Origin of the sequence: Amycolatopsis tolypomycina (genome assembly GCF_900105945.1) — a bacterium.
In the GTDB taxonomy this organism is placed as follows: domain Bacteria; phylum Actinomycetota; class Actinomycetes; order Mycobacteriales; family Pseudonocardiaceae; genus Amycolatopsis; species Amycolatopsis tolypomycina.
Window position 1 is genome coordinate 2330018 of sequence record NZ_FNSO01000004.1, and the last position, 57671, is coordinate 2387688.

The 57671-nt window shown below is 73.2% G+C and carries 42 protein-coding genes and 1 pseudogene (2 of these 43 running past the window's edge); 23 read left to right on the forward strand and 20 right to left on the reverse strand.

What is annotated here, in order from left to right; translation table 11 throughout:
• The 5 genes in view from BLW76_RS20875 to BLW76_RS20895 are tightly spaced (at most 24 nt apart) and all read left to right on the forward strand, a layout consistent with a single transcriptional unit that may run on beyond the window.
• Nucleotides 1–767, forward strand: partial view of an ABC transporter substrate-binding protein gene (locus BLW76_RS20875; protein WP_091309942.1) — the 3' portion only. The gene continues 427 nt to the left of window position 1, outside the view; 767 of the gene's 1194 nt are visible here — the last part of the coding sequence; its start codon lies off the left edge, out of view; it ends in the stop codon at nt 765–767.
• Nucleotides 767–2422, forward strand: a complete 1656-nt coding sequence (locus BLW76_RS20880) for a branched-chain amino acid ABC transporter ATP-binding protein/permease (RefSeq protein WP_091309944.1) — start codon at nt 767–769, stop codon at nt 2420–2422. Before BLW76_RS20875 ends, BLW76_RS20880 begins: the two co-directional genes overlap by 1 nt.
• Complete coding sequence (locus tag BLW76_RS20885; protein ID WP_208613346.1) at nt 2422–3105, forward strand: ABC transporter ATP-binding protein; 684 nt, start codon at nt 2422–2424, stop codon at nt 3103–3105. The genes BLW76_RS20880 and BLW76_RS20885 overlap by 1 nt, the downstream gene beginning before the upstream one ends.
• Nucleotides 3106–3116: 11 nt before the next feature.
• Nucleotides 3117–4523 (forward strand): amidase, encoded by a 1407-nt coding sequence (locus BLW76_RS20890; protein WP_091309947.1) that lies wholly within the window; start codon nt 3117–3119, stop codon nt 4521–4523.
• A gap of 24 nt (nt 4524–4547) precedes the next feature.
• On the forward strand, nt 4548–5456 hold the full coding sequence (locus BLW76_RS20895) for a glycoside hydrolase family 5 protein (protein WP_091319636.1): 909 nt from the start codon (nt 4548–4550) through the stop codon (nt 5454–5456).
• On the opposite strand, the gene BLW76_RS20900 is transcribed toward BLW76_RS20895, so the two are convergent.
• The gene (locus BLW76_RS20900; protein WP_091309948.1) at nt 5366–6994 is read right to left on the reverse strand and encodes a long-chain-fatty-acid--CoA ligase; all 1629 of its coding nucleotides are present in this window, start codon (nt 6992–6994) and stop codon (nt 5366–5368) included. The two genes, BLW76_RS20895 and BLW76_RS20900, sit on opposite strands and share 91 nt — an antisense overlap.
• Nucleotides 6995–7099: 105 nt before the next feature.
• Between BLW76_RS20900 and BLW76_RS20905 the strand changes: the two genes are divergently transcribed.
• On the forward strand, nt 7100–7870 hold the full coding sequence (locus tag BLW76_RS20905; RefSeq protein ID WP_091309951.1) for a maleylpyruvate isomerase family mycothiol-dependent enzyme: 771 nt from the start codon (nt 7100–7102) through the stop codon (nt 7868–7870).
• Between the two features lies 1 nt (nt 7871).
• Here BLW76_RS20905 and BLW76_RS20910 read toward each other — a convergent pair whose 3' ends face one another.
• Both BLW76_RS20910 and BLW76_RS20915 read right to left on the reverse strand, forming a co-directional pair.
• The gene (locus tag BLW76_RS20910; RefSeq protein WP_091309953.1) at nt 7872–8549 is read right to left on the reverse strand and encodes an alpha/beta fold hydrolase; all 678 of its coding nucleotides are present in this window, start codon (nt 8547–8549) and stop codon (nt 7872–7874) included.
• A 32-nt stretch (nt 8550–8581) separates the two neighbouring features.
• Nucleotides 8582–9766 carry an MFS transporter gene (locus tag BLW76_RS20915; RefSeq protein WP_091309955.1) on the reverse strand — a complete coding sequence of 395 codons (1185 nt, stop codon included), beginning with the start codon at nt 9764–9766 and terminating at the stop codon, nt 8582–8584.
• Between the two features lie 83 nt (nt 9767–9849).
• On the opposite strand from BLW76_RS20915, the gene BLW76_RS20920 reads away from it, so the two are divergent.
• A complete protein-coding gene (locus tag BLW76_RS20920) occupies nt 9850–10743 on the forward strand; it encodes a LysR family transcriptional regulator (protein ID WP_091319638.1) in 894 nt (297 codons plus the stop codon).
• Nucleotides 10744–10839: 96 nt separating this feature from the next.
• Here the strand turns inward: BLW76_RS20920 and BLW76_RS20925 are convergent, their stop codons facing one another.
• Nucleotides 10840–11511: a TetR/AcrR family transcriptional regulator gene (locus tag BLW76_RS20925; RefSeq protein WP_091309956.1), complete on the reverse strand. Its 672-nt coding sequence runs from the start codon at nt 11509–11511 to the stop codon at nt 10840–10842.
• 130 nt (nt 11512–11641) lie between these two features.
• Here BLW76_RS20925 and BLW76_RS20930 point away from each other — a divergent pair, with 130 nt between their 5' ends.
• The 3 genes and pseudogenes from BLW76_RS20930 (at nt 11642) to BLW76_RS50680 (ending at nt 14522) form a co-directional block, all read left to right on the forward strand.
• Nucleotides 11642–12550 (forward strand): SDR family NAD(P)-dependent oxidoreductase, encoded by a 909-nt coding sequence (locus BLW76_RS20930; protein ID WP_091309959.1) that lies wholly within the window; start codon nt 11642–11644, stop codon nt 12548–12550.
• Nucleotides 12551–12942: 392 nt separating this feature from the next.
• Nucleotides 12943–13656: pseudogene (locus BLW76_RS50675) on the forward strand (DEAD/DEAH box helicase); the annotation flags it as partial.
• Between the two features lie 299 nt (nt 13657–13955).
• Nucleotides 13956–14522, forward strand: a complete 567-nt coding sequence (locus tag BLW76_RS50680) for a DUF3553 domain-containing protein (protein WP_341866547.1) — start codon at nt 13956–13958, stop codon at nt 14520–14522.
• A gap of 143 nt (nt 14523–14665) precedes the next feature.
• On the opposite strand, the gene BLW76_RS20940 is transcribed toward BLW76_RS50680, so the two are convergent.
• A complete protein-coding gene (locus BLW76_RS20940; RefSeq protein WP_091309960.1) occupies nt 14666–15670 on the reverse strand; it encodes an ABC transporter substrate-binding protein in 1005 nt (334 codons plus the stop codon).
• A gap of 727 nt (nt 15671–16397) precedes the next feature.
• Here BLW76_RS20940 and BLW76_RS20945 point away from each other — a divergent pair.
• Entirely contained in the window at nt 16398–19229 is a 2832-nt protein-coding gene (locus tag BLW76_RS20945; RefSeq protein ID WP_091309961.1) for a helix-turn-helix transcriptional regulator, read from the forward strand.
• 10 nt (nt 19230–19239) lie between these two features.
• Here the strand turns inward: BLW76_RS20945 and BLW76_RS20950 are convergent, their stop codons facing one another.
• The gene (locus BLW76_RS20950; RefSeq protein WP_091309964.1) at nt 19240–20379 is read right to left on the reverse strand and encodes an MFS transporter; all 1140 of its coding nucleotides are present in this window, start codon (nt 20377–20379) and stop codon (nt 19240–19242) included.
• 194 nt (nt 20380–20573) lie between these two features.
• Nucleotides 20574–21782, reverse strand: coding sequence for a glycosyltransferase (locus tag BLW76_RS20955; protein ID WP_091309965.1), 1209 nt, complete (start codon nt 21780–21782; stop codon nt 20574–20576).
• A 142-nt stretch (nt 21783–21924) separates the two neighbouring features.
• Here BLW76_RS20955 and BLW76_RS20960 point away from each other — a divergent pair, with 142 nt between their 5' ends.
• Both BLW76_RS20960 and BLW76_RS20965 read left to right on the forward strand, forming a co-directional pair.
• Nucleotides 21925–22620 (forward strand): glycosyltransferase family protein, encoded by a 696-nt coding sequence (locus BLW76_RS20960; protein WP_091309967.1) that lies wholly within the window; start codon nt 21925–21927, stop codon nt 22618–22620.
• Between the two features lie 31 nt (nt 22621–22651).
• Nucleotides 22652–24097, forward strand: coding sequence for a serine hydrolase domain-containing protein (locus tag BLW76_RS20965; protein WP_091309968.1), 1446 nt, complete (start codon nt 22652–22654; stop codon nt 24095–24097).
• Between the two features lie 141 nt (nt 24098–24238).
• On the opposite strand, the gene BLW76_RS20970 is transcribed toward BLW76_RS20965, so the two are convergent.
• The 11 genes from BLW76_RS20970 to BLW76_RS21020 form a co-directional block, all read right to left on the reverse strand.
• The gene (locus BLW76_RS20970) at nt 24239–25024 is read right to left on the reverse strand and encodes a hypothetical protein (RefSeq protein ID WP_091319640.1); all 786 of its coding nucleotides are present in this window, start codon (nt 25022–25024) and stop codon (nt 24239–24241) included.
• A gap of 375 nt (nt 25025–25399) precedes the next feature.
• Nucleotides 25400–26605 (reverse strand): cytochrome P450 family protein, encoded by a 1206-nt coding sequence (locus tag BLW76_RS20975; RefSeq protein ID WP_091309970.1) that lies wholly within the window; start codon nt 26603–26605, stop codon nt 25400–25402.
• 8 nt (nt 26606–26613) lie between these two features.
• Nucleotides 26614–27486: a TauD/TfdA dioxygenase family protein gene (locus BLW76_RS20980; RefSeq protein WP_091309972.1), complete on the reverse strand. Its 873-nt coding sequence runs from the start codon at nt 27484–27486 to the stop codon at nt 26614–26616.
• A gap of 23 nt (nt 27487–27509) precedes the next feature.
• A complete protein-coding gene (locus BLW76_RS20985; RefSeq protein ID WP_091309973.1) occupies nt 27510–35936 on the reverse strand; it encodes an AMP-binding protein in 8427 nt (2808 codons plus the stop codon).
• Entirely contained in the window at nt 35933–39736 is a 3804-nt protein-coding gene (locus BLW76_RS20990; protein WP_244170245.1) for a non-ribosomal peptide synthetase, read from the reverse strand. The genes BLW76_RS20985 and BLW76_RS20990 overlap by 4 nt, the downstream gene beginning before the upstream one ends.
• Before the next feature lie 127 nt (nt 39737–39863).
• On the reverse strand, nt 39864–40760 hold the full coding sequence (locus tag BLW76_RS20995) for a sulfotransferase domain-containing protein (RefSeq protein WP_091309975.1): 897 nt from the start codon (nt 40758–40760) through the stop codon (nt 39864–39866).
• A 67-nt stretch (nt 40761–40827) separates the two neighbouring features.
• Entirely contained in the window at nt 40828–42036 is a 1209-nt protein-coding gene (locus BLW76_RS21000; RefSeq protein WP_091309977.1) for a cytochrome P450, read from the reverse strand.
• The gene (locus BLW76_RS21005) at nt 42033–42566 is read right to left on the reverse strand and encodes a GTP-binding protein (RefSeq protein ID WP_091309978.1); all 534 of its coding nucleotides are present in this window, start codon (nt 42564–42566) and stop codon (nt 42033–42035) included. Before BLW76_RS21005 ends, BLW76_RS21000 begins: the two co-directional genes overlap by 4 nt.
• Before the next feature lie 52 nt (nt 42567–42618).
• Nucleotides 42619–42978 (reverse strand): DUF742 domain-containing protein, encoded by a 360-nt coding sequence (locus BLW76_RS21010; RefSeq protein WP_091309980.1) that lies wholly within the window; start codon nt 42976–42978, stop codon nt 42619–42621.
• Nucleotide 42979: 1 nt separating this feature from the next.
• Nucleotides 42980–43393: a roadblock/LC7 domain-containing protein gene (locus BLW76_RS21015; protein WP_091309983.1), complete on the reverse strand. Its 414-nt coding sequence runs from the start codon at nt 43391–43393 to the stop codon at nt 42980–42982.
• Nucleotides 43390–44715 (reverse strand): sensor histidine kinase, encoded by a 1326-nt coding sequence (locus BLW76_RS21020; protein ID WP_091309985.1) that lies wholly within the window; start codon nt 44713–44715, stop codon nt 43390–43392. The genes BLW76_RS21015 and BLW76_RS21020 overlap by 4 nt, the downstream gene beginning before the upstream one ends.
• A gap of 359 nt (nt 44716–45074) precedes the next feature.
• Here BLW76_RS21020 and BLW76_RS21025 point away from each other — a divergent pair, with 359 nt between their 5' ends.
• Together BLW76_RS21025 and BLW76_RS21030 are read left to right on the forward strand one after the other, a co-directional pair.
• Complete coding sequence (locus BLW76_RS21025; RefSeq protein WP_091309987.1) at nt 45075–46103, forward strand: glycoside hydrolase family 43 protein; 1029 nt, start codon at nt 45075–45077, stop codon at nt 46101–46103.
• Nucleotides 46100–46945, forward strand: a complete 846-nt coding sequence (locus BLW76_RS21030; protein WP_091309990.1) for an expansin EXLX1 family cellulose-binding protein — start codon at nt 46100–46102, stop codon at nt 46943–46945. The genes BLW76_RS21025 and BLW76_RS21030 overlap by 4 nt, the downstream gene beginning before the upstream one ends.
• A gap of 1 nt (nt 46946) precedes the next feature.
• Here the strand turns inward: BLW76_RS21030 and BLW76_RS21035 are convergent, their stop codons facing one another.
• A complete protein-coding gene (locus BLW76_RS21035; RefSeq protein WP_091309992.1) occupies nt 46947–47426 on the reverse strand; it encodes a MarR family winged helix-turn-helix transcriptional regulator in 480 nt (159 codons plus the stop codon).
• 109 nt (nt 47427–47535) lie between these two features.
• On the opposite strand from BLW76_RS21035, the gene BLW76_RS21040 reads away from it, so the two are divergent.
• Complete coding sequence (locus BLW76_RS21040; protein ID WP_091309994.1) at nt 47536–48711, forward strand: FAD-dependent monooxygenase; 1176 nt, start codon at nt 47536–47538, stop codon at nt 48709–48711.
• A 276-nt stretch (nt 48712–48987) separates the two neighbouring features.
• Here the strand turns inward: BLW76_RS21040 and BLW76_RS21045 are convergent, their stop codons facing one another.
• Nucleotides 48988–49179, reverse strand: coding sequence for a hypothetical protein (locus tag BLW76_RS21045; RefSeq protein WP_091309996.1), 192 nt, complete (start codon nt 49177–49179; stop codon nt 48988–48990).
• A 200-nt stretch (nt 49180–49379) separates the two neighbouring features.
• On the opposite strand from BLW76_RS21045, the gene BLW76_RS21050 reads away from it, so the two are divergent.
• The 7 genes from BLW76_RS21050 to BLW76_RS21080 form a co-directional block, all read left to right on the forward strand.
• On the forward strand, nt 49380–50552 hold the full coding sequence (locus tag BLW76_RS21050) for an ROK family transcriptional regulator (protein ID WP_167385002.1): 1173 nt from the start codon (nt 49380–49382) through the stop codon (nt 50550–50552).
• Between the two features lie 248 nt (nt 50553–50800).
• A complete protein-coding gene (locus BLW76_RS21055; RefSeq protein WP_091310001.1) occupies nt 50801–51988 on the forward strand; it encodes an ROK family transcriptional regulator in 1188 nt (395 codons plus the stop codon).
• Complete coding sequence (locus BLW76_RS21060; RefSeq protein WP_091310003.1) at nt 51985–53484, forward strand: sugar ABC transporter ATP-binding protein; 1500 nt, start codon at nt 51985–51987, stop codon at nt 53482–53484. The genes BLW76_RS21055 and BLW76_RS21060 overlap by 4 nt, the downstream gene beginning before the upstream one ends.
• Nucleotides 53481–54485: an ABC transporter permease gene (locus tag BLW76_RS21065; RefSeq protein WP_091310005.1), complete on the forward strand. Its 1005-nt coding sequence runs from the start codon at nt 53481–53483 to the stop codon at nt 54483–54485. The genes BLW76_RS21060 and BLW76_RS21065 overlap by 4 nt, the downstream gene beginning before the upstream one ends.
• Before the next feature lie 19 nt (nt 54486–54504).
• Nucleotides 54505–55560, forward strand: a complete 1056-nt coding sequence (locus tag BLW76_RS21070; RefSeq protein ID WP_091310007.1) for a substrate-binding domain-containing protein — start codon at nt 54505–54507, stop codon at nt 55558–55560.
• A 33-nt stretch (nt 55561–55593) separates the two neighbouring features.
• Nucleotides 55594–56739, forward strand: coding sequence for a Gfo/Idh/MocA family protein (locus BLW76_RS21075; protein ID WP_091310010.1), 1146 nt, complete (start codon nt 55594–55596; stop codon nt 56737–56739).
• Nucleotides 56736–57671, forward strand: partial view of a sugar phosphate isomerase/epimerase family protein gene (locus BLW76_RS21080; RefSeq protein ID WP_091310012.1) — the 5' portion only. It continues 69 nt past the right edge of the window; 936 of the gene's 1005 nt are visible here — the first part of the coding sequence; it begins with the start codon at nt 56736–56738; its stop codon lies off the right edge, out of view. Before BLW76_RS21075 ends, BLW76_RS21080 begins: the two co-directional genes overlap by 4 nt.

A 57671-nucleotide genomic window follows, 5' to 3' on the forward strand; every position in this document is an offset into this window, starting at 1 on the left:
AGCAGTGCCGCGCCTACCAGTGGGGCTTCGGCGAGTCGACCCGGCAGCTGCTCGCCCCGATGGTGCCGAAGCTGCTGCAGAAGCACGGCAAGCGGGTCGCGATCGTCGGCTCGGACTACAACTACCCGCACATCTACGCCGGGCTGGCCAAGGAGTTCACGACGGCGAACGGCGGCACGGTCGTCGCCGAGGAGTACAGCCCGCTGGGCCAGACGGACTGGCAGCCGGTCATCGCCCGGCTCAAGGCGGCGCGGCCGGACGTCCTGCTGTCGATGGTCGTCGGCGCGGACGCCATCGCGTTCAGCCAGCAGGCCCAGCAGTTCGGCCTGCTCACCGACAAGCTCGGCTTCGAAGGCGCACCCCTGGATTCGGACTACTTCCCGGCGCTCGGCGCGCTCACCACGGGCCGGAGCCACGCCGTCCGGTGGGCCGACGGCATGGCCGATCCGGCGAGCCGGCAGTTCGTCGACGACTACCGGGCGAAGTACCAGTGGACCGCGCCGATCCCGGAAGTCGCGGGCAGCGCCTACTTCGGCGTCCAGTTCGTGCTCGCCGCCGCGGCGAAGGCGGGCACCGACCCGGTGGCCCTCAACCGCGAGATCGGCTCGTTCCGCTACGACTCGCCGCTGGGCACCGGGACGCACTTCGCGCCGGCCAACCACATCCTGCAGGCGGACATGACCGAGGCGGCCATCACGCCGCAGGGCTACGCGGTCGCCGCGAAGTTCGGCCCGGTCGCCGACACCGTCCCGCGGACCGGCTGCTGATGCGCAAAGTCCTTGCCATCACGGCATTGGCCGTGCTCCTGGCCGCCGCGCCGTTCGGGCTCGGCGCGTTCACCCTGGCCATCCTGACGCTGGGGCTGGCCTACGGGCTGTTCGCCTTCGGGCTCGACCTCGCCTGGGGCCGGGCCGGGCTGCTCAGCGTCGGCCACGCCGCGTTCTTCGGCCTCGGTGCCTACGCCGTCGCGATCGGCCAGGACCACGGCTGGCCGCCGGTGCCGACGCTGGGCCCGGCGATCGTGGTCTCGGTCGTCATCGCCCTGCTGGTCGCGGGCATCGGGCTGGCCTCCGCCGTCCCGGACGCGCCGCTGATCCTGCTGACCCTCGGCATCGGCCTGCTGCTGCAGAAGGCGGCGACCAGCTTCACGTCCGTCACCGGCGGGTCGAACGGGCTGTCGGTGTCCGACACGGGGGTTGTGACGGGCTACTACCGGACCCTGGTCGTGGCGGCCGTCCTGGTGGCCCTGTGCGTGTGGCTGCTGCGCGGCCGGTTCGGGGCGCGGCTGGTCGCCGCGGCGCGGAACCCGGAACGGGCGGAGCAGACCAGCATCGACACCAAGCGGGTGCGCACGATCGCGTTCGCGCTGAGCGCGGCGGTGTCCACTGTGGCCGGTGCGCTCTACGCGCCGGTCGCCGGGCTCGTCTCGCCGCCGGTGTTCGGGCTGGCGCTGTCGACGAGCGTGCTGGTGTGGCTCGCGGTCGGCGGCCGCGAGTCGGTGCTCGGCCCGTTCCTGGCCGCGGTGGTCCTCACCGCGGGCCAGCAGCTGCTGGGCAGTTCCTGGCAGAGCTGGTACGTCCTGGGCCTGGCGGCGGTGTTCGTCTTCGTCGTCCAGGTGCTGCCGGGCGGCATCGCCGGCACCGCGCGCGCCTGGCTGCGGCGGGGCAGGCCGGCGGTCACCCTGCCCCGGGCGAAACCCCGGCCCCGGCCGGTGCCCCCGAGCGACGGCCCCGCCCTCGTCCTGCGGGGAGTTTCGAAGTCGTTCGGCCCGGTCTCCGTCCTCGACGGCGTGGACCTCGCCGTGCCGCCGGGCCGCTGCGTGTGCCTGATCGGGCCGAACGGCGCGGGGAAGAGCACGCTGCTGGCGATCGTCGCGGGCCAGCTCGCCGCCGACGCCGGGAGTGTGCGCCTGTTCGGGCGGGACGTCGCGGCGCTGCCGGTGCACGACCGGGTCCGGCTCGGCGTCGGGCGGATGTTCCAGATCCCCAGCGTCATCGGGGAGCTCTCGCCCGCCGACAACATCCGGCTGGCCCGCCTCGGCGCCCCGGCCGCCGTCGAGCTGCCCGCCGAGTACCGCGACCTCGCCGCCGACGAGGACGCCGTCGCGAGCACCCTCGCCCTGGCGGACCGGCGCCGCCTGGAGCTGGCGATGGTGCTCGCCGGCGCGCCCCGGCTGGTGCTGCTCGACGAGCCGGCGGCCGGGCTCGGCCCGGACGACGCCCGGCAGCTGGTCCGCGCGCTGCGGGACGTCATCGCGCACACCGGCTGCGCGATGCTCGTGGTCGAGCACGACATGGAGATCGTCCGCGGGCTCGCCGACGACGTCGCCGCGCTGCACCAGGGTCGCGTCATCGCCCACGGCTCGATGGACGAGATCGTCGCCGACGCCGCCGTGCGCCAGGCCTACCTGGGAGCGAGCTGATGCTGACGGTCACCGCACTTTCCGGCGGCTACGGCCAGGCGAACGTCGTCCGCGAGGCGGATTTCGCCGTCGGCACCGGGGAAATCGTCGCGCTCCTGGGCCGCAACGGCATGGGCAAGACGACGTTGCTGCGCACGGTCTTCGGCCTCGCGGACCGCCAGGGCGGCGAGGTCGCCTTCGCCGGGCGTCCGGTGCCGCCGGGCCGCCCGGACGTCCTCGCCCGGCTGGGCGCGTCGCTCATGCCCGAGGACCGCGGCGTGTTCCCGACCCTGACCGTCGAGGAGAACCTCGCCTTGGCGACGCGGCGGTCGTTCGCCCCGGCCGTTGACGTCCATGCGCTGTTCCCGCTGCTCACCGAACGACGGCGGCAACCCGCGGGCACCCTGTCCGGCGGTCAGAAGCAGCAGCTCGGCATCGCCAGGGCGCTGCTGGCCGGGCGGCGCCTGGTCGTCGTCGACGAGCTCACCCAGGGGCTGCAGCCGTCCGTCGTCACCGACGTCGTCGCCGCGCTGCAGCGGGTCGCCGCGAGCGGGGTGGCGGTGCTCGTGGTCGACCAGCAGCCCGACCGGACCCTCGACTGGTGCCACCGGGTCCTGCTCATGGAGTCGGGACGGCTGGTCCTCGACACCCCGATCGCCGCCGAAACCCGGCGGCGCTGCCACGAACTGCTGATGCTGCGTTGAAAGGACTTCCCGTGGACCCCTTCGGCTCCGCCACCGACCTCGCCGCCGCCGTCCGCCGCCGGGAGCTGAGCCCGGTCGAGATCGCCGACGCCTACCTCGCCCGGATCGACCGGTACGACCCCGGGATCAACGCCTTCGTGTGGCGCAACGACGAGGACGTGCGCGCCGCCGCCAAGGCCGCGGAACAGGCCGTGACCGACGGCGGCCCGCTCGGGCCGTTCCACGGCGTCCCGATCCCGATCAAGGAGCTGACCCAGGTCGACGGCCAGCCCGCCACGTACGGCTCGCTGGGTGTCTCGGATGCGCCGCGGTCCGGGAACGAGCCGGTGGTGACCCGGCTGCTGGACGCGGGATTCCTGTTGATGGGCCGGACGAACTCGCCCGAGATGGGGCTGCTGACGACCACCGAGAACGAGCGGTTCGGCGCCACGCGCAACCCGTGGCAGCCCGCGTACTCCCCGGGCGGGTCGAGCGGGGGAGCGGCGGCCGCGGTGGCCGCGGGCCTGGCCCCGGTCGCGCACGCCTCCGACGGCGGCGGGTCGATCCGGGTGCCGTCGTCGTGCTGCGGCCTGGTCGGGCTGAAGCCGAGCCGCGGCCGGATCCCGCAGCCGGTCGCGGCCTGGGAGCACGCGACGGTGGAGGGCGCGATCACCCGGTACGTCCGCGACGCGGCCGCGCTGCTCGACGTGATGTCCGTCCCCGACCGCCTGGCCTGGTACCAGGCGCCCGCACCCCGGCGGCCGTTCCTCGACGAGGTCGGCGCCGAAGCGGGCCGGCTCCGGATCGGCCTGCTCACCGCGTCGCCCACCGGGATGCCGGTCGACCCGGAGTGCGCCGAGGCCGCGGAGAAGGCCGCCCGGCTGCTGGAGTCCCTCGGCCACGACGTCTACCCGGTCGAACCGGAGTTCCTCAGCGAGGAGGCTTGGACGGCCTACGCGCAGACGGTGTTGGACGCGTCCGTGGCCGCCATGCCCTACGACGAGCCCGCGCTGGTGGGATCGCAGCTGCGGTACCGGATGGACCGGGCGAAGAGCCGCGACTCCGGGACGTACGTGCGGGCGTCGTTGTTGCTGCAGGAGGAAACCCGCGGCGTGGTCGCGCAGTGGGGCCGCGACTTCGACGTCCTGCTGACCCCCACGATCGCGTGCCGCCCCCCGTTCGTGGGCTCGGTCCTGCAGGAAGCCGTCGACAACCCGGGCGGCCTGCGGCTGACGGAGATGCAGATGATCTCGTTCACGTCGTTCTGCAACGTGACGGGCCTGCCGGCGATCTCCCTGCCGGTCCACACCTCGTCCGACGGCCTCCCGGTGGGTGCCCAGCTCGTGGCGGGGCCGTGGGAGGAGGCGGTGCTGATCCGGCTGGCCTCGGCACTGGAACCCCTGGTGGGCTGGACGCGGCGGCACGCGGTGCTGGAGTGACCCGGCTTCGCTACAGTGGCGCCGGTGAACCTGGGGCGGGGCATCAACTTCGGCAACGCGCTCGACGCGCTGGACGGCGGCCCCCGGCTGCCGCTCGAACACCGGTACTTCGACGCGGTCGCCGCGGCCGGTTTCGACACCGTCCGGCTGCCGGCCCGGTGGTCGGCGCATGCCGCCGCCGCGCCGCCGTACACGATCGATCCGGCTTTCCTCCGGCGTGTCGACGCGGGCGCCGCCGCGGCGCTCGACCGGGGCCTGCAGGTCGTGCTGAACGTCCACCACTACAGCGAGCTCTGCGCCGCGCCGGAGGAGCACCGGCCCCGCTTTCTCGCGCTCTGGCGGCAGATCGCGGTCCACTACGCCGGACACGACAACCGGCTCTGCTTCGAACTGCTCAACGAGCCCCGCGACGCGCTGACGGCGGACCGCTGGAACACCCTCCTCGCGGAGGCGCTCGCCGTCGTCCGGGATGCCTGTCCCGAGCGCACCGTGATCGTCGGGGCGGCCGAGATGAACAGCCCGGACGCGCTGCCCGCCCTCGCCGTGCCCGACGACGACCACCTGGTCGCCACCGTCCACTACTACGCCCCCTTCGAGTTCACCCACCAGAACGCCGGCTGGGTCCCGGGTGCCGAACGGTGGCTCGGGCGCGGCTGGGGCACTCCCGCCGACGAGGACGCCGTCCGGGACGACCTGGCCAGAGTTGCGGAGTGGGGACGGGACCGGGGGCTGCCGGTCTTCCTCGGCGAGTTCGGGGCCTTCTCGGCGGCCGACATGGCTGCCCGGGCGCGGTGGACGGCCTTCGTCCGGACCGAAGCCGAGCGGCTGGGCCTGAGCTGGGCCTACTGGGAGTTCGGCACCGACTTCGGGGCGTTCGACCCGGAGCTCGCCGCCTGGCGTGAGCCGTTGCGCAGGGCGTTGCTCGGCAGGTAGGCGATGTCCTTCCCCGCGCGCTCCCAGACGTCGCCGGGGCAGTGCGGGCCCTCGGCGGACAACCGGCGCTTGAGGACCTTGAACGTCGACGTCCGCGGGAGCTCCTGGACGCTGCGCACGTACCGGGGCACCTGCTTGGGCCCGAGATCGGGCTGGGCGGCGAGGAACCGGCCGAACCCGTCGGCGTCCAGCGTGCCGTCGGTGACGACGGCGGCCATCACCTGGTCCCCGGTCACCGGGTCGGGCACCGCGTAGACCGCGGCGTCGGTGATCGCCGGGTGCCGCAGCAGGATGCGCTCGATCGGTGCGGTGCCGAGGTTTTCGCCGTCGACGCGGAGCCAGTCGCCGAGCCGGCCGGCGAAGTAGCAGAACCCGGCGGCGTCGGCGTAGGCGAGGTCGCCGGTGTGGAACCGGCCGTCGCGCAGCCGGTCCGCGTCGGCAGCGGGGTCCCGGTAGTACCCGGCGAACCAGCCGGCGCCCGCGGTGTTGACCAGCTCGCCGACGGCTTCCTCGGCGTTGGTCAGGCGGCCGCCCGAGTCGAACTCGGCCGGCGGGCACGGCCGACCGGTGTGCGGGTGCAGGATGGCCACGTCCTCGGCCGGCCTGCCGAGCGAGCCGGGCGGGGTGTCGTCGGTGCGGGCGAACCCCACGCCGCCCTCGGTGGAGCCGAACGCGTCGATCACCTTGCAGCCGAAGCGTTTCTCGAACGCGGCGAGGTCCGCGCCCGCTCCTTCGTTCCCGTAGACGAGGCGCAGCGGGTTGTCCGCGTCGTCCGGGCGTGCCGGGGTGGCGACCACATAGGACAGTGGCTTGCCGACGTAGCTGGCGTAGGTCGCCTCGAACTTCCGCACGTCGGGCAGGAAGCCGGACGCGGAGAACCGGCGGCGCAGGGCGATGCCGGCGCCGGCCGCGAGCCCGACCGCCCAGCCTGCCATGACGGCGTTGGAGTGGAACAGCGGCATCGAGACGTAGACGGTGTCCGCTGTGGACAGCCGGAACCGCTCGGCGAGCATCGCGCCGGGGAACGCGATCTTGCCGTGGGTGCAGCGCACGGCCTTCGGGTCGCCGCTGGTGCCGGAGGTGAAGATGAGCATGAGCAGGTCTTCGGCCGTCGCCGGGACGGGCTCGATCGGGTCGTCCGCCGCCGGGTGCGCGGCCAGGTCCCGCACCTCGATCCCGCCGAGGTCCAGTCCGGCCAGCAGCGGCCGGTACTTCTCCTCGGCGAAGACGAACTGGCAGTCGGCGAGCCGGATGTCCCGCGCGAGCGCGGCCCCGCGCCGGGTGGGGTTGAGCCCGACCAGCACCGCCCCGGCGAACGCGCAGGCGCCCAGGAGGATCGAGAACGCCGGGACGTTGTCGGCCAGGACGCCGACGTGGGGCGGCTCGCCCGGCCGCAACGCCGTCCGGAGGGCGGTCGCCTGGCACGCCGACGCCCGGACGTGCTCGGCCCACGTGTACGTCTCGTCCTCGAACAGCAGGCCGGGGCGGTCGTCCCCGGCGCGGGCCAGCAGGAGCTCGGTCACGGTCGGGACGGCCATCCGCACGCCTCCGGTCAGAAGTGGAACACGTTCTAGTTCTAGCACGCTGCCCGCGGCCGGGTCCATCCGTGGAACACCGGCGCCCCGCCGGGAGTTGTGCGTCACATGACCTCACTCTTGGACCGCACGATCGCCGCCCTGCGCGCCGAGCACGACACCCTCGCCGCCCTGGTCCGCACCCTGACCGACGAGCAGCTGGCCACGACCAGCGGCGCCGCGGACTGGACCGTCGCCCAGGCACTGTCCCACCTCGGCAGCGGCGCGGAAATCGGCCGCGCGCCCCTCGCGCGGGCCGCCGGGGAGACCGTGGCGGCCGAAGACAACCAGACGATCTGGGCCCGCTGGGACGCCTCGGCGCCGCGGGCGCAGGCCGACGGCTTCCTGGAGCACAACGCCCGCTGGCTGGCCACGGTCGAGGCGTTCACGCCCGAGCAGCGCTCGTCGCTGACCGTCGACCTCGGCTTCCTGCCGGAGCCGGTCCCGCTGGTGACCGCGCTGGGCATGCGGCTCAGCGAGGTGGCCAACCACTCGTGGGACGTGCGCGTGGCCTTCGATCCGGCGGGCGTGGACGCCGGCTCGGCCGCGGTGCTGGTCGACCTCATGACCGGGCCGCTGGGCTTCATGCTCGGCTTCCTCGCGAAGCCCGCCGAGCTCGCGAAGCCGGTGTCCCTCGCGGTGCCGGGGGCGGGGCTGGTGATCGACGACGCGGTCACCGTCGTCGACCACCTGGAGGCGCCGACGGCGACGTTCGACGGCCCGGCGGAAGCCTTCGTCCGGTTGATCAGCGGCCGCCTCAAGCCGCCGTACGACGGTGGCGTCACGGTCGAGGGCGGGGTCACGCTGGAGGAGCTGCGCCGCGTGTTCCCCGGCTTCTGATTCACCGGTAGCTTTCCAGGAGTTCCGCCAGTTCGGCCGGGTGGCCGAGGGCGACGCAGTGCCCGGCGGCGATCTCGTCCGGGACGACGCCGAGCCGCTCGGCCGCCAGCCTGCGGAAGAAGTCCGGCGGGAAGCAGCGGTCCTCGCTGCACAGCACGAACCGGGTGGGCACGGCCGGCCACGCGGCCAGCGGCCACGGCTCCCGCATCGCGGCGGGGGACGGGTGGGCCCGTTCCTTGCCCAGCGCTTCGTCCGCGAGGGCACGCGGGACGTCGTGGTAGAAGCTGACGTGCGGGTCCGCGTGCCCGGTGCGGCCGCCGTCGCGCGCGGCCTGGGCCCGCACGGCTTCGTCGCACCCGGTGTTCCGGTTCCAGTCGCCGGGCGCTTCACCGGGGGCGGGGATCATGGCGGCCACCATGACGAGCAGCCCGGCCCCGAGCCGGTCGGCGACCAGCGGCGCGGTGAAGCCGCCGAAGGAGTGCCCGACGACGACCACGTCGGTCCGGTCGCCGACGGCTTCGACGACGGCGTCGGCGTAGTCGGTGAGCGTGGCCGAGTCGTCGTCGCCGGGCAGGTCGGGCGCGACCACCTCGTGGCCGCGGCGCTGCAGCTCGGCGGCGACCAGGTGCCAGGACCAGCCGACGTCTCCGCCGCCGTGGATCAGGACGTATGTGCTCATGGATCTGCCTTTCCGTAGTGGTGGTGCGGGGGTCAGTGGCGTCGGCGCAGGGCCGGCGCGAGCGCTCGCTGAGCGGCGAAGAAGACGATCCCGGCGATGGCGCACACCGCGCCGAGGACCGTCGCTCCGGCCGCTTCGAGCAGTGCGGTGCCGGCCAGCGGGCCGAGGACAGCGCCGATGCTCCAGGTCGTCGAGGCGAGGCCGAGGTACCCGCCGCGCAGCTCGGCCGGCGCGAGGTCGGCGAAGGTGTCGCCGAAGCGGACGGCGATCCCGATCTGGCCGAGGGTCCAGACCAGCACCGACACGGCGAAGCCCGCGGTGCCCTGGCTCACCGCGCCGAGCGCCGCGCCGAGCCCGACCAGCAGCATCGAGACGGCCGACACCGCGGCGCCGTTGCGGCCGGCGAGCAGCCGGACCGCCCACGGCTGCAGCGCCACGACCGCGATGCCGTTCAGGGCCAGCACCACGCCGTACGTCCCGGGGCCGAGGCCGGCGGCCGTCATCAGCAGCGGCAACGTCGTGAACGTCTGCAGGAACACCGTGAAGTAGCCGACGTGCAGGGCCAGCATCGCGAGCATCAGCCGGTCGCGCCGCACGGCGGGCAGCAGCGCCTGCCGCGGGCGCACCGACCCGGTCGGCCGGGTTTCCGGGACCCGGAGCCAGACGATCAGCGCGGCGGCCAGTGACGCCGAAACGTTGATCCAGAACAGGATCCCGTAGCCGTGCTTGGCCAGGACGCCGGCCAGCACCGTGGCGACCGAGAAGCCGAGGTTGGCCGCCCAGTAGAGCACGCCGAACGCGCGGATCCGCTGCTCCGGCGGCAGATCGGCCACCGCGGCCGACCCGGCCGGGCGGAACAGCTCGAGCGTCAGCCCGGCCGCGACGGCGGCCACCCAGATCCCCGGCAGGGAATCCGCCGAGCCGAGCGCGGTGAGCGCCACGGCCCCGCCCACGAACCCGGCGAGCATGGTGTTGCGCCGGCCGATCCGGTCGCCGAGCCAGCCGCCGAGCAGCTGCGACCCGATGTCGCCGAGGCCGACGGCCGCGACGACCGAGCCCGCGGTCGCCGGGGACAGGTGCTGCGCCTGCGTCAGGTACAGCACCAGGAACGACCGCACCACGCCGCCGGCGCGGCCGACGAAGTGCGTGGCCGCCAGGGCCCGGACGAGGTGGGGCAGGCGCGGCCGGGCCGCCGGTGCGAGTGTGGTCGTCGTCATGGGAACCACGCTAGGTTCGCCGGAGCATCACGAAAAGCGATGATTTCCGATCGAATCGATCGCCAGCGGCTATGTTCAACGCCATGGCCGACTTCGAGCTGCGTCACCTGCGGACCATGGCCGCCATCGCCGAGGAGGGCACGTTCGGGCACGCGGCCACCCGGCTCGGCTACACCCAGTCGTCGGTGAGCCAGCAGATCGCCGCGCTGGAGAAGGCCGTCGGCGGCCCGGTCTTCGACCGCCCCGGCGGGCCGCGGCCGGTCCGCATCACCCCGCTCGGCGAGGTGGTCCTGGCCCACGGCCGCGAGCTGCTGGCGAAGGCGGAGACGCTGACCGACGCCGTCGGCCGGTTCCGCGCGGGCCACGGCCGGATCGACATCGGCACCTTCCAGAGCGTGTCGAACCTGATCCTGCCGCCGGTCATCGGCCGGCTGCTGGCCGAGCACCCCGGTTGCGACATCCGGCTCTCGGACGTGGCACCGGACGACCCGCGGCTCGGCGAGCGCGACCTGCTGTTCCACGACGGCCCGGTGGCCGGCGACGTCGAGCACGTCAAGCTGCTCGACGAGCCGTACCTCCTGGTGACGCGCGCGGACGCGGTGCCGGCGGGGCCGGTCCGGGTGAAGCGGCTCGACGGCGTGCCGATGGTGGCCTGGCCGCCGACGTACCACCAGCGGTGGCTGGAGCGGACGTTCGCCCGCGCGGGCGCGCGGCCGGAGTTCGTCTTCCGCACGACGGGCCACGAAACGCTCTTGTCGATGGTGCGCGCGGGTATCGGCTGGGCGGTGCTGCCGTGGCTGGCGCTGCACGGCCACGACGCCTGGTCCGACGAGCAGCTGAGCATCCACCCGCTGACGCCGTCGCCGACCCGGGAGCTGTCGCTGTACTGGCCGGCCGGGCGCACCGAATCGCCGCTCGCGATCCGGACCCGGGAGATCGCCGTGGAGGTCGCGCGCGACCTCGCCGCGCGGATGTGACGATCAGCCGGGGATCAGCGCCCGTGCCGCGGCGGCGGCGTCGGTGAGCTTGGTGCTGCTGCCGTGGGCGGAGCTGCCCGGGCGGGCGAGCACGGTTCACGGCATTTGTGCCGCCATGGCCCCGGTGATCAGGAGCGTCAGTCCCTGCGTCAACGCCGGGGCCAGGTCCAGGTGCAGCGCGGCCAGCGCCGGGTCGGCCGCGTACGCCGCAAGGGCGCTGGGGGACGGGCGGCAGTGGGTCTGCAGGCTGCCGGCCAGGATCATGCCCAGCAGGCACACCGACGCCGCCGAGTCGCCGACCTCGGGGACGGCGCTGCGCAGCAGCCCGGCCATCGTGTCCAGGCTGCCCAGCGCGGACCGCTTGAAGCGCACCACGACGTCGGTGGACACGTTGTGCTCCAGGACACCCGCCTGCGCGCCGATGAGGTCGCACAACACCGTGTGCCGCGCCAGCGACCGGGAAACGACCGCCGCGAAGGCCTCGGCCCGCTCCCGCGCCGGGCGGTCCGGGTCGACGCCCTCGGCCACTTCGCCGGTCGCCTCGGCCAGCCAGTCGTGCAGGGCGCTGTCCAGCAGCTCGAGCAGCACGGCCTCGCGGGATTCGAAGTAGCGCAGGACGTTCGACTTGGCCAGGCCGACCCGGCGGCTGAGCTCGTTGAGGCTGACCTCGGCCACCGGCATCTCGTCGAGCATCTTCCGCGCCGTGTCGAGGATCGTGCGGCGCCGCTCCTCCCGCTGCTCCGCGCTGCGCGCCCGCTGGAACGTCATGAGATCAGCGTAACGCCCGGCGCGCGAAATTGAAGACCGGCAGTCTCTTGACAATAGACCGACGGTTCCTTAGCGTCGGGTGCATAACAGACCGGCGGTCCGAAAGGGCCGTGACCCCAGGAGGACTGCCATGAGCGAGAACTGGACCGAACGGGACGTCCCGAGCCAGCGCGGCCGCGTCGCGGTGATCACCGGAGCCAACACCGGCCTCGGGTTCGACACGGCGAAGGTGCTGGCCGAGCGCGGCGCGACGGTGGTGCTCGCCGTCCGCGACGTCGAAAAGGGCAAGCAGGCGGCCGCGCGGCTCGGCGCGGCCGCCGACGTCACCGTGCAGCAGCTGGACCTGGCGTCGCTGGAGTCCGTCCGGGCCGCCGCGGCCGACCTGCGCGCCTCGCTGCCGAAGATCGACCTGCTGATCAACAACGCCGGCGTCATGTACCCGCCGAAGCAGACCACCCGCGAGGGCTTCGAGCTGCAGTTCGGCACCAACCACCTCGGGCACTTCGCGCTGACCGGCCTGCTGCTGGACCAGCTGCTGCCGGTCGAAGGCTCCCGCGTGGTGACGGTCGCCAGCATCGCCCACCGCATCCGTGCCGGAATCCACTTCGACGACCTGCAGTGGGAGAACTCCTACGACCGCGTCGCGGCCTACGGGCAGGCCAAGCTCGCCAACCTGATGTTCGCCTACGAATTGCAGCGCCGCCTCGCCTCGCACGGCACGACGGCGTCGATCGCCGCCCACCCGGGCGTGGCCCGCACCGAGCTGATGCGCAATTCCCCGGCGGTGGCCCGCGTGCTCTTCCCGGTGGTGGCCCCGCTCTTCACCCAGAGCTCGGAGCGCGGCGCCCTCCCGATCCTGCGCGCCGCCACCGATCCCGCCGCGCTGGGCGGCCAGTACTACGGCCCCGCCGGCCCGGGTGGCTACCGCGGACGCCCGCAGGTGGTCGCCTCCAGCGCGCAGTCCTACGACGCCGCCGTGCAGCGCCGGCTCTGGACGGTTTCGGAGGAGCTCACCGGCGTGAAGTTCCCGGTGGGGTGAAAAGAAGAACCGCCTCCGCTCGGCGAAGGGTGGGGGAGACCTGCGAGCGGAAGCGGTGGCTTGAGGTCGGTACGGGGGTCGCCTCTCGGCGAGTGGCGCGACCCGGCTCCGGGTGAACCGGTGGTCCGGGAAGGCGGAAGGGGTGAGGCCCGGGGGACTCCGCCGTACCGACACCCGTTACAACGTCCGGCGTGGCGCGGTGTTCCCGGCGGCGACGCCGGCGGGCGTGACGTGCGTCGCGTCCCGGCGTCCGGGTCGGGTGACCGCCGTTTCCCCGCGACCGGCGTGGGTATCTCCGGCGGATGGCATCCCAGGGCAGACGCGCCGAGCTCCAGCGGATCGCGGCGGAGAAGTTCGGCTGGCCCGAGCTGACCGCGGAGCAGCTCGAGGCGATGGAGCAGGTGGTGGCCGGCCACGACGTGCTCGCCGTGCTGCCGACCGGGGCAGGCAAGTCGGCGATCTACCGGGTGCCCGCGCTGGTGCTGGACGGGCCGACGCTCGTGGTGTCGCCGCTGATCGCCCTGCAGAACGACCAGATCGAGGGCATCGAAGACAGCCGGGCGCCGGACGCCGTCGCCCTGAACTCCACGCTGCGCGCCGCCGAACGCAAGCAGGCGTGGGCGGCGCTGCGGTCGGGGCGGGCCGAATACCTGTTCCTTTCCCCGGAACAGCTGGCGTCCGACGAGGTGCTCGACGCCGTCGCGGAACTCGGCGTCTCGTTGTTCGTGGTGGACGAAGCCCACTGCGTTTCGGCGTGGGGCCACGACTTCCGGCCGGACTACCTGCGGCTGGCGCCGGTCATCGAGCGGCTCGGGCACCCGCGGGTGATCGCGCTGACGGCGACCGCGGCGCTGCCGGTGCGCACCGACATCGTGCGCCGGCTGGGCCTGCGCGACCACCGGGAGGTCCTGGCCGGCTTCGACCGCCCCGAACTGCGGCTCGGCGTGGACCCGCTGACCACCGACGCCGACAAGCGCCAGGCGGTGCTGACGCGTACGCGCGCGCTGACCGCGGATCCCGCCACCCGGCCCGGGCTGGTGTACGTGACCAGCCGCAAGGACGCGGAAACCTACGCCGGGGAACTGGCCGCGGAAGGTGTCCGCGCGGCCGCCTACCACGCCGGGATGAAGGCGGCCGCCCGCGCACGCGCCCACGAGGAGTTCTCCGGCGGCGCCTCGACGTCGTGGTGGCGACTTCGGCGTTCGGCATGGGGATCGACAAGGCGGACCTGCGGTTCGTGCTGCACGCCTCGGCGCCGGACTCGCTCGACACGTACTACCAGCAGATCGGTCGCGCCGGCCGCGACGGCGAGCCCGCCGAGATCACGCTGTACTACCGGCCGCAGGACCTCGGCCTGCAGAAGTTCCTCACCGCGGCCAAGGCGCCCGAGCAGGCGCTGGCGGCGGTGGCCGCGACCCTCGCGGGGCACGGCACACCGCTGAAGCCGGCCGAGCTCGGCAGGAAGCTCGGCGTCTCGGCCGCCCAGCGCACGCGCGCGGTCAACCTGCTGGAGCAGGCCGGCGCCGTCGGCGTCACCTCCGACGGCCGCCTGGAATACCTCGATCCCCGCCTCGCCCCGGAAACGGCCGTCGACCGGAGCATGGAGATCGCCGAAACGCACCAGCGGCTGATCCGCTCGCGCATCGAGATGATGCGCGGCTACGCCGAAACCACCGGGTGCCGCCGCCAGAACCTGCTGGGCTACTTCGGGGAACAGCTCCCGCGGCCGTGCGGCAACTGCGACACCTGCGCCGCCGGCACTGCCGGTACCGCCGCCGAGCAGGCGTCCGGCACGAGCGAGTTCCCGGTCAACGGCGCGGTGCGGCACGCGGACTGGGGCGACGGCGTCGTGATGTCCGTGGACGACGACAAGGTGACGGTCGTGTTCGACGAGCACGGCTACAAGACGTTGTCCGTGCCCGCCGTCCGCGAGAACTCCGTGCTCGAGGTGACGGCGGAGCGGCCCGCTTGACGGTCACCGGGTTCTCCGCGGTGCCGGTTCGCGATGCACCCAATGTGGCGTTCGGTGCGTTGGACGCACCCAACGCCACATTGGGTGCGTTGGACGTCTCCGCCGGAGCTGCCGGCACCGTGATCCGGTCGGCCCAGCCGCGCTCACCGGCCCGCCTGCGGGCTGATCATCGAGTTCACGTCGATCGGCGACGGGATGGCGCCGAGCTGCAGCAGCAGGTCCGGGACCCGTTGCAGGCGCCGCGCGTCCAGGACCGAGCCGTAGCCCGGCAAGGTGAGCAGCTTGGCCGTGTCCTCGTCGATCTTGGCGAACCGCACCAGCAGCGGCTCGACCTTGGCGCGGTCGATCAACGTGTCGTGGGTGGCCTTCTGCATCGCGCGCTGGAACGCCGCCAGGCTCTTCGGGTTCGCCTGCACCCACTTCCTCGTGGCGCCGTAACCGGTCAGCGGGAAGTCCTGGGTCGCGCCGGTGTTGATGTCGACCACCGGGATCGCGCCCGCCGTCTGGGCGGCCTGGGTGATGTACGGCTCCGGCAGGTACGCGGCGTCGGCCTGGCCCTGCTGCAGGGCCGCGGCGATGTTCGGCAGCGGGATCAGGACCCAGTTCACCTTGCCGAAATCGACGTTGTGGTCCTGCATCACCGAGCGGGTGAGCAGATCCGACGCGGTGTTCTTGGCCGTGATGGCGATCTTCTTGCCCGCCAGGTCGGTGATGGTCTTCACCGGCGAATTCGGCACCGTGACGATCGCGTTCGACTTCGCGTTGACCGACGTCGCGTCGGCGACCAGCTGCATGTCGGCGGCGCCGGTGCCGCGCGCCGTGAAGAACGGGGGATAGGTCGAGAACGCGATGTCGACGTCGCCCGAGATCGACTTCGTCAACGAGGCCTGGCCACTGGCGGCGATGACGGATTCGACGGTGAGGCCCTCGGCTTCGAAGTAGCCGCTGTCCTGGGCCAGCCAGAACGGCGCGAGGTCCGTGGTGGGCAGGATCGACACCTTCAGCGTGGATTTCTCCAGCCCGCCCGCCGCGGCGCTCGAGGTACCCGAACCGAGTGCGCCGCAACCGGTTGCGGTGGCGACGGCGGCGACGGCGATGACGGCGAGCGCGGCACGAAACGGGCCACCGCTCCTGACGATTCCAAACAAGGTCTGCTCCTCGAAGGAGATGACAGTTGATGTACCGGCTCCAAGGAAGGTGCGTGATTCACTCCCCGGCGTCAGGCGGGCCACTGTAGGTTCCCCGGCGATCCTTGACAATGCGTGATGTGGGCCGGGTCACGGAATTCACCACAATGGCCGCACGAATACTTGATCGACGATCTTGTTGGGCCCGAAGATCCGTTCGATGCCGCGTCCGGCGGCTCGCCGGGAAGTGCGGAAAACGTGGCCGGAGGACGTCGTGCGGGGCGGAAAACAACGAATTCACGGTCATATCCGACGGCGACGAACTCGGTGCGCGCACGCCGTCGAAATCGCGCTCGGAGCACCCGTATCCGAGGAGTTGCCTGCCTAAGCAGGCGAAATCCGACTACTGTCGAAATCGTCGAACTCCGGGTGTGGCAACGGAGAGTAGTCGCGAGCCGGGAGGGCGTTGCGGCATCGGAAGCGGGGCCGGCGTCCCCCGCGGCGGACGGATTCGCGCGCGGAAAACGCTGTCGCCCCGCATTCGTCCGGGTCACGGCATTAGGCCATCAGTGAGTGGGTGATCGGATATCCGTCAACGCAGGGAGACGCAATCACGTCGGCATCACAAATCGGTGCATTTCACGGGAAGCGCGTTTCAATGCGCGAACACCCGGCTACCGACCGGCGTTCCGCGCTGACCGGGTGCACCTCTTGTTGGGGAACAGCTTTTGCTCCTAAAATCCTCGGTGTGCGACCGCTCACGGACGGTACCGAGTTGCTGGTCGGCCGGGATGGCGAGCTGTCCCGGCTGGTCGCCTGGATCCGTGATGCCGCCGCCGGTCGGGGCCGCGCCGTGCTGGTGGACGGCGAGCCGGGGATCGGCAAGTCCGCGCTGGTCCGCGCCGCCTGCGCCACCGCCGCCGATGCGGGCTGCCAGGTGTTCTGGGGCGCGGGCGACGAACTCGGGCAGCCGCTGCCGCTCCTGCCGCTCCTGGACGCCCTGCAGGTCACGCAGGTCACCCGGGATCCCCGGCGTGACGCCATTTCCGAGCTGCTGGGCGGCAGTGCCGTCGCGGGCAAGGGCGCCGACCTCGCCGCCGCGGCGGCCGAGCAGCTGATCACGCTGGTGGACGAGCTCTGCCAGGACGAACCGGCCGTGCTGGTCGTCGACGAGCTGCAGTGGGCCGACCGCACGACGGTGGCGGTGTGGAGCAGGCTCGCCCGTTCGGTCCGGCAGCTGCCGCTGCTCCTGATCGGCGTGCTGCGGCCGGTGCCGCGCCGCGACGACCTGCGCTCGCTCTTCCGGATCGTCGGCCCGGCCGAGCGGGTGCGGCTGGGGCGGCTGGCGGAACCGGCGGTGCTCGAGCTGGTGGCCGCGCTGGCCGGCGGCAAGCCGGGCGCCGAGCTGGCGCGGCTGGCCGACGACGCCGCCGGAAACCCGTTGTACCTCACCGAACTGGTCGACGCGCTGGCCCGCAGCTCGTGCCTGGAGGTCGACACCGCGGGCGTGGTTGAGCTGACCGGCGCGGCCACGCCGGACTCGCTGCCGGAGGCGATCGCCGACCGGCTGGGCTTCCTGACGGAGGCGGCGCGGGGCGTGCTGCGGGCGGCGGCGCTGCTCGGCGTCGGCTTCTCGGTCGCCGACCTGGTGACCGTGACGAACTCCTCGCTCGCCGAGCTGCTGCCCGCCCTCGACGAGGCCCGGGCCGCCGGGGTGCTGGTGGCGGCCGGGGACGACCTGGCGTTCCGGCACCCGCTGATCCGCACGGCGTTGTACGACGAGATGCCGACGGCGGTCCGGATCGCCTGGCACCAGGCCGCCGCGTGGGCGCTGGCCGAGGCGAGCGCCCCGGTCGAGCGGGTGGCGCGGCAGCTGCTGCCCATGGTGTCCACAACGGACAGCCGGGTGCCGGTGCCGCCGTGGGCCGTGCGGTGGCTGCTCGACGTGGCCACGCCGTTGATCGGCCAGGCCCCGGTGGCCGCCGTCGCGCTCCTGCGGCGGGCGGTGCGGGACGCGCCGCTCGACGACACCGTGACCGGCACGCTGGCGTGCCGGCTGGCCGACGCGTACTACGGCGTGGGCAACGTCGCCCAGGCCGAGCGGATCGCCCTGCGCGCCCTGGACCGCGTACGCGACCCCGACGTGCGCGTCGACCTGTACACGACGGTCGTCCAGTGCCGCGGGCTGACCGGCTGCTCCGCGGACTTCCTGCCCGAGCTGAACAACGCACTGACCCAGCCCGGACTGCAGGCCCGGCACCGGGCCCGGTTGCTGGTGCTCATCGCGCGGACCCACCGCTACCTCGGGGAGATCGACGACGCCGACCGGTTCGCGACCGCGGCGCTGGCGGAGCTCGGCCCGGTCGAAGACCGCTGGGCGACCGGGTGGGCCCTGCACGTGCTGAGCTTCGTCGCGATGGTGCGGGGCGAGTGGGCCGGCGCGCTGCCGCTGTTCGAGCGCGCGATGGCGGTCGTCCGGGGCGATCCGGCGCTGACCGACCTCACCCTGCAGCTGCGCATCAACCAGTCGGTCACGTTCGGCGCGCTCGACCGCCACACCGACGCGCTCGCCGCCGCCGCGCAGGCGCGGGAGCTGGCCGAGCGCACCGGCAGCGTGGCGCGGCTGAGCCAGGCCCAGAGCGCGGTCGGGCAGCTGCTGCTGGCGGCGGGCCGGTGGGACGACGCGCTGGCCGAGGTCGACGTCGTCGCGGACGACCGCAAGGACCCGGCCGTGGTCTGCGGCGACCACGGTGTCGCGGCGATCATCCACTTCCACCGCGGCGAAACGGCGGCGGCCCGCCGTCACCTCGACATCGCGGCGCTGTACTCCGAACGCATCGGCGACCAGTTCGTGGAGTGCCTGGTGCGGGCGTGCAGCCTCGCGTTCGAGCACGCGAGCGCCCCGGAGCGGGCGCTGGCGGTGCTGACGGCGGTGCCGGCGGGCGAAGACGCCGGAGAGGAGCTGCTGGGCGACACCGCCCGCCTGGCCGCGACGATCGGCGACGTGCGCACGGTGGCGGCGATCGAAGCCCGGGCCCGCGCCATCGCGGCGGAGTCGGCGATCCCGCACCGCCGGGCACTGGCCCTGTACTGCCGGGGCCTGCTCGAGCGCGACCCGACGATGTTGCTGCGCGCGGCCGACGGCTACCGCGACGCGGCGAGGCCGTTGTCCCGCGCCAAGGCCCTGGAGGCGGCGGCGATCGCGTTCGCCGAAGCCCGGGCGGAGGACCGCGGTTCGGCGCGCGCGGCGTTCACCCACGCGATAGACCTGTACGCGGAGCTGGACGCCCAGTGGGACGTGGCCCGGCTGCGCGCGCTGTTCCGGGCCTTCGGCATCCGCCGTGGCCCGAAGGTGAAGCACCGCCAGGTGACCCACGGCTGGGACAGCCTGACGCCGACCGAGGGCCGGATCGCGGCGCTGGTGGTGGAAGGGCTGTCGAACCCGCAGATCGCGGGCCGGCTGTACCTGTCCCCGCGCACGGTCGGCACGCACGTCTCGCACATCTTGTCGAAGCTGGGCGTGCATTCCCGCATCGACATCGCCCGGGAGGCGGCGCGGCACCAGTCCGCGTCGGGCTGAGGCTCCCGGGTCAGACACCGACCTCCGGGGCCTCGTCCTGGCGGCGGACGGCAATCGCGGCCGAAGCCGGTGTCCGGCGGGCGACCGCGGTGTGCCCGCTGACGATCTGGCCGAGCAGGATGGCCAGCACCAGCAGCAGCGGTCCCTGCCAGCCGCCGGACGCCGTGTGCAGCCAGCCGCACGCCAGGACGCCGAAGCCGGCGATCAGGTACCCCGCGCCCTGGACCACCGCCGACAGCGACAGCGAACTCTCCCTGCTGCGCAGCGAAATCGTCGTCAGGGCGAACGCGAGCGAGCCCATCCCGGTACCGGTCGCCACCGCCCAGAGCCATGGCGCGGCCGCCGGGGCCACGAGCAGGCCGGTCACGCCGATGACGTTGGGCGTGGCCAGCACCACCACCAGGAGCGTCTGGTTGCGCCAGCGGCGCGTCCAGCCCGGGACCAGCCACATCATCGGCAGCCCCATCGCCATCGACAGCGCCAGGCACACGCCCGCCGTCGTCGGGGAAACGCCCGCGTCGCGCAGGATGCCCGGCAGCCAGCCCATGACCAGGAACGTCACCGTCGAAATCAGTCCGAAGTGGATGGTCAACGCCGAGGCCGGGACCGCGCCGGAGGCGGCCTGCGGCGCCGGGAACTCCCCGGACGTGCGCTGCCACACCTGCTGGGCCAGCAACGCCGCGACCGCCCACACGCCGAGGCCGATCCGCCACGAGGAGGACATCACCGCCGCGGGGGTGAACAGCGCGCCGGCGGTGCTGCCCGCCCCGAGCCCGAACGTGAAGGCCGCGGAACCGTTGGCCAGCAGCGGCAGCATGGTGCCGAGCACCGCGATCGACAGGCACGCCAGCGCCGTCCCGGCCAGCAGCTGCGACGAACCGCCGAGCACGCGCCCGCTCAGCGACAGCACCAGCCCGACCAGCGCGAAGGTGACGGTCCGGTGCGTTCCCAGCTTGGCGCACAGCCACGGCGTCGCCCAGCCACCGAGGCCGATCGCCCACAGGGGCAGGGCGACCAGCACCGCGCCGACGATGTCGCCGGCGACCGAGATGTCGGGCAGCGCGGCACCCAGGCTGGTCACGGCGGGCCGGAGGTTCAGTGCGAGGACGAAGATCACGACCGTGGAGAGGGTGGTGGTAGCACGGGACATCGCTCCTCCTCGGCGTCGAGGCCGGAGCGGCGGGCTCCGTAGAGCAATGTTTCGCGGTCGGCACACCCGCAGACATCCGTCACCTGACGGATGAACGAACTTTGTTGTGGCTCAACGGTTGTGCCGTTCGGATGGCCCTGCGGATGGGCGTGCATCGGCACGGACGGACGCCCGCCCGCCGGGTGAGGAAGAGCTCAATCCGTCACGTCGAGCAACCGGCGCGCCGCCACCGCTGCTCCATCGGTGCGGATCTCGTTCCCCAATGCCCGCGCCCGGGCCCGGGTTTCCGGTGCCACCGCGATTTCGAACGCGGCGCGTAAGGATTCGGCGGTTGCCGTCGGGCCGTCGAGGGCCGCCCCGACCCGGCGGGCCGCCACCTGACCGGCCCAGTACGGGTTGTCCGCCAACGGGATCGGGACCACCAGCTGCGGCACGCCGGCCCGGGCCGCCGTCTGCGTCGTGCCCGCGCCGCCGTGGTGGACCACCGCGGCCAGCCTGCCGAACAGCCGCTGGTGGTTGACGTCGCCGATCGCGAGGCAGTCGTCGTGGCCGTCGACCAGGTCCAGGCCGGCCCAGCCGCGGGAGACGAGTACCCGGTGGCCGCGGGCGCGGGCCGCCTCGACCGACCAGCGGGCGATGTCCGGTGCCGGGCTGATGCTGCCGAACCCCACGTACACCGGCGGCGCGCCCGCCTCCAGGAACGCTTCCAGTTCGGCGGGCAGCGGACGTTCGTCCACCTGGGTCCACGCACCTGTCTGGACCACCGAGAGGCCACCCGGCTCCTCGGGCCACGGCCCGAGGACCGGGTCCGCCGCCAGCCACGGCCGGTCGGAGCAGACGTGGTCGCGCACGTTGTCCACCGGCGGCAGGCCGAGCGCGGCCCGATGGGCGTTGAGCGGCTCGCGGTACTGCGCGTTCACCAGGCCGGCGTCCCGTTCCCACAACGCCGGGTTGGCGGCCCCGTCCGGCTCCGGCCAGCCCGGCCGCGGCGGCGGCGCGTGGTGCGGCGAGGGCAGGTTGACGGCCGCATAGGTGACGTACACGTACGGGATGCCCGCGGTTTCGGCGACCGAGCGCGCGGCGACCTGCGCCAACCCGGCGGCCACCAGCACGTCGCAGCCGTCGGCCGCCGCGGGGAGGACGGCGAACTGCGTGTCGAGCAGCTCGCTCCGGTACCGGGACAGCTCGGCCGGCGTCGGGGGAGCCGTCGCCCGCATCAGCGCCCGCACCGGCGGCCCGGCCGGCACCGGCTCGATGCCGAGGCCGGCCAGCCGGTCGGCGAACTCGGCGTCCGGCGGGGTGCACATCCGCGTCTTCGCGCCGAGCGCGTGCAGTTCCCGCGCGAGCGCCACCAGCGGTTCGACGTCGCCCCGCGTCCCGTACGTGGACAGCAGCACTCGCATCGGGTGTCCTCTTCGCTCTCTCCTCGGCGACGTGACCGCAGTCTACGGTGCCCGGGGGAGCGCTTTCCCCGTCTGTGCGAAACCGGCTACTGTCAAGGCGGACAAGGGCTTTTGACCGTCAACAGAACTCGAGGGCCAGGCGATGCCTGTTTCGTCCGCAGTCACCCCCGATGTTTCGATCATCCTGCCCTGCGCCGGATTCGGAACGCGCTTCGGCGCGCCGTACGCGAAGGAGCTGCACTGCCTGGCGCCCGGGGTCACCGTCCTGGACCGCAGCCTGGAAGCCGTCGTCGACCTGGTGCGCGGCGGGCTGGCCGTGCGCGTGGTCGTCGTGTTCGGGACGCACAAGCTGGACACGGTGAAGTACCTCGAGCGTTACGCCGGGACGTTCCAGCTGGTCTTCGTCTACCAGGACGAACCGGGCCTCGACGGCGCGATCCGCAGTGCCCTGCCGATGACGCGGGGGCCGGTGGCACTCGTGCTTCCTGACATCGTTGTCAGCGGTGCGGGCAGTGCGGGCAGCCTCCGTGCCGCGCTGGCGTCGGCCGAGGTGGCGGGGTGGACGGTGGTCGCGGCCGAGGAGTCCGACCCCGGGACACTGCGGCAGATGGGCGCGCTCACGGTGGTCGGGACCACCGGTGACGTCGTGGTCAAGGCGGCCGCGGAGAAGCCGGCGGACCCGGCGGGGTTCAATGCGCTCTGGGGCATGGTGGCGGTGGCCGAGGAGGAGGCGCACCGGCTGCCCGACGTGGTGGTCCGGGAGGCGGACAGCCCGCTGGCGGGCGCGGTCGCCCTGATGGCGGAGCGGATCGTCAACTACAACACCACCGAAGGCTGACCAGGTCCTTTGTGGACGCAAGAGGAGAAGCATGCTCGACGACGTGATGGCGGCGCTCGGCACCGTCCTGCCCCGGCTGGCCGCGGTGACCGGAACCCCCGGGGTCGCCGTCGCGGTGGCGACGAGTGCCGAGCTGCGCACGGCCGCGACCGGGTTCGCGGACCTGGCCGCGGGCACGCCGATGACCGCCGGGACGCTCGCGCCGGCGGGTTCGCTCACCAAGCCCGTCACGGGGCTGGCCTTCATGCAGCTGGCCGAGGCGGGCATGACCGGCCTGGACACGCCGGTCGACGACGTGCTGCCGGCGGGCCTGCGCGGGCCCGGCGCGGCCCCGGTCACCACCGCGATGCTGGCCGCCCACCAGGGCGGCTACTACAGCGACATCGTCACGGCCACGGCGCCCACGGCCCCGGCCGAGCCGATCCTCGAGTACGTCCGGCGCCGGCACGGGGCCGGCCGCGCGGTGGAGTACGGCGGAGTGCTGCCGCTGGTGACGGAGCCCGGGCCCTACTCGTACTCGAGCTTCGGGATCGGCGTGCTGGGCGGCGTGGTCGAGCACCTGACGGGCGAACCGTACGCCGCCCGCGTCCGGCGGACGGTGTTCGACCCGGCGGGGATGACGGCCACGAGCATCGACGACGGCCACGGCACCCCCACCGGGGCGACGGGGTACATGGCGTTCGGCGACTGGTGCGTCCCCAGCCCACCCCTGCGCACGGCGGCGTACCCGGGCGTCGGGATGTACACGAGCGTCACGGACTTCGCGCGGCTGCTGCAATCCCTGCTGCGCACCGCCCGCGGTGACCATGGCCTGGTCACCCCGGACTCGCTCGCGACGATGGCGACACCGCGGGTCCCGCGCCCGCGCCCCCGGTCGTTTTCCGGCCTGACGCTCGAGCTCGCCGACCCGGCACTGGGCGACGACTGGTGGTGGGGCCACACGGCGGCGTTCCCGTGGGGGTTCTGGTGGGAGGCAAGGGTGTGGCCGCACCGCGACCTGGCGGCGGTGGCGGTGGGCAACCGCTGGGACATGGCCCGCTTCCACAACCCGGCAACCCGCAGCGCACCGGGCCTGGCGGTGGAGTGGGCAGGCCACTGGGCGGCATCCGGCGCCCCGGCAAAGCTGCCGGACATGGACGGCCGCCCCCGCTGGACGGGCCCCCGTCCGACACCGGAGAGCTCGCGCTGGATGGGCGTACTGACGGGCGAGCGCACCCACGGCCTGCTGGGGGTGACGGAACGCCTGCCGCTGTCAACCATTGGCGCCCGTTCACTGGGCGACGACTCGGCAGGCTGGGACCCGGAGGCGTTCGCCCGGGGCGTGGAGCAGGCCCGCGCGGTGGCACCGGACCCGGAGGCCCTCGGGGTGTTGGGCCGAGAACTCGGCCCGGCGGCGGCGTTGTGGATGCTGGAGTGCGGAGCGTCGAGCGCGGATCTGACGATGCCCGTGGGTTTCTATGCCGGCACCGCGCACTGATCTTGCCCCAGCCACGAGGTCACGGCCAGTCTGTTGGCCGGTCGCCAGCGCCCCAATGTGGCGTTCGGTGCGTCCAACGCACCGAACGCCACATTGGGTGCGTTGGACGCAACCAACGCCACATTGGGGCGCTTCAGGGGGCTACCGACGGCAGGTCACGGGAGGACGCGGGCGCCGTTGGGCCGCCGCGTAGGCCGAGCGCAGATCGGCGATCACCCGATCGGGCTCGGTCCGCAGCTGGGTCGGCAGTGTCTGCAGGAAGGTGATCCCGGCTGCGGTGTATCGCGCATTGCGAGCCAGGGTCTCGGAGTAGCCGGCTGCACCGCTGTGCCATTTGCGTGAGTCGATCTCCCAGGCGAACGCGATATCGTCGCACCAGGCGTCCGGCTTGGCGATGAAAGCTCCGTGCTCGTCGAACAGCCGTACGTTCCACTCTGCCGGCGGCAGCTCGGCGAGTTTCCAGACCTCCCAGGCTTCGGCTTCGGCGACCGATTCCGCGCCGCCGAGGATCGCCTGGAGGGCCCGTCTGGCCAATGCGGAGCCGCGTTGGCTGCCGAGGCGGAGTTCTTTGTCGAGTTGTTCGGGTGTGCACCGCTTGCGTTGTACGGCCTCGGCAAGCAGTGCCTGTACGGTGTCGAAGTCCCGGATACGGCGTGCTGCGTCGAGTGCCGCACGGTGCACCGGCGCAACGGGTAGTTTTCCTCGGATGACCGGGACGGGTAGCCGGGTCGTGCGTTCGACGACGACGAAGCCGCTACTGGTGATCTCACGTTCGTCCGGAACGAGTATGTGCACGTCGTCAGGCTCCGGGAACTCCCGGAGCCCGTGTCTTCGCAGTGCCCAGAGTCCGGTGAGTACCGTCGAGCCGCCGCCGCGGATGAGTGCCGCTCGCAAGCGCTGTTCGTCGGTCGGCTCGGTGGGATGCAACAGGATGATTCCCGGCAGCAACCGTCGCCAAGGGCCGCCGGGCAGGCAGCGGCGGTAGACGCTGCTGCGTTGCATGCCGATCTCTTCGAGCTCTGCGGTGCGTACAACATCTGGATTGTCTCGGTGGCCGGCAACGAGTGGGTGCTGTGCCCAAGTTCCCCTCTTCACGCTCTCAAGGATCACCGCCCTCGACCGCGAAGACCAGGCCGGAGCGTCGCGAGTGGAGGGTTCGCGACGCAATCGGCCGAAATTCAGCCTTCCGTGTCGTCGCGGCGGATGCGCCCCAATGTGGCGTTCGGTGCGTCCAACGCACCGAACGCCACATTGGGTGCGTTGGACGCAACCAACGCCACATTGGGGCGCTCGGGGCCGGGCTCAGCGCAACCGGACCTCCAGCGCCACCCGGTGCCGTCCCCGCGGCAGCGGCACCCAGGCAGGCTCGCCCACCGGCTCCACCGCCGGAAAGCGCTCGAACAGGCTCCGCAACGCCACCTCGGCCTCCAGCTTCGCCAGCGCCACCCCCAAACAAAAATGCGGCCCCCAGCCGAACCCCACGTTGCCCTCGCGGCCGCCGTGGGAGGCCTGCCTGCGGATGTTCGCCTTGTGGGGGCAGGCGTACTGGGCCGGGTCGCGGTTGGCCGCGCCGAGGACCGCCTGGATCGGGTCGCCCGCGCGGATGCGAACGCCGCCCACCTCCATGTCCGTTGCCGCGTAGCGGAGGCGGGCCAGCTGGACCGGGCCGTCCGTGCGGACCAGCTCGCGCACCGCCGCCGGCCACAGGTCGGGCTCGCTCCGCAGCAGGGAAAGCTGGGCGGGGTCGCGCATCAACGCCAGCGCCGCGTTGGACAGCAGGTGTGCCATCGTCTCGTGCCCGGCCAGCACCAGGAACACCACCAGCGCCACCGTGTCGACGTCGGTCAGGTCGTCCTGGGCGACGACCTCGCTGAGCAGGTCCTCGCGCGGGTCCGCCCGGCGCTTGTCCACCAGTTCGTGGCAGTAGGCGAACATCTCGCCCAGCGTCGGCGTGATCCGCGCCGGGTCGCCGTCGACCAGCACCTTGCCCCAGCGCCACCAGGCCGCCCAGTCCGGCTCCTGCACCCCGACCAGCTCGCACACCACCGCCATCGCCAGCGGGTAGGCGTACTCGTCCAGCAGGTTCGCCGTCGCGCCGAGGCCGTCGAGCAGCTCGTCGACGATCTGCTGCACCCGGGGCCGCAGCGTGGCGACGCGGGTTGCGCCGAAGGCGTGGCTGATGCTGCGGCGCAGCCGGGTGTGCTCGGCGCCGTCGAGGCTCAGCAGGCTCGCGCGCAGGTACGGCAGGTGCTCCGGCGGCGTGCCCAGCGCGAGGAACGCCTCCTCCTGCGTCTGCGCGCCCCGGCCCGGCAGGCCGGTGGGATCGTTGCGCACGGCCGGGTCCGCCAGCACGGCGCGGACCTCGGCGCTGCCGGTGACCAGCCAGCCCTCCCCGCCGTCCGGCAGCCGGGCCCGGCAGACCGGCCCGGCGGCGAGGACGCGGTCGTAGCCGCGCATCGGGTCGTCGAGGACGGCCGGGTCGCGGACGTCCACCACGGGTTCGGACATGAGGCTCCTCAGCCCTTGAGCGGGCCGCCGTTGATCGCGACGCGGTGGCCGAAGCGGGTGTGCGGGTAGTAGTCGTACGTCGCGTGGTGCTGGACGCAGCGGTTGTCCCAGAACACCAGCGTGTTCGGCGCCCAGCGCACGCGGCAGGCGAGCATCGGCCGGTTCGGCACGATCGAGAACAGCAGGTCGAGCACCGCCTGGCTTTCGTCGGCCGACAGCTGCGGGATGCGCGAGGTGTAGGCCGGGTTGACGTACAGCAGCGGCCGGTCGGTCTCCGGGTGCCGCACCACCACCGGGTGCTCGCTGACCGGCGGCTCGTAGCCGTCCGGAATCTTGTGCCCGCGGAACGCGTGCGCGCCGTCGTGGATCGCGGTCAGCCCGGCCAGCAGCTCCTTCAGCTTCGGCGACAGCATGTCGTAGGCGAGGTGCATGTTCGCGAAGAGCGTGTCGCCGCCGCTGCCCGGCTCGGGCATGCGCGTGATGTGGAGCATCGAGCCCAGCGACGGCTCGGCGTCGGCCGTCCCGTCCGCGTGCCAGCCGTTGCCGAAGACGTTCGCCGACTCCGGCGCGGTCGCGACCTCGAGGATGTACGGGTCGCCGTGCTCGGGCGGCGGGTTCACCGGGCGCAGCTCGCCGAACGCCGCCGCCAGGCGCTTGTGGTCCTCGACCGAGATGTCCTGGTCGCGGAACACCAGCACGTGGTGGTCGAGGAAGGCCGTCTTCAGCTCGGTGAGCTGCTCGTCGGACAGCTCCCGCGTCAGGTCCAGGCCGGTGACCTCGGCGCCGATCACCGGGGTGAGGCCCCGCACCGCCAGGGTCCGGTAGCCGCGCGCCGGCCGCGTCGTGATCCGCTTGACGGCGTCGAGTTCGTACTGCTCCATGGTTTCCTTTCCTGGAACGGGTCTCACGGTCCGATGGCCGCGGCCACCACGGTGACGTGCGGGGCGCGCACGATGCCGTAGTGGGTGGCGGGCAGCTCGCGCCAGTGGCTCGGTGCGGGCAGCAGCGCGCGCCAGCCGTCGCGCGCGGTCACCGGCAGGCCGGCTTCGGGTTCGGCGGCGAGCCAGACGTGGCTGGGCGTCGCGGTCAGCCGGGGCAGCTCGTGCCCCGCCATGCTCGCCAGGTTGGCCCGGCACGCGCGGGCGAGCCGGCGGGCGTGCTCGCCCGCGGTGCCGCCGGACGCGCCGAGCTCCCGCTCGAACACCGTTTCCAGCTGCGGTTCGCTGTAGTCCGCGGCGCTCGCGCCGGGCGGCGGCGGGTCGATGAGGTGCAGCGCCCGCACCGGCTGCCCGGCGGCCTCGGCTTCAGCGGCCATGCCGGCCGCGACCCAGGCGCCGAACGACCACCCGGCCAGCTGCCGGACGTGGCCGGGGAACCGCCGCGCCAGCGCCGCGTGGTAACGCCGGGCCCGGTCCACAATGGACCAACCGGGTGGCTCCGGCAGGCTCAGCGCCGGATCGGCGATCACGCAGACGCCGAGCGCCGGATCCAGCGCCTCGACGAGCGGGCGGTAGGCGTGGACGTCCCCGCCGACCGGGTGCACGAGGCACACGACTTCACGGCCGGCGCCGGCCCGCCACACCTGCACCACCACGTCGCCCGTGTCGGCGGCTTCGGCGAGCTTGGCCAGCAACGTGGTCATCGTCACCTCCGGGCCGAGCCAGGCGAGGTCGAGGTCGACGCCGTAGAGGCGTTTCACCGAGTCCACGACGTCCAGCAGCGTCAGCGAATCGGCGCCGAGGTCGTACAACGGGACGTCGGGGTCGAGCTCGGCGACGCCGAGGAGCGCGCGGACTTCCTCGGTCAGGTCCGCATCGGCCGGTTTGGCCGCCGGGGTGGTCTCGCGTTCGTGGAACGCGCGGGCGGATTCGAGGCCGGTCGTGGCGACCAGGACCTGCGGTAGCCCGGTCCCCAGCGCGCGGGCGAAGGTGCGCCGCCCCTCGTCGTCGCGCAGGCCGACGGCCAGGTGGGCCTGGTGCCGGGCGTCGGTCTCCCGGGCCGTGACGGCCATGCCGCTGTCGCGCCAGGCGTCCCAGCCGATCGAGAGCCGGACGGTCGGGCCGTCGGTGTGGGCGAGGGCGTCGAGGAAGCCGTTGGCGGCCGCGTAGTCCAGCTGGCCGATCCCGCCGAACTGCGCGGACAGCGAGGAGCAGTACACGGCATACGCGGGCCGGTCGCGTTCGATGAGCTGTTCGGTGAGGAGAGCCCCGGCGAGCTTGACTGCCTGCGTGCCGGCGCCGCGGGTGGCGATGAGCCCGCCGTCGGGGACCCCGGCCGCGTGCACGATCCCGGCGAAGGGGCCGCGCACGTCGTCGGCGGTGATCTCCGTGAGGTCGGCGGCGAGCAGGTCGACGCGGTCCGCCCACGGCTTGAGCGCTTCGGGCAGGTGAGGGTGGCGCGCCAGGAGGACGACGCGGCCGGTCGTGCGGGTCAGGAGCTCTTCGGCGACGGCCGTGCCGATCCCGCCGGTGCCGCCGAGGACGAGGTGCGTCCCGTCGGCGGCGACGGGTTCGCCGTCGGTGACGGCGGCGGTCTCCTTGGCCCACCAGAAGCCGTTCCGGAGGGCGACGCGCGCGGGCGGGGTCGGACCGGTGAGCAGGTCGGCGAGGGGGTCCAGGTCCGGGCCGGGGAGATCGGCCCAGTGGCCGGGCACGCCGGTTTCCTGCGGGCCGACGGCGGTGACCCCGGCCAGCAGCCCGGCTTCCGGGCGGGTGACGGCGGTGGTCGCGGGCGCGGCACCGGCGGAGACCCACCAGGTCCTCAGTGGACGGTCACGCGCGGCCCGCAGGAGCGCGGCGGGCGTGTCGAGGCAGGCCCAGGTGGCGTGGCGCACGGAGGCCTCGCCGAGCGGGCCGGCGACGCCGAGGGGGAGGGTGTGCAGCCAGTCGATCCCGGTGTCCGGCAGGGCGTCCAGTACTTGACGCAGGTGCGTGGTGTCGGCGGGGTCGGCGTCGAAGGTGTCCGGGCCGCGGCGGGCGAAGTGGCCGGCCGCGTGGACGCGCACGACCCGCGGGTAGGCGGCGTCGAGGGCGGGGGCGGTCAGCGGGCCTTCGCCGCAGACGACGAGGACGCGGCCGCTTCGGGTGGCGGTGGCCGAACGGCGCAGGCGCACCCAGGTGGGCTGGTGCAGCCACCGCGATTCGGGCAGCCGCGCGACGGCGGCTTCGCGCGGGAAGCCGAAGTCCTGCGCGTCGAACGCGGGCGGCGGGAAGTCCCACGGCGCGGGGGCAGGGGAGTGCCCCCAGTCGACGGGAGCGCCGCTCAGCCAGGCCGCGGCCTGCTCGGCAGCGGGGCCGGAGTGGGCACTTTCACGTGAAAGTGCCGGGTCGGGGACTTCCTGGGGCTCGGCCGTGCGCAGCCACTCGACCGCCGCGGCCGCGTCCTCGCACGCCGCCGCCATCCGCCAGTGACCCTCGGGCCGGCCCGACTGCAGGTGCCGGAGGACGTCCACATAGGACGATGGGTGCGCGGCCAGGTAGTCCGCCACCCGGGCCGCGTCCGAACGCAACGCCGTCGCGCTGCGGGCCGAAAGCACCAGGCACCGCACCGGATCCGGGCGTGACGGCGGCACCGGGCGCACTTGCTCCAGCACGACGTGGGCGTTCGTCCCCCCGATGCCGAAGCTGCTCACCCCGGCCACCCGCGGGCCCGCGGGCCAGGGTTCGGCGGACGTCGGCACCCGGAACGGCCCCAGCTCCAGCGCCGGGTTGGGCACGCGGAAGTCCACCGTCGGCGGCAGCACCCCGTGGTGCACCGCCAACGCCGCGCGGATCAGCCCCACCACGCCGGCTGCCGCGCCCAGGTGGCCGAGCTGGCTCTTCACCGACGAAAGGGCGCACGCCGACACCTCGGGCATCGCCTCGCGCAGGGCCGCGACCTCGATCGGGTCGCCAAGGCGGGTGCCGGTTCCGTGCGTCTCCACGTAGCCGACGTCCGCGCCCGAGCGCCCGGCCCGCCGCAGCGCGGCCCGGATCGCCGAACGCTGTCCCGCCGGGGACGGCGCGCTGTAGCCCTGCTTCACCGCGCCGTCGTTGGTCAGCGCCGAACCCGTGATCACCGCGTACACGGTGTCGCCGTCGCGACGGGCCGCCGAAAGCGGCTTCAGCACCACGACGCCGACGCCGCTCGCGCCCACCGTGCCGTCGGCGTCGTCGCTGAACGGGCGGCAGTGCCCGTCCGGCGAGAAGATGTGCTGCGGCCGGTACCGGTAGCCCTCGGCCAGGGTGACGTCGACGAGCACGCCCCCGGCCAGCATCGCGTCCGCCTCGCCGCCGCGCAGCATCCCGGCGGCCTGGTGGACGGCGACCAGCGAACTCGAACACGCCGTCTGGGTCGTCAGCGCCGGGCCGGTCAGGTCGAGGTGGTAGGCCACCTTCGTCGCCAGGAAGTCCTTTTCGTGGTGCAGGGCCAGCTGGAAGCCGTCCGGCAGCGCCGCCGGGTCGGCTTCGCGCAGCATCTGCTGGAAGTACGTGTTCTCGCCGCAGCCCGCGATGATCCCGACGCCGTCGCCCGAGGTGATCCCGGCGTGCGACAGGGCTTCCACGCACGCCATCAGCAGCTGCCGCTGCTGCGGGTCCATCAGCGCCGCGTCGCGGTGGCTGATGCCGAAGTACGCGGGGTCGAACGCCAGCGGATCGGCCAGGAGACTGCGCGCCCCGACCAGGCCGTCCGCGGCCGGGAACTCCTCGATGCCACGCCGGCCCGAGACGACGAGGTCCCAGAACGCCGCCAGGTCCGCCGCCCCGGGCAGCCGCACCGCCATGCCGACGACGGCCACCGGCTCGTCGGCCGCGGCTCGGGAAGACGCGGCCGTCGCGGCCGGGCCGCGTTCGAGGTGCCGGGTCAGGTCCCGCAGGGTGACGTGCTCGAAGAGGTCGGCCACCGTGAACCGGTAGCCCGCTTCCGCGCAGCGCAGGTGGAACCGCATCAGCGACAGCGAACTGGCCCCGGCGGCGAAGAACGTCTCGTCGGGACCGATCGGCGTGCCGGTCACCTCCTCGAACAGCGCCGCCAGCTCGCTCGACGGCCGCGCGGCCGTCCGGTGCAGGTCGGTCCCCGCCGTCCGGGGAGCGGCGTCCCGGTCGAGCTTCCCGCTGGGCGTGCGCGGCAGGGCGGCGACGACGCGGAACCGGTCGACCCGCGCGTGCGGCGGCAGCAGCGGCACGAGGTGGTCGGCCAGCTCGGCCGCCGACGGCGTCCGGCGGCACTCCAGGAACGCCGTCAGCCGGCCGTCTTCGGCCGCGACGACGGCGTTGACGACGTCCGCGTGGCGCAGCAGCGCGGCCTCGACCTGCCCGAGTTCGAGCCGGTGCCCGCTGAGCTTGACCTGCCGGTCGGCCCGGCCGTCGAAGTGCAGCAGCCCGGCGCGGTCGAAGTGGGCGAGGTCGCCGCTGCGGTAGTACAGCTCCGGCAGGTCGGCGAACTTCTCCGGTGCCGCGTCGCCGAGGTAGCAGCGGTTCGCCGGGAGGCCGCCGATGAGCAGCTCGCCCACCTGCCCCGGCGGCAGGGGCGCGCCCGCGGCGTCGGCGACCCGCAGGAGGGCGTTGGCCACCGGGCGGCCGATCGCGGGCCGGTCGGGCCAGCCCGCCGGGTCGCCGTCGAGGGTCAGCGCGCTGACGACGTGGGTCTCGGTCGGGCCGTAGTGGTTGTGCAGCCGCGCGCCGGGCAGCCCGGCGAACCAGCGGCGGATCGCCGGCGTGCACACCAGCTGCTCGCCGGCGGTGACGACGTCCCGCAGCCGCGCGGGGTACCGGCCGAGCCGGACGCCGTGCTCGGCCAGCAGCTGCAACGCCACGTACGGCAGGAAGATCCGCTCGATGCCGGCGCTGTCGAGCTGGTCCAGCAGCGCCGGGACGTCGTGGCGCCACTCCGGGCGGATCAGGTGCAGCAGGCCGCCGCCGCACAGCGTCGTGAAGATCTCCTGGAACGACACGTCGAACGACAGCATCGAGAACTGCTGCGTCGCCGCGGGCGGGGCGGCCTGCCACTGCAGCAGGTTGGCCAGGGTGCGGTCCGGGACGCGCACGCCCTTCGGCACGCCGGTCGAGCCCGAGGTGAACAGCGTGTAGAGCGGCCGTCCGGCGTGCCGGGCGGGGACGTCCGGCACCGGCCCGCCGGTGAGCGTGACGAACCGCCGTTCGACGTCCGTGTCGAGGGTTTCGCCCGGGGCCAGCAGGACGCAGCGCGGCCGGACGCGGTCGAGCATGGCGTGCAGCAGCTCCGGCGGGTAGGCGGGGTCGAGCGGCACGGCGGTGATGTTCAGCCGGGCCAGCGCCAGGAGCGCGACGACGTGCTCGGCCGACGGCCGGAAGTACAGCGCGATGTCCGTGGCGTCGGCGGGCAGCGTGGCCGCGAGCCGGGCCGCGTGCGCGTCCAGTTCGGCGTAGGTCAGGGTCGTGTCGCCGGTCAGCGCCGGGGCGTCGGGCGTCCGCGCGACCTGCCGCGCGAAGCCGTCCGCCACGGTCTCCCAGGTCAGCTCCGTCGTCGCGCCACGGCCGTGGTCGCGGTGGTCGGGGATCCGGGCGTCGCCGTGCAGGGCGCGGTCGAAGACTTCGCCGAGCGCCGTCGCCTCGGCCTCGGTGAAGTGGCCTTCCCCGTACTCCCACAGGCAGTCGAAGCCGTCCGGCCGTTCCACGACGGACAGCGTCAGCGCGCACTTCGCCTCGGCCGCCTCGATCCATTGTGGACTGACCGTGCACCCGGGCAGGCGCAACGCGCCGAAGTCGGTGTTCTCCAGGACGAACAGGTAGTCGAAGGCCGCGTACCCGGGGTCGAGGTCGGCGAACGCGACGTCCTGGTGGTCCAGGACCGATCCCGCCGCTTCGCCGAGCCGCCGCAACTGGGTGCCCAGGTCTTCGTCCGGGGCCACGGCCAGCGGCAGCCGCACGGTGTTGGCGAACATCCCGACACCGTCTTCGAACTCCCGCACCGGCCGGTTCGCGACCGGTGCGGCGATCCGCGGCCGGGTTCGCCCGGTCACCGCGTACAGGCTCCAGGCGAACACGCCGAGCAGGAGCTGGAACCGCGTCAGACCCAGGTCGCCGGCCCATTCGTCGACGCGCTCGCGGTCGATGCGGGTCGTGTGCAGCCGCCCTTTCAGGGACGCTTCGCCGAGCGGCTCGGCCTCGTCGGACCGATCGGTCAGCCGGTCGCGGTAGGCGGGGGAAGCGAACCAGCGGGACTGCCAGGCGGCGAAGTCGAACGGCGTGTGCGCTCCCGGCCGCGGCGGCGCGCCGGACAGCTCGCGGAAGAGGACGTTCAGCGACCAGCCGTCGACGGCGATGTGGTGCAGGCACAGCAGAAGCGTCCCGTCCGGGCGCCAGGCCGCGCGCAGCAGCCGGCCCGACGCCAGCTCGAAGGGCGCGGTGAAGAAGCCGTCGTCCGGTTCGGTCCACGGGTCGTAGGGCGCGGTCGCCACCTGCCGCAGGCCGTCGGCCGTCGCTTCGAACGCGGTGCGCAGCGCCGGGTGCCGGACCACCAATTCCCGGACGGTCCGGCGCAGGGTGTCGAGGTCGGGCGAGCCGGTGACGCGGAAGGCGAGCGGCACGTGGTACGCCGTGGACGCCGGATTCCGTTGCTGCAGCAGCCAAAGCCGTTGCTGCTCGCTGGTGGCCGGTGCCGAGGTTGCGGTGGTGGGCGGGCCCGGCTCCGGGTAGGCCGCCTGCCCCGCCGCCGAAACCGCGGCGGCGAGATCGGCGAACGTCCCGCGCTGCACCACCGAAGGCGCGAGGTCCGCACCCCAGCGCTCCCGGAGCGCGAACCGCAGCCGCAGCGCCTTGAGCGAGTCGCCGCCGGACCGCAGCCACGCGTCACCCGGACGGAGATCCGGGACGCCGAGGACGTCCGACACGACGGCCAGGACTTCGCGCTCCCACGGGGTCGCTTCGCCGCCGGAGTCCGGCCGCCACGCCGGGATTCCGCCCGCCACCAGGGCAGCTTCGTCGACCTTCCCGTTCGCATTGCGGGGCAGCTCGCCGACGCGGAAGACGTGGTGCGGCCGCATGTAGGCCGGCACGGTCTCGGCCAGGTGCGTCTCGAAGTCCTCGAAGGACAGGTCACCGGCGACGACGAAGGCGAGCAGTTCGGCCGTGGCGGCGCGGCGCACGGCCACGTGGACCTGGCGGATCTCCGGGTGCGCGAGGAGCCGCTGTTCCAGTTCGCCCGGCTCGATCCGGAACCCGCGGACCTTGACCTGCCGGTCGGTGCGCCCGACGTAGGCATAACGCCCGCCCGGCAGCACGCGAACCAGGTCGCCGGTGCGGTAGAACCGCGCGCGGCCCTCGTCGAGCCACGGCAGCCGCACGAACCGCTGCCCGGTTTCCGCGGGCAGGCCGCGGTAGCCGAGGGCGACCCCGGCGCCGGAGAGGTACAACTCGGCGACCTCGCCTTCGGCGGCCACACGCTCGTCCGGTGCGAAGACCGCGACCGCGCCGGTGCCCGGCAGCGGACGGCCGATCGGCACGACGTCGCCGTCGAAACCGCGCGGGATCGCGTAGCTGAGCGCGAACGTCGTCGTCTCGGTGGGGCCGTAGCCGTTCTGCAGCCGCGTCGGCGCGTCCGGGTTGGCCCGGTACCAGCGGCGGATCAGCGGCGCGTTGAGCTGCTCGCCGCCGATGACGACCCGGCGCACGGTGGCGAAGGCGCCCGGCACGGTCTCGGCGACCGCGTTGAACAGCGTCGCCGTGACGAACATCGTGTCGATGCGTTCGCGAACCAGCGCGTCGGCGAAGGCCTGCGGGTCGCGGACGGTGTCGTCGCCGAGGATCACGCACGTGCCGCCGGTCAGCAGCGGCACCCACACCTCGAAGCTGATCGCGTCGAACGCCGGGTTGGCCAGGCAGGCGTACCGCGTGCCGTGGTCGAGCCAGCCGGGTTCGGCCAGGCGCAGGACGCCCGCGTCGCGGATCTCCACGCCCTTGGGCCGCCCGGTCGTACCGGAGGTGGAGAAGAGGAACGACGCGGGCGCGGGCTCGGCGGGCACCCCGGCTTCCGCGGGAGTCGCAACGGGCAGCTCGCCCTCGATCACCGCGACCGCACCCGCGTCGGCGAGGATGACCTCGCGGCGCGCGGGCGGGCTCTGCCGGTCCAGCGGCACGACCTGGCCGCCGAGGCGCAGCACACCCAGCATGGCCTGCACCAGCTCCAGCGAGCGCGGCAGGGCGACGGCGACCGCGTCACCCGGGCGAACACCTTGGCGCGCCAACGCTTCCGCGACGCCGGCGGCCCCCGCGTTCAGCTCGGCGTAGGTCAGCCGTCGGTCGCCGTCGGACACGGCGAGGGCGTCCGGGTGCCGCAAGGCCCGGTCGTGGACGCGGCGGGCGATCGACGTCATCGGGCCGCCAGCTCGGCCGTGACGATCTTGGCGACCAGGGGCAGCGCGTCGCTCTCCAGCATGTCCCAGTGCCCGCACCCGGCGGGGACCACCTCGAACCCGCCGCGGGCGCGGCGGCGCCAGAACTCCACGGTGCCGGGAACCGGGTCCTCGCCGACGGCCTGCACGAACACCACGCGCGCGGCCGTCTCGCCGGGGTCGTGGTCGCGTGCGGTCCGCCGGTTGTGGTTGTAGGTGCGGTGGTAGCGCTCGATCTGCGCGTCCTCGATCCCGGGGTACATCCCGTTGAAGCGGACCAGCTTTTCGCGGAACTCGGCCGCGGGCACCGGCTCGATCGCCGCCTTCGCGGCCGGGTCGTCGGTGGCGGTGGTGTCGAGCAGGACGACGCTGACCCGCGGGTGGTGTGCCGCGAGCCGGCGGCCCATTTCGTGGGCGACCAGCCCGCCGTAGGAAAGTCCACAAAGGACCAGCGTCTCGTCCGGCCGGGGGTCGACGAGCCGCAGGTACTCCTCGGCCATCGCCTCGACGCTCGGCAGCGGCTCCTCGCCGGGGTCGAGCCCGGGGGACTGGATGCCGACGACGCCGGCGTCCTCGGGCAGCAGCCCGCTGAGCGGCAGGTAGCAGAACGCCGTGCCGCCCGCCGGGTGCACGCAGACGACGCGGGCCGCACCGGCGCCGCGGCGGAACTCGATCAGGCTGCCGCTGCCGGGCGGGCCGTCCGCGCGCAGCAGGGCGGCCTGCGCCTCGACGGTCGGGTGCAGGATGACGTCCTGGATCGGCAGCTCGCGGCCGAACTCGGTGCCGATGGCGTGGGCGAGCTTGATCGCCGAGATCGACGTGCCGCCGACGTCGAAGAAGTCGTCCGAGACGCCGATCGCGGGGTGCACCAGGAGCGCGCGCCAGATCCGCAGCAGCGCGAGCTCGACGTGGTCGCGCGGAGCTGTCGTGTTGACCGGGTTGTGCGAGGCGCTCGTGCGGGCTCGGGCCAGGACGGCGTCGCGGTCGAGCTTGCCGCTGCGGCTCAGCGGCAGCCGGTCGAACTCGGCGAAGACCGACGGGATCATGTAGTCGGGCAGCCGGCCGGCCAGCGCGGCCCGCCACTCGTGCGGCGTCCGGCCGCCACCGCCGGCGACCCCGGCGACGAGCCGCGGCTCGCCTTCGCGGTCCACCAGCACGGCGGCTTCCCGCACGCCGGGGACGGCGAGCAGCGCGGCGGTCACCTCGCCGGGCTCGATCCGGAACCCGCGCAGCTTGATCTGGTCGTCGCGGCGGCCGGCGTACTCCGCTTCGCCGCTCGGGAGCCACCTCGCCAGGTCCCCGGTGCGGTACATGCGCTCGCCGGGGGTGAACGGGTCGGCCACGAACCGCTCGGCCGTCAGCCCCGGCCGGTGCAGGTAGCCGCGGGCCAGGCAGTCGCCGGCCAGGAAGACCTCGCCCACCACGCCCGGTGGCACCGGGCGCAGCCGGTCGTCCAGCAGGTAGAGCCGCGAACCGGGCAGCGCCCGGCCGATCGGCGCCGGGCGGTCCACGGGCTCGGGGTCGAAGTGCGCGGTGGCGTAGAGCGTGGCTTCGGTCGGCCCGTAGCCGAAGCAGATCCGCAGGCCCGGCAGGGCGGCGGTGAGCCGGGCGAGGGCGGCGTCGGGCAGCGGTTCGACGCCGGTCAGCAGCTGCCGCAGCGCGAGCCCGCGGACGCGGCCGGGGTCTTCGTCGATCCACCGGACGTAGGCAGGCGGCAGGAACGCCTGCACCACCTGGTGTTCCCGCAGCCACGCCATCAGCGCGGCGGGATCGGGCCGGACGTCCTCGGGCACGACGTGCAGCACGGCGCCGGTGGTCAGGGGCAGCAGCAGTTCGTGCACGGAGGCGTCGAAGCCGATGCTGGACCACGCCGACGTGGCCTCGCCGGGAGTCGCGCCGAAGCGGTCGAGCCACTGGTCGAAGAGGGCGAGGACGCTGCGATGGGTCACGGCGACGCCCTTCGGGCGCCCGGTCGACCCCGACGTGTAGATCACGTAGGCCGTCTCGCCGGGGTCGGTGGCGACCGGCCTGCGGGTTTCGTGGCCTTCGTTTTCCAGCGCGTCGATGTCGTCCCCGAGGACCAGCACCGGACGCGCGTCCTCGAGCATCGCGGCCCGCCGCGCGGCCGGCTGGGCGGGGTCGAGCGGCAGGTAGGCGGCCCCGGCCTTCAGCACCCCGAGCACGGCGACCACCAGCTCGGCGGACCGTCCACTGTGGATGGCGACAACGTGCCCGGGCCCAGCCCCGCGGGCACGCAGGGCGTTGGCGAGCTTCGTGCTGCGGCGGTCCAGTTCCCCGTAGGTGAGCGTCCGGTCGTCGCAGACGAGCGCGGGGGCGTGCGGGGTGGCGTCGGCGTGGGCGGTGAACCGGTCGACGAGCCCACCGGGACGCCGGGTGGCGCGGGGAGCCGTGGTGAGGATGTCGCGGCGCTCGCGGTCGTCGAGGAGTTCGTAACTCGCGATGGTGGCGTCCGGCCGGGTGGCCAGCTGGTCGAGCAGGCGGACGAGGTACCGGCCGTACCGTTCGGCGGTGGCGTGGTCGAAGAGGGTGACGGCGTAGTCGAGGTGCCCGCGGACGTCGCCGTCCTCATGGGCCAGGTTGAGCGCGAGGTCGAACTTCGCGGGCGCGTCCTCGACGTCGAGGGGGGCGACGGTCACGCCGGGCAGTTCGAGGAGGGCGTGCTGCGTCGGCACCCAGGCGAACATGGTCTGGAAGAGCGGGGTGTGCGCCGGACTGCGCGGCGGGTTGACGAGCTCGACAACGCGTTCGAAGGGCAGTTCGGCGTGGTCGATCGCACCCCGGAGGGCGACGCGGACTTCCTTGAGCAGCGCAGCTCCGGTGTGGTCGCCGGACAGCTTCGCCCGCACGGCGAGGGTGTTGACGAAGAAGCCGAGCGTGGAAGCGTTTTCCTCGCCGCGATTGCCGGTGGGCACGCCGACAACGATGTCAATTTGCGTGGAAAGTCGGTTCAAGAGGATGAACCAGCAGGTCAGGATGGTGGAGTAGAGGGTGACACCGTGCTCGCGCGCGGTCGACTTGAGCCGCGCGGTGAGATCGGGCCCGAGGGCGACGGGCACCCGGGCGCCCCGGAAGTCCTGCCGCGCGGGACGTGGCCGATCGGCGGGCAGGTCGAGTACGGGCGGGACGTTGTCGAGCCGCTCCCGCCAGTAGGCCTCGTGCGGCGCCGGGCCGTCGCTCTCGAGCCAGCGTTGCTGGGCCAGGGCGTGCGCACGGTAGGGCTGCGCGGGCGGCAGGTCGGCGGCGGTGCGGCGCAGTTCCGCGGCGTAGAGGAGGCCGAGTTCGCGCAGGAGGAGGGTGCGGGACCAGCCGTCGAAGACGATGTGGTGGACGGTGATCAGGAGGATGTGGGTGTCCGGGGACTGTCGGTGGTCGCCGGTAGCGTGGAGACCGGGAGGCGCCCCCGCGAGCAACCGAGCCCGCGCCAGCGGCGCCCGCCCCAGGTCGAAGGGCGCCAGCACCTCCCGCCGTCGCAGCTCGGCGGCCTCCTCAGGCCGCCCGGCGACATCGGTCACCTCGCACGGAAACCCGACCCCGGCAGGCTCCACCACCTGCACCGGCCGCCCGTCCTCGACCACGATCCGGGTCCGCAACGCCTCATGCCGGTCGGCCAGCGCGTCGAACGCCCGCTGCAGCGCCTCGCGATCCACCGCGCCCCGCAGCTCGAAGGCCATCGTCTCGTTGTAGGCCGGCCCGGCTCCGTCCAGCTGGGAAACGGTCCAGAGGCGCTGCTGACCGGACGACAGCGGGGCGGACACGCGCATGGACGGCCTTTCCGGGCGGGGCAGGGCGAATAGGGCGAACCAGGCCGAGTCGGGGAAACGCTCTCTGTCGTGCGCCAGTTAACACCACACCATCGGGTGAAGACAAAAAGTCTGCCCGGAAGTCCCTTCAGGCGTGGGAGTCCGTCCGGCCCGTGTGGAGCCACGCGGCGAGATCGGGCGGCGCCAGCTCGGCCAGCCGCCGCTGGTAGTGGTCGACAGCCGCGTCGTCGAGCAGGTCGTGCCACTGGCCGCTGGTGCCGGACCGGAAGAACCCCGTGTTGCTGCGCCACAGCTTCGCGTCGACGCCGGGGGCCAGCTCGTCGGCCCGGCTCCGCATGCGGGTGAACGTCGCCGCCTCGGCGAGCTGGTCGACCCGCCGCGAAGAGATCGAAAGCACCCGGGCCAGGCGATGCAGCTGGCCCGGCAGGTCGGCCTGGAGGTCCGCGTAGTGGAACAGGGCCACGCCGGGCTCGTCGCGGTGGTCCCAGAACGTCCGCACGTGGTGGACCAGGTTGGCCAGGCTCACCCCGAACCCGTCCGACGACGGCGTGAAGTCCGCGTCCGCCCACAGCCGGAACCGCTCGAGGGGGTCGGCCGGGGGCGGGGCGACGACCTGGAGGCCGCCCGCCGTGATGGCGTCCGGGTGGATGTTGGCCACCGCGTGCTCGAACGACAGCATCGCGTCCCGCGGGTCACGGCCGACGCAGACGTACGTCACGTCCGGCTCGGACGGCAGGCCGTCGAGCGGGGTGTGCGTCTTGACGAACCGCCGGTGCCGCCGTCCTTCGAGGTCGGCCAGGATCGCCGGGGTGTCGTACGTGGTCGCGTCCAGCCACGGGGAAAGTTCGGTGAGCGGCCGGGGCAGCTCGGCGGTGTCGAAGACCAGCAACGCGCACAGCATCTGCATCCACGTCGTGCCGCACTTCGGCGGCGTGCTGATCACGATGTCCCCGGCACGGAACCGGAACCCGGCCCACAGCGCGCTGTCGGACACCACCGTGCGGTACCGCCGCAATTCGCCCATTCCGCCCCACCCCCGGGAGCCAGAATCCCACGGTCGTGGCCGCCCGGCTATCCGCGAGCCGGGCTAATCACCAGGACGGCGTGAACCGCACCGGCAGCGCCGCCAGGCCGCGGAACAGCGGCGACGGCCGCCAGGCCAGTGTGTCGGCCGGCACCGCCAGCCCGACGTCCGGGAGCCGGTCGAGCAGCACCTCGATCGCCGCCTCGGCGATGACCTTGGCGATCTCCTGGGCGGCGTACGGGCACCGGTGTTCGCCGTGGCTGAACGACAGGTACGCCTGGTTGCCCGTCGAGGCCTGCGGGACCGGCCGCACCAGCGGGTCCTGGTTGGCCGCGGCGAGCCCGAGGATGAGCAGGTCGCCCTTGCGGATCCGGCTGCCGCCCAGCTGCAGGTCGTGGACGGCGAACCGGCCCGGGAAGTTCTGGGTCGGCGTGTCCTCCCACAGCACCTCGTTCAGCGCCTGGCCGACGCTGCGGCGCCCGCCGGCCAGCGTCATCGCGAAGCGGTCGTCGGTGAGCATCAGCCGCAGGGTGTTGCCGATCCAGTACGCGGTGGGCAGCTGGCCCGCGTTCATCAGGTGGAGCAGGTCCTCGGTGATCTCCTCGTCGGCGAGCGCGGCCGGGTGGGCCAGCAGCCGCGACGTGACGTCCGGCCCGGGGGCGAGACGGCGGGACTCGACCAGCTGCCGCACCTTGTCCCGGACGCGCGCGTACGCCTCGTTCGCGCCTTCGCCGGCGGCGTGGGTCTGGTAGACGTCCCGGACCAGGTCCGCGGTCTCCGCGTCCGGCACGCCGATCATCCGGGCCACGACGGGCAGCGGGATCCCGTCGGCGTACTGGGTGATCAGGTCGGCCTCGCCGCTCCCGGCGAAGGCGTCGACGAGCTCGTCGGCCACCTGCTGGGCCCGGGCGCCCAGCTCGAACTGGTCGACGGCGCCGAGCGCCTCGTCCAGCGCCTCGGCCCGCCGCCGGTGCTCGGCGCCCTCGGCGAACATCATCGTGGGCTGGTAGGCCAGCAGCGGCAGCAGCGGCCAGTCGGGCGGGACGCGGTCCCAGGCGTTCCAGCGCCGCGAGTCGCGGCCGAAGACCTCCGGGTTGCTCACGACGTACTGCACCTCGCGGTAGCCGAGCACGAGCCACGCCGGCACGTCGCCGTCGAGCAGCACGGGGGCCACCGGCCCGTGCGCGCGCCGCAGCTCCGCGTACAGCTCCGCGGACGTCTGCTGGAACCCCGGCCCGGACAACGGCGTGGCGAGGGCGGGCTGAGGGGTGCTCATGACGTGGTCTCCCGGGCGGCGGACAGGGCGAAGAGGTGGTGGACGAGGGAAAGCAGGACGGTCTTGCTGGAGTCGCGCCGCCGGGCGTCGCAGTCGATCAGCGGCACGTCGGCGGACAGGTCGAGCGCCTGCCGCACCTGGTCCAGGGAGTGCTCCGGTTCGCCGAAGTTGTTGCGCGCCACGATGAACGGCGTCCCGTGGTGCTCGAGGCGGTCGATGGAGTACCAGGAGTCGGCCAGCCGGTGGGTGTCCACCAGCACGACGGCGCCCAGCGTCCCGGCGAACAGGCGGTCCCACAGGAACCAGAACCGCTCCTGGCCCGGCGCGCCGAACAGGTACAGCACCATGTGCTCGTTGAGGCTGATCCGCCCGAAGTCGAACGCGACCGTGGTGGTGGTCTTGCCGGGGGAGGCGCCGTCGTCGATCCCGACGCCCGCCTGCGTCATGGTTTCCTCGGTGCTCAGCGGGCGGATCTCGCTGACCGAGCGGACCATGGTCGTCTTGCCGACCCCGAACCCGCCGACGATCACGATCTTCAGGCCCTCCCGGGCGGTGCTCGCCAGCGGGGTACGAACGTCCTGGTCAGAGCTTCTGCAGTCCAACGAGTACCTGCTTCAGGGTTTCGAGATCGGGCAGATCGGTGTCGGCGGGCGCGGGGGACGGGTGGCGGGCGGTGACCCGGCCGGTGTCGAGCAGGTCGCACAGCAGGATCTTCACGACGCTCACCGGCAGGCCCAGCTCCGAGGCGACCTCCACCATGGCCGTCGGGAGCCGGCACAGGCGCAGGATCTTGACGTGCTCGGACTGCATGCCCGGGACCGGATCGCCTTCGCTCACGATCAGCGTCACCAGGTCCAGCGCGCTCTCGTTCGCGCGGCTGCGCCCGCCGGTGACGGTGTACAACCGGTCCGGGTCCTCGCGGTGGAGGTGTTCCCGGCTCATGTCATCCGGCCGCGGTGGGCTGCGGGCGCGGCGGCGCGGTCAGGTGCTCGCCGAGCTGCTCGACGAGCTCGTTCATGTTGTGGCCGATGAGGCCCACGTCCGCGTCGTCGTCGGCGATCACGGCGAGGTGGGCGCCGGCCCCGGCCTCCACGATGAACAGCATCCCGCCGTGGAACTCCGTCATGGACTGGCGCACGCCGCCGGTGCCGTCGCCGAACTCGATGGACGTGCCGTACGCCAGGCTCTGGATGCCCGAGGCGATGGCGGCCAGCTGGTCGGCCTGGTCGATCGTGAGCCCACGGGTGTGGCAGAGCTTGAGACCGTCCTTCGACAGCACCAGGGCGTGCCGGGTGCCCGGGGTCTTGCCCAGCAGGTTCTCCAGCAGCCAGTCGAGATCGTGTTCGGTGGTGTTCATCGGCTGTCCTCCGAGGCAGCAGCGGACGGGCGGGTTCCCCGGCCGGCCGCGTGGAACGCGCTGAACCGCGCCCCGGCGTCGGCACGGGCCGGTGCGGGACTCGCCGCCGGCGGCGGTGCCGGCTTGGGTGCGGCCGCCAGCGTCTGGCCGCGACGTCGTTGCGGCAGCCCGGAAGCGGCACTCTCCACTTCGGACACCGCGGGCGCGGGCGCCGCGGCGGGCGGGGCGGCCGCCTTCGCCGGGCTCGGCGGGGCCGTCGGGGCGTCCGGTTCGGGCTGGGTGATCAGCAGCCGGGGGATCATCACCACCACGCCGGTGCCGCCCCGCGCGGACGGCCGGAAGTGCACGGTCAGGCCGTGCTTGCGCGCCAGGCACCCCACCACGGCCAGGCCCAGCCGGGTGCCGGACAGCGTGGTCAGGTCCAGCGGCTCGGCCGACACCGCCCGCACGGCACGCTCCAGTGCCGCCGGGCCCATGACGAGGCCGCTGTCCTCGATCGTGACGACGACGCCCGCGTGGACTTCTTCCACGTACACGTGCACGTCCTCCGACGGCGGGGAGAAGCTGGTCGCGTTGTCCATCAGTTCGGCCAGCGCGTGCATGACCCCCTCGGCGGCGTACCCGGCGACCGCGACGGTGCTGGTCGAATGCGTCCGCACCCGCTGGTAGGCGCTGATGCGCCCCATCGCGCCGCGCAGGATGCTTTCCATCACGATCGGCTTGGTCCAGCGCCGGCCGGACCGCGCGCCGGTCAGCACCGCGATGCTGTCCGCCAGGCGGCCGGCCTGCGCGGTGCGGTGGTCCAGTTCGAGCAGGTCGCCGAGGACGTTTTCGTCGTAGCGGCCTTCCATCTCCCGCAGGTCGGCCAGCATGCTGGTGGCCAGCGCCTGGACGCGGCCGGCGGCGTTGGCGCAGGCCGCCATGGTGGCCGCGCGCATCCGCTCGCTCCGGGCGATCTCCTGCGCGATCGTGTCCAGCAGGCGCCGGTGCGCGCCGTCGGCCGAGCCCGGCACCTCGGCGAGCGCGGTGTCCACCGACGCCCCGTCGCGCACGCGCCGGACCACGGCGGGCAGCGTGTCGTCGGCGATCCGGGTGACCTCCGCGTCCAGCGCCGCGAGCCGGCCGCGGTCCCGGCGCGCGGCCTGCGCCCAGTGGGCGGCGACGGTGACCGCCGCGCACACCACGGCGGCCGCGATCCCGCTGTACCAGGCCACGAACGTCCGGTCCGCCCCGGACACCATGGCCGTCATCCACCACCACACCGACCCGGTGACGACCACGGCGACCGGCAGAACGTAGCGGGCGGGCAAGTGCACTGACATCGATCAGGTCCTCGGGGGCGTTCGGAGGCAGGACAACGGCACGGCGGAACCCGGGAATCGGGCTGCGCCGGAACTTCGTGCGGATTCGGAAAACGGCGGAACGAGCGGCGGGCTCCTCATTCCCCGGCGACCGTCGCCTGGGGCGACGACGACCCTAGCGCCGATCTTTCCCGTCCGTAAGAGTCAATCTTCGTGGCCACAACTTCGCGGGCCGCCGACGATTCAAGTCAATTCCCAACGAGCAGATCGGCCTATTGGTGAATGGCGGGGGAATGGGGTGGGTGAGATCAACTCTTCCGCTGACTGCGTGTGAGCGCTAACATACAGCGCGCATCGGGCGGATCGAGGAGGGCACAAGCATGCGGGGGTTCCGGATCCTGGTCTCGGTGCTGCTGATCGCGGTGGCGCTCGCGGCGCCCGCGGACGCCGGTCAGTCGCGGTACGCCGGCTACCTGTTCACCTACTTCACCGGTGAGGGCACCCCCGACGGCGAGCAGGTCTACTTCGCGCTGAGCCAGGGCAACGACCCGCTGCGGTGGCAGGCGCCGAGCGGCAGCCCGGCGTTGCGGTCCACGGTCGGGACCCAGGGCGTGCGCGACCCGTTCGTCATCCGCTCGCCGCGCGGGGACCGCTTCTACCTGATCGCGACCGACCTGCGGATGTACGGCCGCGACGACTGGGAGCGGTCGTGGCGGCACGGCAGCCGGTCGATCGTGGTGTGGGAGTCGGCGGACCTCCTGCGGTGGAGCGCACCGCGCCTGGTCGAGGTCATGCCGGAGACCGCGGGCAACGTGTGGGCGCCGGAGGCGTTCTACGACCCGGCGCGCGCGGCGTACGTGGTCTTCTGGGCGTCCAACATCTACCCGGCCGACGACCCCGGCCACGTCACGACCTCCCACAACCGGATGATGTACGCCACCACCCGGGACTTCCGCACGTTCAGCGAGCCGAAGCCCTGGTACGACCCCGGGTACTCGGTGATCGACTCCACGGTGATCCGCCACGACGGCGAGTACTACCGGTTCTCCCAGGACGACCGCGGCCCCGGCGGCGGCGGCTCGACCCCGTGCGGCCGGTACATCACCGAGGAGAAGTCCAAGGCCTTGCTGAGCCGCAGCTACGACCTGGTGAAGGAGTGCATCGGCAAGGACGCGGTCGTCGGCGGCGAGGGCCCGCTGGTGTTCCGGTCGAACACCGAGCGGAAGTGGTACCTGTTCATCGACGAGTACGGCGGCGCCGGGTACCGGCCGTTCGAAACCACGGACCTGGATTCCGGCGACTGGCGGCCGTCGGCGAACGTCCAGCTGCCCGGCAAACCCCGGCATGGCACGGTCCTGCCGGTGACCCGCGCCGAGTACCACCGGCTGGCCGCGGCGGGCCGGCTTTGAGCGGGCGCCGGCGCGCGGTGCTCGCGGCGGTCGTGGCGGTGCTCGCGGTGGCTGCGACGGTCGGCGTCCTGGGGGCGGCCGGCGCGGACGGCGCGGCCACGACCCGGGCGGACGCCGCCGTGATCGAGCCGGCTGTCATTGCTCCACCGGCGACCACGACTCCCGTGACCTCCTCTTCCGCCCGTGCCACGCCTTCGACGGCCGAGCCCGCACCGGTGGCCGCGCCCCTCACCGGCCGGATCGAGCCGGGCGCGACCCACTCCGGCGTCGCGACCTTCTACGACACCGACGGCACCGGCGCGTGCGGGTTCGACGCGAGCCCGGACCCGTTGAACGCGGCGATGAACGTCGCCGACTTCGAGGGTTCCCAGGCGTGCGGGGCTTACGTCCTCGTCCAAGCGGCCGGCGGCGCGAGCGTGACGGTGCGGATCACCAACCTCTGCCCGGCGCCGTGCCGGGTGGGGCAGCTGGACCTGAGCCCGAAGGCGTTCGACCGCCTCGGGGCGCGCAACCTCGGGGAGATCCCGGTCACCTGGAAGCTGGTGAGCCCGCCGACGACGGCGAAGATTTCGCTGCGCTACAAGGACGGATCTTCCCGGTACTGGTGCGGGATCCAGGTGATCGGCCACCGCAACCCGGTGGCCCGCCTGGAAGTCCGCGCGGGCAGCACGTGGAAACGGTTGCCGCGCACCGACTACAACTACTTCCTGGCGGAGAACGGCGCCGGGTGCGGCGGGGCCGTCGCGATCACCGACGTCTACGGCGAGCGGCTGGTCGTCGACCCGCTGCCGGTCAAGCCCGGCGCCGGCCAGCCGACGTCCCTGCAGTTCGCGCAGCGCTGAGTCACTCCTCGTCGCCGGTGGCCGCCAGGAAGGTCGCGAGGTCGTCGGTGAACCGCAGGAGCAGGTCGTAGAAGGTCCGGCGGTCCTCCGGTGCCCAGCCGGACAGGGCGTCGCCGAACCAGCCGAGCAGGGTGGTGACGTACCGGTCGGCGATTTCGGCGCCGTCGGGAGTCAGCTCGACCAGCCGGGCGCGCCGGTCGTCGGGGTCGGCCAGGCCGCTCACGAGCCGCCGCTTCTCGAGCACGTGCAGGTGCCGGGTGACGTGCGGGCCGGCGACCTGCAGGCGTTCGGCGATCTCGCCGACGCGCATCGCCTTCCCGGTCATGTGCAGGGCGAGGATGATCGACAGTCCGGGCCGGTCGAGGTCGGCGCCGATTCGCTTCATCGCCCGCTCGCCGAGGCCGCTGCGGTTCATCAGGTTGCCCAGCTGCATGAGCCGGGGCAGCACGGCCCGCAGGTCGGTGCCTTCTGTGTCGCCCATCACACCTCTTGGATAGCTAACTTAGGTATATAGTTGGCCGGGTCGGGGGTTGGTCACGGGCATTGTCGCACTCCCGTTTCAGATACCTAACTTAGCTATCGGAGATGTCATGAAGAAGGTCCTGATCTCGGGCGCGAGCATCGCCGGCCCGGCCCTGGCGTTCTGGCTGCGGAGCGCCGGCTTCGCGGTCACCCTCGTGGAGAAGGCGCCGGAACTGCGCGCCGGCGGCTACCCGATCGACGTGCGCGGCACGGCACTCGACGTCGTCCGCCGGATGGGAATCCTGCCCCGCCTGCGGGAGCAGCACATTTCGACGCGGCGGTTGACGTTCCTCGACGCCGACGGCGGCGAGATCGTGGCAGTGGCCCCGGACGCGATCATCGGCGGTGCCGAAGGCGAGGACCTCGAGATCCGCCGGGGCGACCTGATCCGGACGCTGTACGACCTGGTGCGCGGCGACGTCGACGTCCGGTTCGGCGACACGATCGCAACGCTCACCGAGGACGCCGACGTCACCTTCCGCAGCGGCCGCGAGGAAACGTACGACCTGGTGATCGGCGCCGACGGCCTGCACTCCCGCACCCGGGAGCTCGTCTTCGGCGAGGAAAGCGCGTTCCACCATTACCTCGGCTACAGCTTCGCCGGGTTCACGATGCCCAACGACTTCGGGCTCGTCCGCGAGGGGGTCACGTGGAGCACGCCCGGCAAGGGCGCGGCGCTGTACGCGGTCCTCGACAGCGAAGAGGTCCACGGTTTCTTGGTCTTCGCCCGGCCGGAGCCGCCGCTCGAAGCGTTCCGCGACCCCGAAGCCCAGCGCGACCTGATCGCCCGCACCTTTGCGGGCGAGGGCTGGGAAGTCCCGCGTCTGGTCGCGGCGATGCGCGAAGCCGACGACCTGTTCTTCGACGTGGTCAGCCAGATCCGCATGCCGCGCTGGTCGGCGGGGCGCGTCGCCCTCGTCGGGGACGCGGCCCACGCGCCGTCGTTCCTGACCGGCCAGGGCACCAGCCTCGCCCTCGTGGGCGCGTACGTGCTCGGCCAGGCCCTGGCCACGATCCCCGACCACGCGGCGGCGTTCGCCGCCTACGAGAACCGGTTGCGCGGCTTCGTCGAAGCCAACCAGGCCCTGGTGAGCGAGGGGCAGGCGACACTGTTCCCGTCGACGCCGGAGGCGCTCGAACGCCGCAACGCCGCACTCCGGCAGCTGACGACGGCCCCGCCGCCGGCGCCCCGGCCGGAGCACTCGGCGCTGACGCTGCCGGACTTCCCCGTGCCGGTGCGGTGAGCTCGGACGCGGATCGCCGGCCCAGAAGGCGAGCCCGCCGATGGCGATGATCACCACCCGCGCCGAGCCGCGGCTGCCGCCACCGAGCAGGCCGTCCAGCGCCGGGAACTCCGCGGAGACGCCCAAGACGACGGACACGAGCATCGGGCGGGCGCCGGGCACCCCGCTCGGTCCGCGGCGCGGATGCCTGGTGGTGGTGGGCCTCCGCCCGCGGGTGGGCCCCGCGGCGGGGCGGGCCCGCCCCGCCGGCCAACCCACCCGCCGGGCCCCGAAACCTCAGCTTCCCGGCTGCGTGATCGCCGGGTAGGTCCGCTCCACGACGCACAACTGCGTCGTGGCGTACATCGCCAATGAGCTGCCCACGCACCGGCCCGTCGGCCCGCTTTCCGCCTGCGCCAAGCCCGCCGTCGTGCCGAACAGGACTCCGGTCGTCAACGCCGCCACCGCGGCCGCCGTGATCCGTCGCATCGTGATCCTCCCGTCGTGGAGCCGGTTTTCGATGGCGGGAGGCTGCCCCGGATCGGGGCGGACGAACGGGATCGCCGCCGATGGCACCGGTCCGGGTGACCCCCACGGGGACCTCACGTGCCACGGCCGGTCGGACGGATGCCCGGCGGCGCACCAGTACGCTGAAGCGAATGAGCACGGTATCCACCCCGGAGCAGTCGATGGTCGAAACCCGTCACCAGACCCGGTTGCTGACCCTGCTCCGCGACGACGGCCCGATGTCGCGGGTCGAGCTGGGGGAGCGCCTCGAACTGCCGCGCGCCCGGGTGGGTGCCGAGGTGGCGCGGCTCGCCGAAGTCGGGCTCGTCGAGGCCGCCGGGCCCTCGGCCAGCCGGGGCGGGCGGCGGTCGACGCTCGTCCGGCTCGCGGGCGAACTGCGGGTGCTCGCCGTCGACGTCGGGGCGACCTCGGTCGGCGTGGCCGTCACCGATGGCTCGTGCGAGGTGCTCGCGCACGCCGTCGAAGACTGCGATGTGCGGCAAGGGCCGCACCCGGTGCTGCGGCGGGTCGCCGAGCTCGCCGCGAAGGTCCGGGACGAGGCGCCCGGCCGGCTGGTCGCCGCGGGCATCGGGCTGCCGGGGCCGGTCAGCTTCGCCGAAGGCATGGCCGTCGCGCCACCGATCATGCCCGGCTGGGACCGGTTCAACGTCCGCGACCACCTCGGCGGGCTGTGGGGCTGCCCGGTCGCGGTGGACAACGACGTCAACGCGATGGCGCTCGGCGAGCGGCACGCCGGGGTGGCGCGCTCGACCGACGACCTGATGTTCGTCAAGATCGGCACCGGGATCGGCTGCGGGATCGTGCTCGGCGGCAAGGTCTACCGCGGGGTCGCGGGCACGGCGGGCGACATCGGGCACATCCGGCTCGACGACTTCGGCCCGACCTGCGCGTGCGGCGAGGTCGGCTGCCTGGAGGCCTACTTCGGTGGGGCGGCGCTGGCCCGCGACGGGCTGGCACTGGCCCGCAGCGGCCGGTCGGCCCACCTGGCCGAGGCGGCCGCCGAACGCGGGGCCGTCACCGCCCGTGACGTCGGCCGGGCCGCCGCGGCCGGCGACTCCGGCGCGGTCAACCTCATCCGCGACGGCGGACGGCGGCTCGGCCAGGTCATCGCCTCGCTGGTCTGCTTCATCAACCCCGGCATGGTGGTGATCGGCGGCGGCGTGGCCCAGCTCGGCCACCAGCTGCTCGCCGAGGTGCGCAGCGCGGTGTACCGGCGCTCGCTGCCGCTGGCCACCGGGAACCTGCCGATCGTGCTGTCCGAGCTGGGCGAGACGGCGGGCGTGATCGGGGCCGCCTGGTCGGCCACCGACCGGGCGTTCACGCTCAGCAGCTGACGCTCGGTCACGAACTGGCGGAGCAGGCGGGAACTTACGTCCGGCCGCCGAACGCAGCCATGGCATAACGCTGAAACTAAGCAGACTTTTGCACATCAGATTCGAAAGTATGTCCGATTTCGCACGTCTATCCGGGTGAAAACTCCACTGAACGCGTGAGTATCACCTTGACGAGTGATGCCGGTCACCCTACTTTCGCTGCCTGAGCGACAAAGTGCGTTCAGTGCGCAGCGCAAGATGGGGGCACCGTGGCCGTCACCCGAACGAGGCAAGCCGGCTCGGCGAGCCCCCGTACGGCGAACCTGGCCGCGGTCCTGCGGGCGCTGCGCACCGGCCCGCTCTCGCGCACCCAGCTGGCGGCCCGCTGCGGGATCCCGAAGTCCGCGGTGCCCGGCCTGCTCGCCGAACTCGCCGAACGCGGCCTGGTCCGGCCCGCCGGGGTCCGGCCCGGCAACGGACGGCCGAGCAGGCTCGTCGAACTGCACGGCGAAGACGCCTACGCGCTGGCACTGACCATCGAAGCCGACCGGCTGTCGGCGCTGGTCACCGACCTGTCCGGGCGCGTCCTGGCCGAAGGAAGGGAAGCCGTCGACGTCGCCGCGCTCGGCCTCCACGCCGGGCTGGACGCCCTCGCCCACCTCGCCGGCCGGGTGCTGCCCGGCCTGCCGGTCGGCGTCGCGGTGTCCGTGCCGGGGCTGGTCGACTCGGCCGCCGCCGTGCTGCGGTTCGCGCCCGCGCTGCGCTGGCGTGACGCCGAAATCGCCGGGCTGCTGGCGGCCCGGCTCGCCCTCCCGGTCGACGCCGTGGCCGTCGACAACGAAGCCAACCTCGGGGCGCTGGCCGAGTCGGTCGCGGGCACCGGGACCGAGCTCTTCTTCCTCAACGGCGGGACGGCCGTCGGCGGCGGGTTCGTCTCCGGCGGCACGATCCTCCGCGGCGCGCGCGGCTTCGCGGGCGAGGTCGGGCACATCGCCGTCGACCCGTCCGGCGAGCGGTGCCCCTGCGGCCGGACGGGCTGCCTGGAGACGAAGGCGAACCTGGCCGCGGTGCTGCGCGCGGCCGCCGCCCCCGGCGACCCACTGCACGATCCCGCCCCCGGCATCGACGGCCGCGTCGCCCTGCTCAAGGACCGCGTCCGGCGCGGTGACCAGCGCGCGGCCACCGCGGTCCACGAACTCGGCGTCGCGCTCGGCATCGCGCTGTCCACCGTGGTCGACGTGCTCGACCCGGACGTCGTCGTGCTCGGCGGCTTCTTCGCCGAACTGGGCGAGTGGCTGGTCGAACCGGTCCGCGTCGAACTCGCCGCCCGGCCGCTCGGCCAGGCCCGGGTCGTCGCCTCCGGGCTCGGCCTGCAGGCGCCGCTGCGCGGGGCCGCGCACCTGGCGGCCGAGCGGCTGTTCGCGAACCCGACGCTCGCCGAGGAGGCGACGGTATGACCCTGCTGTCCGTCCGCGGGATCGTGAAGACGTTCCCCGGCGTCCGCGCCCTCGACGGCGTCGACCTCGACGTCGAAGCCGGCGAGGTGCACTGCCTGCTCGGCCAGAACGGCGCCGGGAAGTCGACGCTGATCAAGGTCCTCTCCGGCGCGCACCGCCCGGACGCCGGCGAGATCACGTGGGCAGGCGAGCGCGTCGAGCTCGGTTCGCCGGTCGACGCGCTGCGCCTGGGCATCGCCACCATGTACCAGGAGCTCGACCTCGTGCCCGGGCTTTCGGTGGCGGACAACATCTTCCTCGGCCACGAGCGCGCCCGCTTCGGCTTCACGCGGATCTCCGAAGCCCGCGCCGAGGCCGCCCGCCTGATGGCCCGGCTCGGGCACCCCGACATCCGGCCGTCCACCGAGGTCGGCAGGCTCTCCGCCGCCGGCCAGCAGCTGGTCTCGATGGCCCGCGCGCTCGCCCACGACGCCCGGCTGCTCGTCATGGACGAACCGACCGCCGCGCTGGCCGGCGAGGAGGTCGACAACCTCTTCCGGATCGTCGGCGAGCTGACCGCCGACGGCGTCGCGGTCGTCTACATCTCGCACCGGCTCGAAGAACTGCGCCGGATCGGGCACCGGGTGACCGTGCTCAAGGACGGCCGGACCGTCGGCACCGGCCTCGACGCGGCCGCGACGCCGACCGCCGACCTCGTCGCCCTGATGGCCGGGCGCAAGGTCGAGACGGTCTTCGGGCCGCGCCACGAGGGCCACGCCAAGAGCACCCCGGTGCTCGAGGTGGCGAACCTGTCCCGCGCGAGCGAGTTCGAGGACGTGGCCTTCACCGTCCACGCGGGCGAGGTCGTCGGCATCGCCGGGCTCGTCGGCTCCGGCCGCAGCGAGCTGCTCGAAACGATCTTCGGCGCCCGCAAGGCCGACCGCGGAACCGTCGCGGTGGACGGGAAGACCGTGCGCCCGGGTGACGTGCTCGCCGCCGTCAAGGCCGGCATCGGCCTCGCGCCCGAGGAGCGCAAGAGCCAGGGCCTGCTGCTCGACCTGCCGGTGGTGCACAACGTCACCCTCGCCAGCCTCGGCCGCTACGCGAAACTCGGCTTCACCGAACGGTCCCGGGAACTGGCCGACGCCGGCGCGAGCCTGCGGCGCCTCGACCTGCGGCCCGCCGACCCCCGGCGGATCGTCCGCACGCTGTCCGGCGGCAACCAGCAGAAGGCCGTGCTCGCGCGGTGGCTGGTCCGCGGGTGCCGGGTGCTGCTGCTCGACGAGCCGACGCGCGGCGTCGACGTCGGCGCCCGGGCCGAGCTCTACCGGCTGATCGACGAGCTGGCCGCGACCGGCGTGGCGATCGTGCTGGTGTCCAGCGAAATCCCCGAGGTGCTCGGATTGGCCGACCGGGTGCTGGTGCTGCGCGAGGGCCGTGTCCTCGCCGACCGGCGCTCGGCCGGGCTCACCGAGGCCGAGGTGCTCGACGTGATTCTCGAGGGGAGCGCGGCATGACCGAGACCCAGGCACCGCCCCAGGAAGCGCTGCCCGCCGAACGGAAGCGGCGGTTCACCTTCTCCGCCGACCCGCGGCTGCTCGGCCTGGTGGCCGTGCTCGTCGTGTTGTGCCTGGTCGGCCAGTTCACCCGGCCCGAGCTGTTCTTCACCGAAAGCAACATCTCGACGATCCTGCGGCTGGCCGCGGCGATCGGCGTGGTCAGCGTCGGGATGACGTTCGTGATCATCAGCGGCGGCATCGACCTGTCGGTCGGCTCGATGGTCGGCCTGGCCGGCGTCTGGCTGACGACGCTGGCGACGCAGTCCTACGGGCCGTGGGTGATGGTCCTCTGTGGACTCGCCGTCGGCCTCGGCTGCGGGCTCGTCAACGGCGTGCTCGTCGCCTACGGCAAGGTCGTGCCGTTCATCGCGACGCTCGCGATGTACGTCTCGGCCCGCGGGCTCGCCGAGCGGATCAGCGGCCGGCGCACCCAGGTCGTCGCCGACCAGGACTTCCTGGCCTTCTTCCGCGGCGGCTTCCTCGGTATCCCGACGCTGATCTGGCTGTTCGCGCTGGTCTTCGCGGTCGGCTGGGTGGTGCTCAACCGCACCACCTTCGGCCGCCGGACGTACGCGGTCGGCGGCAACGCCGAGGCGTCCCGGCTGGCCGGCATCAACGTCAAGCGGCACCTCGCGCTCGTCTACGGCGTGGCCGGGCTCTGCTGCGGGATCGCCGCGCTGATGGTCGTCGCGCGGACGACGGCGGGTGCGTCGACCAACGGCATGTTCTACGAGCTCGACGCGATCGCGGCGGTGGTCATCGGCGGCACGCTGCTGACCGGCGGCCGCGGCTCGCTCATCGGCACGCTCGTCGGCGTGCTGATCTTCACGGTGCTGTCGAACATCTTCACGCTGAACAACCTGGACACCGACATCCAGAACATCGCCAAGGGCGTGATCATCGTGCTCGCCGTGCTCTTGCAGTTCCGGGCCCGGAAAGCCAGGACCGGTAGTCAGTAACCACCGATGGAGGTTCACCATGGCCGAACACCCCTTCCTCGGCCGCCGGGGATTCCTGCTGGGCGGGGCCGCGGTCGGCGCCGGTGCGCTGCTGGCCGGCTGCACGTCGAACACGCCCGCGAACTCGGAGTCGAACGCGCCGGTCGCCAACGCGGGCAACAACGCCCAGCCGGGCAAGCCGATCACCATCGGCTTCTCCGCGCCGGCCGCCGACCACGGCTGGATCGCGGCGATCACGAAGAACGCCAAGGCGCAGGCGCAGAAGTTCAGCGAGGTGAAGTTCAACGCGACCGAGGGCACCAACGACGTCAACCAGCAGATCTCCCAGGTGGAGACGCTGATCAACGCCAAGGTCGACGTCCTGGTGATCCTGCCCTTCGACGGCAAGGCGCTCACCGCGGTCGGCCAGCAGGCGATGGACGCCGGCATCCCGGTGATCAACCTCGACCGCATCTTCGACACGCCTTTGGCCTATAGAACCTGGATCGGCGGCGACAACTACCGGATGGGTGTCAACGCGGGCAACTACATCGCCGCGGAACTCAAGAAGAAGAACGTCGCGAACCCGATCATCGGCGAGGTCGCCGGGATCGACTCGCTGCCGCTGACCCAGGAACGCAGCAAGGGCTTCAAGGACGCGCTGGGCCGGGCCGGGTTCCAGGTCGGCCCGCGCGTGTCGGCGCAGTTCACCTCGGAGTCGGGCGAGCAGCAGACCGCGAACCTGCTGCAGGGCGCGCCGAAGCTGGACGCGCTGTGGAACCACGACGACGACCAGGGCATCGGCGTCAACGCGGCGATCGACACCGCGGGCCGCAAGGAGTTCATCATGGTCGGCGGCGCCGGCTCGAAGAACATGATGAACCTGATCAAGGCCGACTCGTCGCCGATCAAGGCGACCGTGCTCTACAGCCCGTCGATGGCCTCGACGGCGGTCGCGCTCGCCCGGCTGCTCGGGCAGGGCAAGGGCATCGGCGACCTGGCCGAGCACGACATCCCGGCCGAGATCACCACGTACTCGGCGGTGGTGACGAAGGAGAACGTCGACCAGTACCTCGACGTCGGCTTCGATTCCTGACGCGGACTTTTCCAGCTGGACCGAAGGAGGGGTATGAGCCCGGGACGGGAAACGATCGGGATCGGGATGGTGGGCCACGCGTTCATGGGTGCGGTGCATTCGCACGCCTGGCGCAGCGTCCACCGGTTCTTCGACCCACCGCTGGTGCCGCGCCTGGCCGTCCTCGGCGGCCGGGACGAGGCCCGGGCCAAGGCCGCCGCGGAGAAGTTCGGCTGGGACGACGTCGAAACGGACTGGCGGAAGCTCCTCGCCCGCGACGACGTCGGCCTGGTCGACGTCTGCACCCCGGGCGACAGCCACGCCGAGATCGCGATCGCCGCGCTCGACGCCGGCAAGCACGTGCTGTGCGAGAAACCCCTGGCCAACTCGGTGGCCGAGGCCGAAGCGATGGCTGAGGCGGCGCGACGGGCCCGTGAACGCGGGGTACGGGCCATGGTCGCGTTCAACTACCGCCGGGTGCCCGCGCTCGCCCACGCCAGGGAACTGGTGGCGGGCGGGGCGCTCGGCGAGATCCGGCACGTGCGGTCGGTGTACCTGCAGGACTGGCTGTCGGACGCGCAGGCGCCGATGACCTGGCGGCTGCGGCGCGAAAGCGCGGGCTCGGGCGCACTGGGCGACCTGGGGGCGCACATCGTCGACGCCGCCCAGTTCGTCACCGGGGACGTGATCACCGGCGTCTCGGCGCTGACGAACACCTTCGTCAAGCAGCGGCCGTCCGAGACCGGCGGCACCGACGACGTCACGGTCGACGACACGGCGTTGTTCCTGGCCCGGCTGGCCGGGGGAGCGGTGGCGACCTTCGAGGCGACCCGGTTCGCGCTCGGCCGCAAGAACGCGATGCGGCTGGAGGTCAACGGGTCGAAGGCGAGCCTGGCGTTCGACTTCGAGTCGATGAACGAGCTGCAGTGGTACGAGGGCACCGGCACCGAAGCCGGGTTCCGCCGCATCCTCGTCACCGAGCCGCAGCACCCGTACGTCGGCGCGTGGTGGCCGCCGGGGCACCTGCTCGGCTACGAGCACACGTTCACCCACGAAGTCGCCGACTTCCTGGATGCCATCGGCGCGGGCACGGACCCCGCGCCGAGCTTCGACGACGGCCTGCGCGTCCAGCGCGTGCTCGACGCCGTCGAAAAGAGCGCTGCCGCGGCAGCGACCTGGACACCGGTGGAGGAGAAATGAGCCGTCCCGTCACGTTGTTCACCGGCCAGTGGGCCGACCTGCCGTTCACCGAGGTCTGCAAGCTCGCGTCGGAGTGGGGCTACGACGGCCTCGAGATCGCCTGCTCGGGCGACCACTTCGAGGTCGACCGGGCACTGTCCGAAGAGGACTACGTGGCCGGGCGGCTGCGGCTGCTCGCCGACCACGGCCTCAAGGTGTGGGCGATCTCGAACCACCTGGTCGGGCAGGCCGTCTGCGACGACCCGATCGACCACCGGCACCAGGCGATCCTGCCGTCCCGCATCTGGGGCGACGGTGACGCCGAGGGCGTCCGGCAGCGGGCGGCGGCCGAGATGGCCGACACCGCGCGAGCGGCGGCGAAGCTCGGCGTGGACACCGTCATCGGCTTCACCGGGTCGAAGACCTGGAAGTACGTCGCGATGTTCCCGCCGGTCTCGAGCGATGACATCGATGACGGCTACGCGGACTTCGCTCAGCGCTGGAACCCGATCCTGGATGTCTTCGACGAGGTCGGCGTCCGGTTCGCGCACGAGGTCCACCCGTCCGAGATCGCCTACGACTACTGGACGACCAAGCGCGCGCTGGAAGCGGTCGGCAACCGGCCGGCGTTCGGGCTGAACTGGGACCCGTCGCACTTCGTCTGGCAGGACCTCGACCCGGTCGGGTTCATCCTCGACTTCGCCGACCGGATCTACCACGTCGACTGCAAGGACACCCGCAAGCGCTTCGACGGCCGCAACGGACGGCTCGGCTCGCACCTGGCCTGGGCGGACCCGCGGCGGGGCTGGGACTTCGTGTCCGTCGGCCACGGCGACGTCCCGTGGGAGGACTGCTTCCGGGCGCTGAACTCGATCGGCTACGCCGGCCCGATCTCGGTGGAGTGGGAAGACGCCGGGATGGACCGGCTCCGCGGCGCGGCGGAGGCGGTGAAG

Excerpts from the sequence above, each read along its gene's own strand:
- BLW76_RS20880 (WP_091309944.1), top strand. The coding sequence starts at position 767 with ATGCGCAAAGTCCTTGCCATCACGGCATTGGCCGTGCTCCTGGCCGCC.
- BLW76_RS20885 (WP_208613346.1), top strand. The coding sequence starts at position 2,422 with ATGCTGACGGTCACCGCACTTTCCGGCGGCTACGGCCAGGCGAACGTC.
- BLW76_RS20900 (WP_091309948.1), bottom strand. The coding sequence starts at position 6,994 with ATGGCCGTCCCGACCGTGACCGAGCTCCTGCTGGCCCGCGCCGGGGAC.
- BLW76_RS20905 (WP_091309951.1), top strand. The coding sequence starts at position 7,100 with ATGACCTCACTCTTGGACCGCACGATCGCCGCCCTGCGCGCCGAGCAC.
- BLW76_RS20910 (WP_091309953.1), bottom strand. The coding sequence starts at position 8,549 with ATGAGCACATACGTCCTGATCCACGGCGGCGGAGACGTCGGCTGGTCC.
- BLW76_RS20915 (WP_091309955.1), bottom strand. The coding sequence starts at position 9,766 with ATGACGACGACCACACTCGCACCGGCGGCCCGGCCGCGCCTGCCCCAC.
- BLW76_RS20920 (WP_091319638.1), top strand. The coding sequence starts at position 9,850 with ATGGCCGACTTCGAGCTGCGTCACCTGCGGACCATGGCCGCCATCGCC.
- BLW76_RS20925 (WP_091309956.1), bottom strand. The coding sequence starts at position 11,511 with ATGACGTTCCAGCGGGCGCGCAGCGCGGAGCAGCGGGAGGAGCGGCGC.
- BLW76_RS20930 (WP_091309959.1), top strand. The coding sequence starts at position 11,642 with ATGAGCGAGAACTGGACCGAACGGGACGTCCCGAGCCAGCGCGGCCGC.
- BLW76_RS20950 (WP_091309964.1), bottom strand. The coding sequence starts at position 20,379 with ATGTCCCGTGCTACCACCACCCTCTCCACGGTCGTGATCTTCGTCCTC.
- BLW76_RS20955 (WP_091309965.1), bottom strand. The coding sequence starts at position 21,782 with ATGCGAGTGCTGCTGTCCACGTACGGGACGCGGGGCGACGTCGAACCG.
- BLW76_RS20960 (WP_091309967.1), top strand. The coding sequence starts at position 21,925 with ATGCCTGTTTCGTCCGCAGTCACCCCCGATGTTTCGATCATCCTGCCC.
- BLW76_RS20965 (WP_091309968.1), top strand. The coding sequence starts at position 22,652 with ATGCTCGACGACGTGATGGCGGCGCTCGGCACCGTCCTGCCCCGGCTG.
- BLW76_RS20975 (WP_091309970.1), bottom strand. The coding sequence starts at position 26,605 with ATGTCCGAACCCGTGGTGGACGTCCGCGACCCGGCCGTCCTCGACGAC.
- BLW76_RS20980 (WP_091309972.1), bottom strand. The coding sequence starts at position 27,486 with ATGGAGCAGTACGAACTCGACGCCGTCAAGCGGATCACGACGCGGCCG.
- BLW76_RS20985 (WP_091309973.1), bottom strand. The coding sequence starts at position 35,936 with ATGACGTCGATCGCCCGCCGCGTCCACGACCGGGCCTTGCGGCACCCG.
- BLW76_RS20990 (WP_244170245.1), bottom strand. The coding sequence starts at position 39,736 with ATGCGCGTGTCCGCCCCGCTGTCGTCCGGTCAGCAGCGCCTCTGGACC.
- BLW76_RS20995 (WP_091309975.1), bottom strand. The coding sequence starts at position 40,760 with ATGGGCGAATTGCGGCGGTACCGCACGGTGGTGTCCGACAGCGCGCTG.
- BLW76_RS21000 (WP_091309977.1), bottom strand. The coding sequence starts at position 42,036 with ATGAGCACCCCTCAGCCCGCCCTCGCCACGCCGTTGTCCGGGCCGGGG.
- BLW76_RS21010 (WP_091309980.1), bottom strand. The coding sequence starts at position 42,978 with ATGAGCCGGGAACACCTCCACCGCGAGGACCCGGACCGGTTGTACACC.
- BLW76_RS21015 (WP_091309983.1), bottom strand. The coding sequence starts at position 43,393 with ATGAACACCACCGAACACGATCTCGACTGGCTGCTGGAGAACCTGCTG.
- BLW76_RS21020 (WP_091309985.1), bottom strand. The coding sequence starts at position 44,715 with ATGTCAGTGCACTTGCCCGCCCGCTACGTTCTGCCGGTCGCCGTGGTC.
- BLW76_RS21025 (WP_091309987.1), top strand. The coding sequence starts at position 45,075 with ATGCGGGGGTTCCGGATCCTGGTCTCGGTGCTGCTGATCGCGGTGGCG.
- BLW76_RS21035 (WP_091309992.1), bottom strand. The coding sequence starts at position 47,426 with ATGGGCGACACAGAAGGCACCGACCTGCGGGCCGTGCTGCCCCGGCTC.
- BLW76_RS21040 (WP_091309994.1), top strand. The coding sequence starts at position 47,536 with ATGAAGAAGGTCCTGATCTCGGGCGCGAGCATCGCCGGCCCGGCCCTG.
- BLW76_RS21045 (WP_091309996.1), bottom strand. The coding sequence starts at position 49,179 with ATGCGACGGATCACGGCGGCCGCGGTGGCGGCGTTGACGACCGGAGTC.
- BLW76_RS21050 (WP_167385002.1), top strand. The coding sequence starts at position 49,380 with ATGGTCGAAACCCGTCACCAGACCCGGTTGCTGACCCTGCTCCGCGAC.
- BLW76_RS21060 (WP_091310003.1), top strand. The coding sequence starts at position 51,985 with ATGACCCTGCTGTCCGTCCGCGGGATCGTGAAGACGTTCCCCGGCGTC.
- BLW76_RS21065 (WP_091310005.1), top strand. The coding sequence starts at position 53,481 with ATGACCGAGACCCAGGCACCGCCCCAGGAAGCGCTGCCCGCCGAACGG.
- BLW76_RS21070 (WP_091310007.1), top strand. The coding sequence starts at position 54,505 with ATGGCCGAACACCCCTTCCTCGGCCGCCGGGGATTCCTGCTGGGCGGG.
- BLW76_RS21075 (WP_091310010.1), top strand. The coding sequence starts at position 55,594 with ATGAGCCCGGGACGGGAAACGATCGGGATCGGGATGGTGGGCCACGCG.